Consider the following 57,523-nt stretch of genomic DNA (forward strand, 5'->3'; position numbering starts at 1 on the left):
CCAACAGGCCGTGCGCGAGTTGCTGCGCGAGGGCGAATCCACCAACACCAGAAACAGCTACCAGAGTGCGATGCGCTACTGGGCCGCCTGGCATGCGCTGCGTTTTGAGCGGCAGATGCAGCTGCCGCTGAATGTGCCCTGCGTGCTGCAATTCATCATCGACCACGCCCAGCGGCAGACCGGCGCGGGCCTGGCCAGTGAAATGCCGGCGCACATGGACCGCGCCCTGGTCGAGGCCGGATACAAGGCCCGCGAAGGCCCCCTGTCGCACAACACGCTGGTGCACCGCATGGCGGTGCTGTCCAAGGCCCATCAGGTGCACGGTTTGGCCAACCCTTGCCAGGACGGTGCGGTGTGCGAGCTGATGTCGCGCACGCGCAAGGCCTATGCGCGGCGCGGCGAGCAGCCCGCCAAAAAGGATGCGCTGACGCGCGACCTGCTGGAGCAATTGCTGCAGACCTGCGATGACAGCCTGCGCGGCCGCCGTGACCGCGCCCTGCTGCTGTTCGCCTGGTCCAGCGGCGGGCGCCGCCGCTCGGAGGTGGCCGGGGCCGACATGCGCCACCTGCGCGCCGTGGGGCCGCAGGAATTCATCTACACGCTGGCGCACTCCAAGACCAACCAGTCCGGGCGGGATGCGCCTGAGAACCACAAGCCCGTGACCGGGCGCGCGGCCCAGGCGCTGGCCGATTGGCTGCGTGCCGCCGCCATAGAGGAAGGGCCGATCTTCCGGCGCATCCGCAAGGGCGGCCATGTGGGCGAGCCCCTGTCGCCAGCGGCCGTGCGCGACATCGTGAAGCAGCGCTGCGCGCTGGCGGGCGTGGAGGGAGATTTCTCGGCGCATTCCCTGCGCTCGGGCTTTGTGACCGAGGCCGGGCGCCAGAACGTGCCCCTGCCCGACACCATGGCTCTGACGGGGCACAGCAGCGTCAATACGGTGCTGGGCTATTTTCGTGCGGATTCCGCGTTGAGCAACCGTGCGGCCCGCCTGCTCGATGCCGGCGACGACGATGCGGCCGCCGCCGCGCAAGGCAGCGGCCGGCCGCAGTCCTGAGCCGCTGGCTCAAAAGAGCTCAAAAGCTCAAAAAGCTCACTCCTGTACCGAGGTCCGCGTGCCGCTCAGGCCCAGCTTGCGCAGCAGCGTGGTGTCGGCTTCCACATCGGGGTTGCCGGTGACCAGCAGCTTGTCGCCATAGAAGATGGAGTTGGCGCCGGCCATGAAGCACAGGGCCTGCACGGCGTCGCCCAGCTGCTGCCGGCCCGCCGACAGGCGCACGCGCGCCGTGGGCATGGTGATGCGCGCCACCGCAATCACGCGCACGAAGTCCAGCGGATCGACAGGCTCGCTGTCCGCCAGCGGCGTGCCTGGCACGCGCACCAGGCTGTTGATGGGCACGGATTCGGGATGGGGGTTGAGATTGGCCAGTTGGGCGATCAGGCCCGCGCGGTGCACAGGAGCCTCGCCCATGCCGATGATGCCGCCGCAGCACACGCTGATGCCCGCGCCGCGCACGGCCTTGAGCGTGTCCAGGCGATCCTGGTACTGGCGCGTGCTGACCACGTCCTGGTAGTACTCGGGCGCGGTATCCAGGTTGTGGTTGTAGTAGTCCAGGCCCGCTTCGCGCAGCGACTGCGCCTGGTGCGGCTGGAGCATGCCCAGCGTGGCGCAGGTCTGCATGCCCAGACCCTTCACGGCGCCGATCAGCTCGTTCATCTTCTCGATGTCGCGGTCCTTGGGCGCGCGCCAGGCCGCGCCCATGCAAAAGCGCGTGGCACCCGCGTCCTTGGCGGCCTGGGCGGCCCGCGTGACTTCGTCCACGCTCATGAGCTTTTCCGCCTTGACGCCGGTATCGAACTCCGCCGCCTGCGGGCAGTAGCCGCAGTTCTCGGGGCAGCCTCCGGTCTTGACCGACAGCAGCGTGGCCAGCTCGATGTCGCCCGCAGGCCAGTGCTCGCGGTGCACGCTCTGGGCCTGGAACATCAGGTCCATGAAGGGCTTGTCCAGCAGTTCCTGGATGGCCTGCACGCTCCAGGCGCCTTCAAACGGCAGCGTGTCGCTTTTGGAGGGGCGTGCATGCCATTGCAGGGGGCTGCCGGCCGCAGGCTGTGCGGAGGTGGCGGAAGTCGTCGGGGTGGTGCTGCAGGCGGTCATCAAAAACTCCTCTGTGGGTCTGCTTTTTTCATTCTGATGAGCAAAAAAAGCCTTGGGAATGAAAAAGCCGGCTCCTTGGCAAAAATAGTTGCCCCATTTTCATGGCCTGCAAAAAGAGCGAACTTCGCTTATTTTTGAGCGATGTTCGCTGCGTTTTGGCAGAAGTTTTTCTGCCTGCATGCTTCATGCCGCAAGCGCGCAGCCATTGGCGGCCAACATCGCTCAATTGTCCGATGCAGGCCGAAAAAGATGTGCAAGCGGGCGCCGGCCTTGATTCCCAATACCTGCCAGATGCCTCTCCAAAACGACCACAATGGGTGCCCGCCGTCGTCGCCACGGCGGTTTTCATTGCCACGGCCCGTGCTTCCACCCGCTTTCCACCACTTTCCCCCGATTCGCTCCGATGTCCCTGCGCTCCCTGGAATTTCCCACCGATCACGGCCAACCGCTGCTGCTGTCGCGCGAGCAGCAGGCCATCCTGGCGCATGAGGGACGTTCGGCCATCGTGGCGGCGCTGGCAGGCGTGGGCAAGACGACCACGCTGGCCTGCAAGGTGGTTCAGGCCTGCCGCAGCGGCCAGGCCCAGCGCATCCTGGTGCTGGCCTATTCGCGCTCCGGCGTGGCGGCCTTTCACCACCGGCTCAAGCAACTGGTGCGCGAAGTGCCGCCCCAGGTACAGATCACCACGGTGGAGCGCTGGGCGGCCCAGCAGATCCGCCGCCGCGATCCTGCGGCCCGCTTTCTGGCCGACCGCGTGGCACTGCAGGCCCGTGTGCGCGAGGCACATGCCGCGCTGTGCGAGCGGCTGGCCTGGCAGCCCGACCCTTTGTTCGAGCAGCCCGGCGATCTGGATCTGGACGCCTTCTGGGATTTCAACCTCAGCGCCAAGAAGTCGTTGCTGCCCCAGCGCCTGGCCGAGGAAGGCATGGGACTGGCCAGTTTCTGCGAGGAGTATTTGCTCGACTATCGCATGGCCGGCCTGTTCTTCGAGTACGAGCGCCGCCGCATCGACCACTGCGGCGACCCGCTGTACTACGCCGAAGGCGACTGCAGCCATGCACTGGCCAGCGACGCCCTGCAGGGCCAGGCGCTGGACCTGCCGCGCTACGACCTGGTGGTGTTCGACGAGATGCATGACCTGGACCCGGCCTCGCTGCAACTGCTGCGCGCCCTGGTAGGAACCAGCGGCTGCGCCTTCCTGGGCGCAGGCGACTTCAACCAGCACATCGAGGCACAGGCCTGGTCCGTGTTCCGCGACAAACTCCACCAGCTCGATGACTTCCTGCCACAGGCCACGGCCACGCTGGCGCTGACCCAGTCGCGGCGCTTTGGCCCGCAGATCGCCAAGGCGGTCAATGCGCTGTTCAACGTTGGCCTGACTGCGGCGCCAACGCGCTTCAGCACCGTGCAGCAACTGCAGCACACCGATGACAGCCAGTGCATTGACCAGCTGCTGCAGATTCAGGCCGGTCTGGCGCGCGGCACGCCAACGGCGGCGCCGGGTGAGCCCCCGTCGCCCGGCGCGCGCAATCCCTCGCTGACCGTGATCCTGCGCCATGAGCAGGATGCCTGCGCGCTGGAATGGGCCATCCACCGCGCCGGCAAGTCCGCCAGCTTCTACGGCTTCAAGCGCTTTTACCTGCAGCGCGAGATTGCCCTGCTGCTGGGCCTTTGCTACGCACATGGCATGCAGGCGCTGTCATGGAAAGCCGAGGTCAGCGTGCTGGGCAGCGAGATCCTTGCGGCCTTTGTGGAAGGTGCGCTTTTCTACGGCAAGGGCAGCGTGGATGGTGCCGACATGGCCGATCCATCAAGCCGCCATACGCTGGCCCAGCGCATGGCGGGCGAGATGCAGCACAACCCGCAGATCATCTGGCGATTCCTGGGCAACCAGTCCAGCCTGCAGGGCGGGCAACGCAACTTCCAGGCCTTCGGCAGCTTTTTGCAGCTGCCCCTGGCGCTTCAGTCAGACGCGCGCAGCCTGCTGGAGCAGGCCGATGTCTGGGGCCTTTTTGCCGGCGTGGCCCTGTCGCAGGCCCAGACGGCGGCCTTGCGTCAGCGCGTGAAGGCTTTCATGGATTCCGTGGCTGGCATGGCCGTGCCCGACATGCTGGCCCAGGTGGCCGCCATGGCCACGCGCTTTGAACGAACCGTGCGGGCCGAGCGCGGCTTCGACTTTCATCTGAGCACCATCGAGGAAGCCAAGGGCAAGGAATACGAGCATGTCGCCCTGCCCTTCATGGAGCCTGGCCGCTTTCCGGCCTCGGCCCCGCACGCGCTGGCCTTTCTGGAGCGCAACCGCCTGTACGTGGCCATGACGCGCGCCCGAAAAAGGCTGTGGCTGCTGGAGCATGCCGAGCGGCGCGTCCAGCCTTTCGCCTGAAGGCATCTCAGCCCAGGGCGGCGATCACCTCGGCCGGCGCCTGCACCAGCTCGATCAGCACGCCCTCGCCAGCGATCGGAAACTCGTCATTGCTCTTGGGGTGCAGAAAGCAGATGTCGTAGCCGGCCGCGCCCTTGCGGATGCCGCCGGGCGCAAAGCGCACGCCCTGCTCCGTCAGCCACTGCACGGCCAGCGGCAGGTCGTCGATCCACAGGCCGATATGGTTCAGCGGCGTGGTGTGGACGGCGGGCTTCTTGTCGATGTCCAGCGGCTGCATGATGTCCACCTCGACCTTGTGCGCGCCCTGGCCCATGGCCAGGATGTCTTCGTCCACGTTCTCGCGCTCGCTCTGGAATGTGCCGGTCTGGGTCAGGCCCAGCATGTCCACCCACAGGCGCTTCATGCGCTGCTTGTCGGTGCCGCCGATGGCCACCTGCTGTATGCCCAGAACCCGGAAAGGACGCTGTTCGCTTGCCACTGTCTCACTCCTGTTGATTTATGAAGAATCACATTGTGGAGCCAATCCGCAAGGCCGCAGCCCATCGCACAGGCGGCTCAGAACTCCCCCAACATCCAGCCGCTGATCACCGCAAAGTACTCGCGCAGCCAGGCGTTGGCGCGGATGGTCACGGGCGTGGGCGCACCCACGGTGAAGGCCTGGCCGTAGCCGCTGCGCTCGGCTATCCAGCCGGCGCGCAGGGTGTGGAAGTCGCTGGTGACGATGGCGATTGCCGCCTGCGGCTCCACCCCGCGCGCCTGCAGCAGGGGCAGGCTCCAGGCCAGGTTCAGCGCCGTGCTGGTGCTGCGTTCCTCCATCAGCAGCCGCTCGGGCGGCAGGCCGTGGCGCTGCTGCAGATAGCGCGCCATGATGGCGCCCTCGCTCTCGCTTTCCCCAAAGTCCACTCCGCCGCTGGTGAGCACCAGCGCCTTGGGCTGGCGGGCGGCCAGCTCGGCAGCGCGGTCCAGCCGCTGGGCCAGCGTGAGCGACGGCTGGCCGTCACGCGTGGCACTGCCCAGCACCACGATGGCCTGCACCGGCTGTTCCGGTGGCAACTCGGACGAGGCGGACAGCAGGTGCGCCCAGAACACCAGCAGGCTGACCAGCCACATCGCCAACGCCGCCCAGCCCAGCCGCCAGGCGCGCCGCAGCCATGCACTGGCGCGCAGCCTGCGCGCAATGGCCGAGCGCCAGAAGCTGCAGGCCATGAACAGCAGTCCCAGCACCGCTGGCAGCGTCACACCCAGATTGAACATGCCGCGCGCCATCAGCACCACGGCATCGCCCAGCAGCACGGCGCCAGTGATCAGGCCCAGCCACTGCAAGGGCCCCAGCCGCCGGAAGCCCGCAACGGCGTTGCGTCCGGGCACTGGCCCGGGCGCGGGAGAGAGCTTGTGCAACAAGCGTCCTCAGTTCCAACGCTGGTTCGGGCCGCCGGCGCAGGACCACACGATCACGGGCTGGCCCGGCCGGGCATTGCCGCCTTCGATGTCCAGGCACTTGTTGGCAAAGCGACTACGGATCTGGCCACGGCTCCAGTCCCATTTCTGGTTGGGCTGGTTGCGACATTGCCACGCAATCACACGCGCACCATTGCGGGTGTTGCCATCGGCTACGTCCAGGCACAGGTCGCCCACGCGCATCTCGCCATCACGCGTCAACGTGAAACGCTGGTTCTCACCGCCGCTGCAGTGGTAGACGATGAGCCCATTGCCTGGTCGAAGACCTCCGGATATATCCAGGCACAGGCCGTTCTGGCCCCGCACCTCCCGTCCACCCCACGAGGGATAGCCGGGCTGCTGGCCCGGATAGCGGTCATCGTTCCACTGGTCGTCGCGGTCACGTTCGCGGTCCTTGTCGCGCTTGTTCGCCAAAATGGCGGCGCCGGCAATGGCTGCCACGGCGGCACCGGCGATCCATGCGCCCGTGTTGTCGCTCCCGCCTTCCTGGCCCTGCGCGCCCTGGGGCAGGCCACTCAGGATGCGGAAACGCCCGCCGCAGCCGCCCTTGACCCACATCTCCCGGCGGCCCAGGTCATAGCCCCAGTTCTGGTTGTAGCTGCAGTTGCCAGCCAAGGTCTCAACGAGTTGCACCTGCTGCGCATCGTCGGGCAGGCTGTAGGTCTGGTAGCGGCCATTGGACATGAGTTGCACCGTCTCTTCGCCTGCATGCGCAGGCAGAACCGGCAGGATGAAGCTGCTGGCCAGCAGGACGGAAATGCATTTCTTGATTTGCATGGGATTTCTCGGGCTGCGTTGATCTGAGGGGCGGCTACGCGCAGCAACCAGCCTTTTCTTTCAGGCCAAGAATGCAGCCACCGCCTCTTTCCAGGCTGTGGAGTTTAGCCAAGCAATTTGTAGGATTGCGCCAGATTCTGGCAAGGCTGGCTCAAATCATTGCCTGTTGAATCCCGCCACCCCCGCCCGAAACTCCCCACTCCCATACACCGCCGACACCAGATCCTCATCATCCAGCCGCTGCTCCACGACGACGCGCCTCAGGCTTTCCTTGACTGCTGACTGGGTGGTGGCAGACAAGGCCATGAGCTGCTCGGCCAGCGCCTGTGCCTGGGCTGGCAATTGATCTGCCGGCACCACCGCATGCACGAACCCGCAGGCCTCGGCCTGCTCGGCTGACAGGTAGTCCGCCAGCAGCAGCATGCGCTTGACGCGTGGCACGCCCAGGCTGGCCACCAGGCGGGCGATGTTGCGTGACGACAGCGTGTTGGACAGCGTCTTGGCAATCGGCGCACCGAAGCGCGAGCCGGTGCTGCAGACGCGAAAGTCGCATGCAGTGGCCAGGGCGAGGCCGCCGCCGACGGCCCAGCCGTCGATGACGGCGATGGTGGGCACGGCGATGCGCTCCACGGCGTCGATCACGCGCTCCACGAAGGCTTCATAGGCAATGCCTTGCTGGCCGTCATGGAAGTCCTTGAAGTAGGCGATGTCCGTGCCCGAGATGAAGGATTTGCCGCCCGCACCGCGCAGCATCACGCAGTGGATGGCCGGGTCGGCCTGGCAGCGCTCCAGGGACGTGAGCAGTGCCTCGTACATGGGCAGTGTCATGGCGTTGTGGCGTTCGGGGCGGTCGATGAGGATCTCGGCCGCGCCCCCGGCGTGAACGGTCAGCGCCACGGATTCATGCAGGGCCGTGCTCATGCGGCGGCCTTCAGTGCCTGGAGTTCGGCCATGATTTCTGCGTTGTGCTCGCCCAGCAGCGGCGGATGGCGGCGCACCTGCTGGGGCGTGCCGAGCATCTTGACGGGAAAGCCGATGTTCTTGACCTTGCCTTCGATGGGATGGTCGATCTCCATGCACATGCCGCGGTGCTGGCCGTGTTCACCCTCGAAGGCCTGCGGATAGGTGAGCAGCGGGCCTGCGGGAATGCCTGCCTCCAGCATGCGGTCCACCCAGTCGGCGCTGTCGTGGTGGACAAATTCCGCTTCCAGTGCCTCTATCAATGCCTCCCGGTGCTTGAGGCGCAGCGCCACGGTGGCGTAGTCCGGATGTTCCACCAGGTCCGCGCGTTCGATCAGCGCGCACAGCCTGGCCCAGAGCTTCTGGTTGGTGGCGCCCATGACGAAATAGCCGTCGCGCGCCTTCACGGCCTGGTAGGGGGCGCTCATCTTGTTGCTGGTGCCCAGCGGCGCGGGCGGCACGCCGGTGCCCCAGTATTCGGACATGTCCCAGATCGAGAAAGCCATGGCCGAGTCGAACAGCGAGGCGTCTATGTGCTGGCCCTGCCCTGTCTTCTGTGCGCCGATGTAGGCGGCCAGCAGTCCGTAGGTGGCGAACAGTGCGCAACCGATGTCGGCCACGGGCACGCCGGCCTTGACGGGTTTCTCTCCCTTGTAGCCGGTGACGCTCATCACGCCCGACATGGCCTGGGCCATGAGGTCGAACCCCGGCCGCTGGGCCCAGGGCCCGCTCTGGCCGAAGCCCGAGATGCTGACATAGACGATGCGCGGATTGATGCGGCGAATGCTTTCATAGTCGATCTTCAGGCGCTGGACCACGCCTGGCCGATAGTTCTCGACGATGACATCGGCTGTCGTGGCCAGCTGGTAGAAGGCCTCACGCCCCTCCTCGCTCTTGAGGTCCAGCGTCAGCGACCGCTTGTTGCGGTTCATGTTCAGAAAGCCCATGCTGTCCGGGCCCTTCATCTTGAAGCCCATGGCGCCGCGCGTCTGGTCGCCGGTGCCCGGAGGCTCGACCTTGATGACATCGGCGCCCAGGTCGGCCAGCAGCATGCAGGCAAATGGGCCGGCCATGACCTGGCTGACGTCGAGCACGCGGATGCCTTGCAGGGGCAGTTGCAGCGGGTTGGATTGGGGATTGCTCATGCCGGGTCCTCAGCTTTCTTCGGTGATTTTTGCAGCGCGCACCACGTCGCCCCACTTCCTGTATTCCGCAGCCATGAAGGCCGCGAACTTGTCCACGGAGCCGCCACCGTCCTCCACGCCGTATCCGTCGAAGCGGCTGACCACGTCGGGCATGGCCAGCACGCGGTTGATGTCGGCATTGATGCGCTGGGCCAGTTCCCTGGACATGTCGCGCGGGCCGACGACGCCGTACCAGCTCGATGCGTCAAAGCCCTTGAAGCCTTGCTCGTCCATGGTGGGCATGGCCGGGAATCCCTTGGCACGGTTCACGCGGGTCTGGGCGATGCCCAGCATTTTTCCTGCGCGGACCTGGGCAGTGGCGGCCGTCATGGTGTCGAAGCTGAAGTCGATCTGACCGCCGATCAGGTCGGTCTGCATGGGGCCGGACCCTTTGTAGGGAACGTGGATGCTCTTGACACCTGCCGCCATGTTGAACATCTCGGCCGCAAGGTGCTGCACCGAACCTGTGCCCGAAGAGCCGAAGCTGACCTTGCCGGGGCTTTTGCGGCACAGCTCCACCACTTCCTGCACCGAGGCATGGCCGTTCCTGCTGCTGGTCACCAGGATGTGGGGCGTTGCGCCGATCAGGGCGATGGGCGCGTAGTCCTTGAGCGGGTCATAGGTGATGGATTTGAAGATCTGCGGTGAGATGGCGTGCGTGTTCACATGGGCCATCAGCAGGTTGATGCCTTCTGTGAAGCGGGTCTTGGCAAAGTATTCGGCCGCCAGCGAGCCCGTGGCGCCGGGCTTGTTCTCCACGATCACGGGCCGGCCCCAGACCTCGGACAGCTTCTGGCCCACGATGCGCGCGAACACGTCGGTACCGCCGCCCGGCGCCCAGCCCACTAGGATCTTGACGGGCCCCTTGGGCAGGTCGGAGGGCGGGGGCGCGGCCCCTGCCCAGGGTGCGGCCAGCGCGGTGGCGCCGGCCGCGATGAAGTCGCGGCGTTTCATGTCTGTCTCCTGCACATCGTTGTTGTGCAGTCACTGTCGCCGGGCGCCGATATCGCGGCAAGCCTGTGTGCCGCATGCCTGGTTTCGCAATCTGCGAAATCAGAAGGGTCAGATCGCGCGTTCGCCCTGCAGCAGGGCGGCGACGACGTTGCGCAGCGCCTGTTCCTGGGCCTGGCCTTCGATGAAGGACAACACGTAGCTGCGCTCGTGCCAGTCGCCTTCCAGGGTGGCCCAACCCAGGTCGGGCTCAGGGTGGAAGCTGCGCAGCACGCCGGGTGGCATCAGCCCCACGCCCAATCCTTCGCGCACCAGGGCCAGCATGGTGTCGAAGCCGCTGACGGCGAAATCGTTGCGGAACACCCTGCCCCGGCTGCGGTGGGCTCGGCGCAAAGCGGCCAGGATGGCCGAGCCCCGGCCCAGGCTGACGATGGGGCAGTCCAGCAACTGATCCAGTACCACCGGCTCGACGGCAAAGCTGAAATGCCTGCGGCTGTAGACCAGCACCAGGCTGTCATTGCGGTAGTCGGAGCGTGGCAGATCCACGAAGCCGCTGGTCTTCTCGAATATGCCGATGTCGATGACCTTGTCGCGCAGCAGTTGCTGGACGATGCGGCTGTTCTCCTCCATCACCTGCAGCGTGATGTGGGGATAGCGGCGCTGGGTGACGGCGATATCGGCGGCCAGGAACTGCAGGATGGCGGATTTGGGGGCGCCGATGATGATGCGGCCGTCGCGCCCGCGGCCCAGGGCCTGGGCGTCGGCCTCCAGCCGCTCCACCAGGTTGCCTATCTGGCGGATATGGGCCAGCAGCTTGAGGCCAGGCTCGGTGGCGCGCACTCCATGGGGCTGCCGCTTGAACAGCCTGGCGCCCAGTTGCTGCTCCAGGTCACTGAGCCGCCGCGAGGCCGCTGCCACCGCCAGTTGCAGCCTGTCGGCCGCGCGCGAAATGCTGCCCTCTTCGGCAATCGCAAGCACAAGCTGCACGGTGGTGGAGTCGATCTTCATCATGGCGGCAAGGCCCTCTTGCGCAGGCGGCATCTGCTGAGGGCGCGATTGTGCCCCAGTGCTGGGACTGTGCTCAGGCGTGCGCGGGACACTCCAGCACGTCGCTGAGCCTGAAGCTCTCCAGGAACGGCAGGACATGCTCCTCGTTCATCGGGCGGGCGATCAGAAATCCCTGGACATACGTGCACCCGAGCTGCTGCAGGTGCAGAAACTGCTCCGTGGTTTCCACGCCTTCCGCGACGACTTCAAGGCCCAATCTGCGGCTCAGTGCCAGCGTGGCCTCGACAATCGCGGCAGCCCCGGCGTCCTTGTCCATGGCCTGTATGAAGCTGCGATCGATCTTGATCAGGTTGAAGGGAAAGCGGTGCAGGTAGGAAAGACTGGCATGGCCGGAGCCAAAGTCATCGATGGCGAGATTCACGCCCAGCGCCTTGACTTGCCGCATGACGGACAGCACCTGCTCATCATCTTGAAGCAGGGCCGATTCCGTCACCTCGATGTAGCAGCGCTCGGGGTTCAGGCCGGCGCGGTCCAGATGTTCCTTCAATTGCACCGCCATGCCTGGATCGAGAAATTCAAAGGCCGGGCAGTTGATGGACACCGAGATATCGGACGGCCATCCGTTGGCAACCAGCAGCGGGGAGCGCTCCACCATTTGGTCGATGGGGAGCAGCAGGCCGCGCCGCTCTGCCATGGGAATGAAGACGCCTGGCGGGACAGACCCTCTGGCCGGACTGTTCCAGCGCATCAGCGACTCGAACCCCGATATTGTTCCCGTGGCCACATGGCAGATCGGCTGGTACGCCATGAACAACTGGCTTGTTCCGATGGCGGACCGGAAATCCTGCTCCAGCAGCAGTTGCTCCTGCATGGGGCCATCGGCGGAAGGCTCGAATTTCACGAATCGCCCCCGTCCCTGGGATCGCGCCCGCTCCATTGCCGCGCGGCCGTCGCGCAGCAGCTGATTCCAGTCCTCGTTGTTCTTGCAGACCGCCGTCCCTACGCAGACAGACAGCAAAATGCTGCGCTCACACAGCATGTAGCGCTTTTCACCCAGTCGGATGGAGAGCGTTTTCGCCTTGGAATCGGGGTCCCCTTCATATTGGGCGACACAGAACTCCTCGATGGCAAGGCGGGCGGCTACGTCATTCTGTCCAATACAGGAGCGCAATTGTTTTGCCAGTTGCGAGATCAGTTGGTTGTCCATTCCAGGAACCAGCGTATCTGCCAGCACTTGCAAATGCTCGATACCGATGACATGGATGGCAACAGGACGCCGCTGTGCTTGCGTTCTGTTCAGCAGTTGCTCAAATCCGGTTGAATTGAGCAATTCGGAAGCAGGATCATGGAAAAGATGGTGCCTCAGCTGTGAATGCACCTGTACCAGATCCCTCGCCTCGAAATAGGATCTTCTGCGCTCACGCATCCACAATTGCGCCAGTAATAAAAATGAAGCCAGGCTGATGGCCGCCCATGCCATGATGGTTTTTCCAAACCTCCACCATGGAGCCGCGAGTTTTGCCTTGGCGGCCAGTGTGGCATAGGCGAGATCCATGCCGCCTTGGCTGGAGTGGTGCATGGCGACGATCCAGCCATGTCCCAAGCCATCGTCAGCGTCCAATATGCCCTCGCCTGCAGCCATCATTTTTGCAAGCCCCGAATCCATCCCGTCCAGAATGTGCGGATGCTCCTGGGGAATTCTGACCAGGTCTTTGCCGTTTGGCAGGCTGACCATGACCTGATGGCCATCCAGCAGCAGTGAACCGAATGCCTGGCGAATGGAATCCACGGCAATGAAGGCCACCACAATGCCAGTCAGCGCCTCTCTGGAGTCACGTACCGGACGCCCCAGCACCAGGGACGGTATATCGAAGACCGGCGATTTGCTTGAATCCAGCAAGAAGAAGCCGCCAGGCTTTGTCTGCAGCGCTGCATTCCAGATGGGGCGCTCGGGGTTGTCGGGAGACAGCGGCAGCTTGCTGAAACGTGAGGAAATGGACCATGTCCCATTTCGATCAAGCACGCTCATGCTGATGACGCCGGGCAGCGCCGCCACCTCCTGGATCAAGGCATTGCGGATATCGGTGCTGGCATCAGGGTCTGCCGTGATTTCGCCTTGGCGGCCTGGTGTCAGCAAAAGTTGCTCTGTTCTCTCTACCGCCAAAGAGGTGGCAAGAATGATCTTGTTGGTTTCAGCGGCAGAGGCAGAGAGCGCGTGCAGGAGATTCGACTTCTCTTCATGGAGCGATGTCTCATAGCTGGAGAGCAGAGAAACGCCCGCAACGCCAATGATCACCAGGCATACGATGAAAATACAGGCATACCAGCGCCTGGGCTGCCAGCTTGGAGGTCTTCTCTCTGCATGCATCATTCAACGCTCATCTGGTCAAAATACGAGCGAACAGGCACCGTTCTCCTGGCAGGCAAGCCTGCCAGGAGAAACGCTTCCCGTTGGCTGTGACGCACTGGTCTGAATTTCCGTCAGGACGCGGAAAGACTCAGCGGTCTCATGGATGAGGGGATTTTCCTCAAGACAGGGGCCTCCTTTTCCGCGGGGTCCAGCTTGAAAATGGAAACTGCCGAAACCAGGGCCTGCGCCTGCTGGCTGAGACTTCCGGCCGCCGCTGCCGACTCTTCCACCAGAGCGGCATTTTGCTGGGTGACCTGGTCCAGCTGGATGATCGCATCATTGATCTGATCGATGCCCTGGCTTTGCTCCCTGGTGGCCCCACTGATCTCTTCGATCATGCTGGATACCTTCTGGACCTGGGTGACGATATCTTCAATGCTGCTGCCCGCAGCCTGGGCAAGCTGGTGGCCATTGCCGACCTTGGAAACACTGTCCTCGATGAGAGACTTGATCTCTTTTGCGGCCTCTGCACTTTTCACTGCAAGGCTGCGAACTTCGGCGGCAACCACCGCAAAACCACGGCCCTGCTCTCCGGCGCGGGCTGCTTCGACAGCAGCATTCAAAGCAAGAATATTGGTTTGAAAAGCGATTGAATCAATGACGTTGATGATGTCCTCGATTTTCTTGGAGGACGTGTTTATTTCATTCATCACGTCCACCATCTGCCGGGCCATGCCCCCGCCGTGCGCTGCGGCATCGCGCGCCGACTGGGCGAGCATGGTGGCAGTGATCGCCGCATCGGAATTGCTTTTCACCGTGCTGGCCAGTTCCTCCATGGAGGCGGCAGTCTCTTCAAGATTGCTGGCTTGCTCTTCCGTTCGGCTCGACAGGTTGGCATTGCCTGCATCAATCTGCGTGGCGCCCGTGGCAATGCTGTCGCTGCTGCTGCGCACGGTGCCCACGACGCGTTGCAGCGATACCTGCATTTCCTGCATGGCCGTGATCACACTGCCAGGGCGTGCCCTGGACAAGTCGATCCGGGAGGTGAGGTCCCCTCTTGAGATATTTTCGGCAATGTGCGCCACATCTGCCGGCTCTCCGCCCAGCTGGCGTGTGATGGAAATTGTGATGATCACGCCAATGGCCACTCCCACAATCACGCCGGAGATGGTCAGGAGGGTGAGCATCAGCCGGATCTTTTCGTAGATTCTGTCGGTCTCGTCATTGAGCCAGCTGGCATTCTTCTTCTTGATATTGACAACCTCCGTCATCAGACTATCGATCTTGTCGGACTCCACCCGGAATCTGTTGATCAGATCAATCGATTCCCTGGATTCCGAAAGATGCTCGGACTTGATTCTTTCAATCGTCTGCAGCAGACCCTTTTCATAGATGACGAGGGTTTCATCAATGGACTTGAGCTTTTCCTTGCCATCGCCCTCGGCAAAAAGCCTCTTGCTGTTGTTCAGCGCCTCTTTCAGCAGTTGCAGCCTTTGCAGCACGGCGTCTGTGTGCCGGTTTCTGCTTTCATCATCGTTTGCAAGCACGGCATTTCTGATGGCCCGGCCCGCCGCGATCAGCTGGACATTGGCCTCGGATATTTGTGACAGGCCCAGCAGTTCCTTCTCGTACATCTGCGTTGCGAGATCATTGATTTCCCCTGCCTTCAGTATTCCATTGATACCGATGAATGCACCAATGCATGAGACCACAAGGAAGCCCATGGTCAGTTTGGTGATCACTTTTGATTTTTTGAAGCTCAACATCTTGATTGCCGAATGAATAATTTTCAACGATGAAATATTTACCCTGACACCAGGATTATTCGGCCGTAGAAAATCGGGAACTTGAAAAAGAATAATCCACCTCTTCTAAAAAAGACGTGGATTATTCTCGAAAATGATATATTGATGTTATAATTGCTCGATGCTCGATGCTCGATGCTCGATGCTCGATGCTCGATGCTCGATGCTCGATGCTCGATGCTCGATGCTCGATGCTCGATGCTCGATGCTCGATGCTCGATGCTCGATGCTCGATGCTCGATGCTCGATGCTCGATGCTCGATGCTCGATGCTCGACCAATAAAAATTGGCACTGGCGCCGCGAGGCGCCAGTGCCAATTTTTATTTTCAGGCCCTGCAACGGCAATTGCATTTTTCTTGGTCGGTAAAGAATGATTGCGGCGGAAACTTCAGGTGGCAATTATTCTTGTGCATATGCGAATGTTTCAAGACAGCCTATTGATATCGTCTTGTCAAAGGGCTGTTTGAAGGATAAGCAATGATTGTAACGTTGTGTTATGAAATCAATCCCTCATTTCCTCGCATCTTGACTTTGCATTTTGCGCAAACATTGCCGCAATACGCATAATTTTTCAATGGATTCAAGTCCCCATCCCCAATCGATGGCCCAGACAAACAAAAGCGGCCCCTTGGGGGCCGCTGGTTCCGGGGCAATGGCGACTCAGGCGCTTCGCAGGTTTTTGGCTGCGCCGGCCAGTGCGGTGATCCGCTGCCAGTCACCCTGCTCCAGCGCATCGGCAGGCACCAGCCAGGAGCCACCCACGCAGACCACGTTGGACAGCGCCAGGAATTGCGCCGCATTGTCCGCAGACACGCCGCCCGTGGGGCAGAACCGCACGTCGCCGAACGGGCCTTGCCAGGCCTTGAGCATGGCCGAGCCGCCCGCCTGTACGGCGGGGAAGAATTTCAGCTCGTTGAAGCCGTCGTCCTGGGCGGCCATGATTTCGCCGCTGGTGGCCACGCCGGGCAGCAGCGGCAGCTGCAGGGCCTGGCAGGCCTGGCCCAGTGCGCTGGTGTAGCCGGGGCTCACGGCGAAGCGCGCACCGGCGCTGGCGGCGGCGCGGGCATCGGCGGCGCTGCGCACGGTGCCGGCGCCCACGATGGCCTCGGGCACGGCACGCGCAATGGCTTCGATGCTGGCCAGGCCCTGGGGCGTGCGCAGCGTGACTTCCAGTACGCGGATGCCGCCCGCGACCAGGGCCTGGGCCATGGGCACGGCATGTGCGACGTTGTTCAGGACAATGACCGGGATGACCGGCGCGTCCTGCATGATGGCCAGTGCCGTCAGTCGTTGATCCATGTGCAAGCTCCCTCTTCTGCGCTGAGCGCGTGGCGCCGGAATCCGGCAAACAGTTCGCGGCCAAAACCCCGGCCGTTGGCCTGGCGCAGTGCCTGCGGCATGGTGGCCAGGGGCCGCTGCTGCCATTCGGTGTCGTCGACCAGCACGGCCAGGGTGCCGGCCACGGCGTCCAGGCGTACCAGGTCGCCGTCTTGCAGGCGCGCCAGCGGCCCGCCCACGCAGGCCTCGGGCGAGACATGGATGGCGGCGGGCACCTTGCCCGAGGCGCCGCTCATGCGGCCGTCTGTGACCAGGGCCACCTTGTAGCCCTTGCCCTGCAGCACGGCCAGCGGTGGGGTGAGCTTGTGCAGTTCGGGCATGCCGTTGGCGCGCGGACCCTGCCAGCGCACCACGCAGATGACATCGCGGTCCAGCTCGCCGGCCTTGAAGGCCTGCTGCAGCGCTTCCTGCGAGTCGAAGACGCGCGCAGGCGCCTCGACCACATGGCGGTCCTCGGGCACGGCGCTGACCTTGATCACGCTGCGCCCCAGGTTGCCGGACAGCAGCTTGAGCCCGCCCGTGGCGCTGAAAGGCGCATCGGCCGGGCGCAGCACGGACAGGTCGCCGGAGACTTCGGCCTCGTGCCAGACGAGATGGCCGTCTTCAACGGCGGGAATGCGCGCAAATTCCTGCAGGCCCTCGGGCCGCACGGTGAGCACATCGCCATGCATGAGGCCGGCCTTCAGCAGCTGGCCGATCACATAGCCCGGCCCGCCTGCCGCCTGGAACTGGTTCACGTCGGCGCTGCCGTTGGGATAGACGCGGGCCAGCAGCGGCACCACGCCCGAGAGTTCCGAAAAATCATTCCAGTCGATGACGATGCCTGCCGCACGCGCCACGGCCACCCAATGGATCAGGTGGTTGGTCGATCCGCCCGTGGCCAGCAGGGCGACCATGGCGTTGACGATGCAGCGCTCGTCCACCACATGGCCAATGGGTGCGAAGCGGCGGTTCTTGGTGATGGCCAGCACGCTGCGCATGGCCTCGCGCGTGAGCAGTTCGCGCTCGCCTTCGGCCGGGTTGATGAAGGCCGTGCCCGGCACATGCAATCCCATGGCCTCCAGCAGCATCTGGTTGCTGTTGGCCGTGCCGTAGAAGGTGCAGGTGCCTTCGCCGTGGTAGGCAGCCGTTTCGGCGGCCAGCAGTTCCTTGCGGCCCACCAGGCCCTGCGCGGCCTGCTCGCGCACCTTGGCCTTGTCGCCATTGGACAGGCCCGAGGTCATGGGGCCGGCCGGCACGAATACCGTGGGCAGATGGCCGAAATGCAGTGCCCCGATCAGCAGGCCCGGCACGATCTTGTCGCAAATGCCCAGCATCAGCGCGGCGTCGAACACGTCATGCGACAGCGCGATGGCCGTGCCCATGGCAATGGCGTCCCGGCTGAACAGGCTCAGTTCCATGCCGGGCGCGCCCTGGGTCACGCCGTCGCACATGGCCGGCACGCCGCCGGCGACCTGCGCCGTGGCGCCGAGCTTGCGCGCCTCGTCCTTGAGGATGTCGGGATAGCGTGCCAGCGGCGCATGGGCCGAGAGCACGTCGTTGTACGCGGTGACGATGGCGACGTTGGGCGCCTTCTCTTCCACGATGCGTATGCGGTCGCCGCCTGGAATGCCCGCAAAGGCATGGGCCACATTGGCGCAGCCCATGGACTGGGCGCCGGGCGGGCGCGCGGCCATGGCGTCCACCTGCTCCAGGTAGGCGGCGCGTGATTGGGCACTGCGCTCGCGGATGCGGCGCGTGACCTGCTCGACGATGGGGTGGATGGTGCTCATGCGGGGTTCCTGCGGATGCGCTGGTGCGCGTTTTCTCTCTGTCGCGTTGTCTTTATGGGAAATGTCGGCCGGGGCATCCCTCCCAGGTGCGTCCGGCCCTGCACCGAAGCTTACTTCACTGCGCGCGCCTGCTTGACGGCGGCCTGCACCTCGTCCCACGTGCCCTGACCCACGGTCTTGGCAATGCCGGCATTCACCGCCGCGAGCTTGTCGCGCATGCGGCTGGCTTCTGCGGCGGGCAGCTCGTTGACCTGCATGCCCTTGGCCTTGATGTCGGCCAGGGCCTTGGCGGCTTCCTCGCGCGTGTCCTTGCGTTCGAACTCACGGCTCTTGACGGCGGCATCCTGCAGCACCTTCTTCTCGGCCGGGCTCAGCGTGTCCCACCACTTCTTGCTGACGGTGACGATCCAGGGGCTGTAGACGTGGTTGGACACCGTGAGGTACTTCTGCACTTCATAGAACTTGCTGGACAGCACGGTGTTGAAAGGGTTTTCCTGGCCATCGACGGCACGGGTCTCCAGCGCCGTGAACAGCTCGGAGAACGGCAGCGGCACGGCATTGGCGCCCAGGGCCTTGAAACTGTCCAGGAAGACGTTGTTCTGCATCACGCGCAGCTTCACGTCGGCCAGGTCTTCCATCTTGGCGATGGGGCGCTTGTTGTTGGTGAGGTTGCGGAAGCCGTTTTCCCAATAGACCAGGCCCACCATGCCCTTGGGCTCCAGCGTGGCCTTGACCTTCTCGCCCACGGGGCCGTCCAGCACGGCGTCGGCTTCCTTGACATTGCTGAACAGGAAGGGCGTGTCCCAGACGGCCATTTCGGGCGACAGGCCCACCAGGGTGGCGGTGGAGCCGACCATCATCTCCTGTGCGCCGCCGATCAGCGCCTGCTGCATCTGCGTGTCCGAGCCCAGCGAGGCATTGCCGATGGCACGCACCTTCATCTTGCCGCCCGTGGCCTTCTCGACCTCCTTGGCAAAGAAGCGCGCCGCGCGGCCCTGGTTGGACTCATCGACCAGGCCATAGCCGAAGCGCACGATGCGCGGCTTGAAGTCCTGGGCCATGGCCTGGCCCGTGGCGGCCAGCGTGGTGACGGCTGCCATCAGGCCGGCGAGTGCAAAGGGAATACGCATGTTCATCTCCTTGGGTTGTAGTGAGGGATCAATGCATCCAGCGCAGAGGGGCCAGGATGATTTGCGGAAAAATCACGAAAAGCACGGCAAGCAGCACATAGACCATCAGGAACGGGTTCGTGCCCTTGATCACGGTCTCCATGCGCAGCCGGCCCACGCCGGCCACCACGTTCTGCACCGTTCCCACGGGCGGCGTGATCAGGCCGATGCAGCCCACATAGATGAACATGAAGCCGAAATAGATGGGATCGATGCCGGCCTTGACGGCCAGCGGCGCGCACACGGGGCCGAAGATCAGGATGGTCGGCGTCAGGTCCATGGCCGTGCCCACCACCAGCAGGAACAGCATCATCGTGGCCATGAACAGCACGGGACTGCCCAGCAGGCCCGAGAAGCTGTCGGCCAGCATGTTGGGCAGGTCCGCCAGGGTGATCATGTAGGCCGTCACCGTGGCGGCGCCGCACAGGAACATGACCACGGCCGTGGTCTTGGCGGCGGCCAGGAACACGGCGTAGAGCCGGGTCCATGTCATCTCGCGGTAGATCACCATGGACACGAACAGCGCGTAGACGGCTGCGACCACGGCCGCCTCGGTGGGCGTGAACACGCCGCCCTTGAGGCCGCCCAGGATGATGACCGGCATCATCATGGCCCAGAAGCTCTTGGCCAGCGCCTTCAGGCGCGGGCCCCAGGCCATGCGCTCGCCGCGCGACAGGTCGTACTTGCGGGCGATGGACCACCAGGCAAAGATCAGGAACACGCCCATGATCAGGCCCGGCACCACGCCCGACAGAAACAGCTTGCTGATCGAGGTGTTGGTCGTCACGCCGTAGATCACGAAGGGCATGGACGGCGGAATGATGGGCGCGATGATGCCGCCCGAGGCGAGCAGGCCCGCGCTGTAGCTGTCGGGATACTTCTGGTCGCGCATCATGGGCAGCAGGATGGTGGCCAGGGCGGCGGTATCGGCAATGGCCGAGCCGCTCATGGACGCCAGCAGCACCGCCGCGCCAATGGCCACATAGCCCAGGCCGCCACGGATATGGCCCACATAGGCCCGCGCCAGGTCGATGATGCGGCGCGACAGGCCGCCTGCATTCATCAGCTCGCCGGCCAGGATGAAGAAGGGCACGGCCAGCAGCGGGAAGTTGTCGAAGCCGGCCTGCAGGTTCTGCGCAAGCAGCTGCGAGTCGAAGAAGTCCAGGTGCCACATCAGCGCCACGCCGGTCAGCACCAGCGCCTGGGCGATGGGCATGCCGATCACCATGCCGCCAATCAGCACGGCCAGAAAGATCAGGGTCACAACCATGGTGCGTACTCCTTACTCGACCGTCGTTTCGGCATGGTTTTCTGCCGGCGCGCCACGGCGCAGGTCGCGCAGCGCCACCACCAGCAGGCCCACGGCCAGCACCAGGGTGGCCGCGGCGCCCAGGGCCAGCGGGTAGCCCAGCACCGTGCTGTAGCTGTTCAGTCCGGCCTCCACCTGGGCCCAGGAGCCCCACAGCAGCAGGCCCATGCAGACCAGGACCAGTGCCTGCGACACCCAGAACAGCGCCTTGCGCGCGCCAGGCCCCACGCGGGAAGTCACGAGGTCGAAGCCCAGGTGGCTGCCCTCGAAAGCGGCCACGATGGCGCCAATGGCCACCAGCCAGACGAAGAGCAGGCGCGAGATTTCCTCATAGGAAACGATGCTGGTGTGGAACACATAGCGCAGCACCACGTTGACGAACACGGCAATGACCATGCCGGCCAGGGCCAGCACCATCAGCACCTCGGCAAAGTGCTGCAGGCGCGGCTTGGGCCGGACTGCGGGGGAATCGGATTGCATGGGGCTTGTCTCCTGGCGTTATGGGTTTTGGGAGAAGGTGTCGGCCTGCGCCGCGGGCAGCACCTGCCAGCTTTGGGCGCGGTGCACGATGTCGGTCAGCGGCAGCGTGGCGTCCACGGACAGCACGGCGCATTCGCCATCAGGGCGTTCCAGCGTGGCGAACTGGTTGGCCACCAGCTCGGGCGAGAAGAAGTGGCCGGCGCGCTCCTGCACGCGCTGCAGCGCCGTGTCGTAGTTCAGGTCCAGGAACACGAAGCCCACGGCACCGGCCGGGCCGGCGGCACGCAGCCGGTCGCGGTACTTGCGCTTGAGGGCCGAGCAGGTCAGCACCACGCCCTGCCCCGGCATGGCCTGGGCCAGCAGTTGGGCCAGGCGGTCCAGCCAGCCGCTGCGGTCGTCATCGGTCAGGGGGATGCCGGCCTGCATCTTGCGGATGCTTTCCTCGGCATGGTGGGCATCGCCCTCGTGCAGGGTCCAGCCCAGGGCATCGGCCAGGGCCTGCCCCACGCTGGACTTGCCGCAGCCGGAAACGCCCATGACGACCAGCGCCCGTGGGCGGGTGTCTGCGGGGGCGGTCGCGGTGATTGTTGGGATAGCGCTATCCATGTTCTTGCAAAAATTGGCAGACCAGGGTCTGCCTTGGATTTCGTTGTGCTTCAGAGGCCTTCGTCCGGGTTTACACGCAGGAGCAAGGGCCTTCGAATGATTGGGATAGCGCTATCATAATCTTCAACACTCCCGCCCCCGACCTAGGACAATCCCTTGGCCCGTCAGATTCCGCCTGCCTCCCCAGAATCGCCCTCCGCCGATGTTTCCGGCCCGGCCCTGCCCGCCACGGGGCGCGCACGCTCCTCGCGGGCCAGCGGGCGCATCACGCTCAGCGATGTGGCACAGGCCGCTGGCGTCAGCCCCATGACGGTCTCGCGCGCCCTGCGCGGCGAGCGCCGCGTGGACCCGGCCCTGGTCGAGAAAATCCGCACGGCCGCCGCACAGATGGGCTACGTGCCCGACCCCGCCGCACGCGCCCTGGCCTCGCAGAAAAGCGCCCAGGTGCTGGTGCTGGTGCCCATGCTGTCCAACACCCTGTTCGTGGACCTGATCGAGGCGGTCCACAAGGTGCTGTTCTCCGCGGGCTACCACGCGCTGATCGGCGTGACCCACTACGACCGGGCCGAAGAAGAACAGCTGCTGCGCACCTACCTGCCCATGCGCCCGGCCGGTCTGCTGCTCACGGGTTTTGACCGCAGCCCCGCTGCGCGTGAACTGGTACAGGCCAGCAAGGTCCCCTGCGTGCACCTGATGGAACTGGGCGGCGAGCCTGGTGCGCCCAGCGTGGGCTTTTCGCAGGCCGAGGCCGGAGCCGCCATCACGCGGCACTTGATGGAGCGCGGACACAGGCGCATTGCCTTTTGCGCAGGCCAGCTCGATGCCCGCGTGATGCAGCGCGCCGCGGGCTACCGCCATGCCCTGCAGGCGGAGGGCCTGCATGACCCCGCCCTGGAACTGCTCTGGCCCCGCCCCACGTCGATGGCGCTGGGCGCCGAGCTGCTGGACGCGGCCCTGCGCCTGGACCCTGCCGTCGATGCCCTGTTCTTCTGCAACGACGACATCGCCCAGGGGGCACTGCTGGAGGCTCTGCGCCGGGGGATACGCGTGCCCGAGCAGATCGCCATCGCAGGCTTCAACGACCTGCCCGGCAGCGACCAGATGGTGCCGCCGCTGACCACCATCCGCACGCCGCGCGGCCATATCGGCACCGAAGGTGCGCGCATGCTGCTGCAGCTGATGCGTGGCGAGGCCGTGGAGCCGCCCAGCGTGGATCTGGGCTACGAACTGGTGGTGCGGCAGAGCAGTTGAAGCGAAGAGGGCTTTGGGCGCCCTCCTCCGTGGCCATCAGCCCGGTAGCAGGCGGCGCAGGGTCTCGGCCAGATCCTCTGCCGCGAACTTGGCCACGTAGCCGTCCGCGCCAACGCTGCGCACATGGTCTTCGTTGGCCGATCCGGACAGCGAGGAATGGATGAGCACGGGAATGGAATGGAAGCGCGCGTCCTGCTTGATGTGGCGGGTGAGCGTGAAGCCGTCCATCTCGGGCATCTCCAGGTCGGTCAGCACCAGGGCGACCTTGTCGGCCACCGTCAGGCCCTCCGCCTGGGCACTGTCGGCGATGGCGTTGAGGCGGTCCCAGGCCTCCTTGCCGGACTTGAGCATTTCATACGGTGCCTGCAGGACCTTGAGCTCCTTCTCGATCAGCGAGCGCGCCACGAAGGAATCATCGGCGGCCAGCACGATGGCGCCGGGCTTGAGCTTGAGCCTGGCGCCCACTTTTTCCGGCGTGATTTCCTGGGCGTCGGTGGGGGACACCAGTTGCAGGATGGCCTCCACATCCAGCACCTGGGCCAGGCGCGAGTTGTCGGTGTCGCCATCCAGGCGGGCGATGCTGGTGACCAGCTTGCCGCCGGTGCCGCTGGCCTCGGCCGACAGCACCTGCTTCCAGTCCAGACGCACGATGTCCTCGACGGACTCCACCGCGAATGCCTGGGTGGTGCGCGCATATTCGGTGACCAGCATGATGTTCAGGCCGGTCTGGGGCTTGCAGCCCATGATGGCGGGAAGATTCAGCACCGGGATCACCTGCCCGCGCAGGTTTGCCACACCCAGCGAATGGGCCGTGCCCCCCGCGATGGGCGTGATGTGCGGCATGGCCACGATTTCGCGGACCTTGAACACATTGATACCGAACAGCTCGGACTGGCCCAGGCCGGAGTCGCTGCCCAGCCGGAACAGCAGCAGCTCGAACTTGTTGTTGCTGGTGAGGTTGGTGCGCTCGTCGATCTCTCTTTGAGCTGCCTTGGAATTGAGGTTCATGCCGGTCCTGGAGAGTGACACATCTTTTTACAAATTCTAAAGCGAGCGCCTCGGATTTAGCAAAAATTAATTGCACCTGAGTCGGAACAGCAACGCCGGGCGGCCGGCGACATGCTTCATGCATGCCACCGCCCCGCCCCGCGGCGCAGGAATCACTCGAATTCCAGGATCACATCGTCCACGGCCAGCGAATCGCCCTTGGCTGCACTGATCTTGCCGACCACGCCGTCCTGCGAGGCGAACAGGATGTTCTCCATCTTCATGGCCTCGATCACCGCCAGCTTCTCGCCGGCCTGCACCTTCTGGCCCGGCTGCACGGCCACGTCCACCAGCAGACCCGGCATGGGCGACAGCAGGAACCTGGACAGGTCCGGCGGCGCCTTGTAGGGCATGAGGCGGTGCAGTTCGCCGCCGCGCGGCGAGAGCACCAGGGCGTCGATCTGCGTGCCGTTGTGGATGACGCGCAGGGCCAGCGGATTTCGGGCCGTGCCGCGCTCGACCTGGGCCGTGAAGGGCTTGCCGTTGCAGCTGCCCTGCACGCACATGGCACGCATGGGGGTTTCGCTGCGGAAGGTATAGGGCTTGCCATCCACCGTGACGGTGCTGGCGCGGCTTTCGGCATCGAAGTCCGAGACCTGCACGGCGCGGTACTGGTGCTGGCCTTCGGCGCCCAGCACGACCACGCAGTAGTCGGCCGAGACCTTGAGCTCGTGCCCCCGCATCTGGCCGCTGATGGTGGCGGCGCGCGCGCGGTAGCGGCGGTTCATGTGGCCGGCCAGGGCGACCAGGAAGTCGGGGTCGCCGTGCGGCACATCCTCGGCGTGGAAGCCGTGGGCGTAGTGCTCGGCGATGAAGCCGGTGTTGAACTCGCCGCTCTTGAACTTGGGATGGGCCAGCAGCGCGGCCTGGAACGGGATGTTGGAGCTGATGCCCCGGATCACGAAGGCATTGAGCGCCTCGCGCATCTTGGCGATGGCGTCGTTGCGGTCGCTGCCGTGCACGATGAGCTTGGCGATCATCGAGTCGTAGAACATCGGAATTTCGCCGCCCTCATAGACGCCCGTATCCACGCGCACGCCGTGCAGGTGGCCGGTGTCGGCCTGCCACATGGTCTGCTCGGGCGGCGCAAAGCGCACCAGGCGGCCCGTGGAGGGCAGGAAGTTGCGGAACGGGTCCTCGGCGTTGATGCGGCACTCGATGGCCCAGCCATTGCGCTTGACGTCTTCCTGCGCGATGGCCAGCTTCTCGCCAGCGGCCACGCGGATCATCTGCTCGACCAGGTCCAGGCCGGTGATGCACTCGGTCACCGGATGCTCCACCTGCAGGCGGGTGTTCATTTCCAGGAAGTAGAAATCCTGGTCCTTGCCGACCACGAATTCCACCGTGCCCGCGCTCTGGTAGCCCACGGCCTTGGCCAGGGCCACGGCCTGCTCTCCCATGGCGCGGCGCGTGGCGTCGCTGATGAAGGGGGACGGCGCCTCTTCGATCACCTTCTGGTGCCGGCGCTGGATGGAGCATTCGCGCTCGTTCAGGTAGATCACGTTGCCGTGGCCGTCGCCCAGCACCTGGATCTCGATGTGGCGCGGCTCCTGCACGAATTTCTCGATGAAGATGCGGTCGTCGCCGAAGCTGTTGCGTGCCTCGTTCTGGCAGCTGGCAAAGCCCTCGAAGGCTTCCTTGTCGTTGTAGGCCACGCGCAGACCCTTGCCGCCACCGCCGGCGCTGGCCTTGATCATCACGGGGTAGCCGATGCCCTTGGCGATTTCCACGGCGGCCTCGGGACCGGCAATGGGGTCGTTGTAGCCGGGGATGGTGCTCACGCCGGCCTTGTCGGCCAGCTTCTTGGAGGCGATCTTGTCGCCCATGGCCGCAATGGCCGCGTGCTTGGGGCCGATGAAGGTGATGCCCTCTTCCTCCACGCGCCGGGCGAAGGCCTCGTTCTCGGACAGGAAGCCGTAGCCCGGGTGCACGGCCTGGGCGCCGGTCTGCTTGCACGCGGCAATGATGCGGTCGGCCTGCAGGTAGGACTCGCGGCTGGGCGCGGCGCCGATGTGCACGGCCTCGTCGGCCAGCTTGACGTGGCGTGCCTCGCGGTCCGCATCGGAGTACACCGCCACGGTCTGTATGCCCATCTTGCGGGCGGTGGCGATGACGCGGCAGGCAATCTCGCCGCGGTTGGCAATCAGGATCTTCTTGAACATCTTCGCAGCCTGTTTTTTCTGGATTCGATCTTTGATATCAGGGCCTGGTCACAGAGGGATGTTTCCATGCTTGCGCCACGGATTTTCCAGCTGCTTGTTCTTGAGCATCTGCAGCGAGCGGCAGATGCGCTTGCGCGTCTCATGCGGCTGGATAACATCGTCGATGAAGCCGCGCGCGCCTGCCACGAAGGGGTTGGCGAAGCGGGCCTTGTACTCGGCCTCGCGCGCTGCCAGCTTGGCGGGGTCGTTCTTGTCCTCGCGGAAGATGATCTCCACGGCGCCCTTGGCGCCCATCACGGCGATCTCGGCATGGGGCCAGGCCAGGTTGACGTCGCCGCGCAGGTGCTTGGAGGCCATCACGTCATAGGCGCCGCCGTAGGCCTTGCGCGTGATGACGGTGATTTTCGGCACCGTGGCCTCGGCATAGGCGTACAGCAGCTTGGCGCCGTGCTTGATGATGCCGCCGTACTCCTGGCTGGTGCCGGGCATGAAGCCGGGCACGTCCACGAAGGTGACCACGGGGATGTTGAAGGCATCGCAGAAACGCACGAAGCGCGCGGCCTTGATGGAGCTCTTGATGTCCAGGCAGCCGGCCAGCACCAGGGGCTGGTTGGCGACGATGCCCACGGTCTGGCCGTCCATGCGCGCAAAGCCGGTGATGATGTTCCTGGCGTAGTCGGGCTGCAGCTCGAAGAAGTCGCCGTCGTCCACGGTCTTGAGGATCAGCTCCTTCATGTCGTAGGGCTTGTTGGCGTTGTCGGGCACCAGGGTGTCCAGCGACTTGTCGGCGCGGTCCACGGGGTCCGAGGTGTAGCGCACGGGCGCTTTCTCGCGGTTGTTCAGCGGCAGGTAGTTGTAGAGGCGGCGCAGCATCATCAGCGCCTCCACATCGTTGTCGAAGGCCATGTCGGCGACGCCGCTGCGCGTGGTGTGGGTGATGGCGCCGCCCAGCTCCTCGGCCGTGACCTCCTCGTGCGTCACCGTCTTCACGACTTCGGGGCCGGTGACGAACATGTAGCTGCTGTCCTTGACCATGAAGATGAAGTCCGTCATGGCCGGCGAATACACGGCGCCGCCCGCGCAGGGGCCCATGATCATGGAGATCTGCGGCACCACGCCGCTGGCCAGCACGTTCTTCTGGAACACGTCGGCATAGCCGCCCAGGGAGGCCACGCCTTCCTGGATGCGGGCGCCGCCCGAGTCGTTGAGTCCGATCACGGGCGCGCCGACCTTCATGGCCTGGTCCATGATCTTGCAGATCTTCTCGGCATGGGTCTCGGACAGCGCGCCGCCGAAGACGGTGAAGTCCTGGCTGAAGACGAAGACCAGGCGGCCGTTGATCATGCCGTAGCCGGTGACCACGCCGTCGCCGGGGATCTTGCTGTTTTCCATGCCGAAGTCGGTGCAGCGGTGCTCGACGAACATGTCCCATTCCTCGAAGGTGCCGTCGTCCAGCAGCAGCTCGATGCGCTCTCGCGCCGTGAGCTTGCCCTTCTTGTGCTGTGCGTCTATGCGCTTTTGGCCGCCACCCAGGCGGGCCTGTTCGCGCTTTGTCTCCAGTTGATCCAGGATGTCTTGCATGCTGCGATTCCTCTAACGTCTAACGGTACGGGTTGCTGGTGTTGTCTTGTCTGTGGTCACTGCGGCGCTGCGGCGGGTGCTGCCGCTGGCGCTGAAGCCGGCGCCATTGCGGGCCCGGCCTGCGCCTGCAGCAGGTTTCTGGCGGCCGTGCTGGCCGCGATCCGCCCTGCTGCCACGTCGGCCTGCAGTTGGGGCAGCAGCGCCCGCACCTGCGGATGCTGCCGGAAGGCCTGCTTGAGGCCGGAGTCGATGCGCTCCCACATCCAGGACAGGGCCTGGCGTTCGCGGCGCAGCGCCAGGCGGCCGTTGGCTTGCTGCAGGCGGCGGAATTCCTCCACCGCGCTCCAGAAGCCGTCAACGCCATCTTGCTTGAGCGCGCTGATGGTGATGACCCTGGGCTGCCACAGGCGCTCGTCGTGGTGGGCGTGCTCGGGGTTGCCGTGCATGCCCAGCAGGCGCAGGCTGGAGGTGATCTGGGCCTGCGCGCGCGTGGCGGCATGGGGATCGATGTCGGCCTTGTTGATGACGACCAGGTCGGCCAGCTCCATCACGCCCTTCTTGATGGCCTGCAGGTCATCGCCCGCATTGGGCAGTTGCAGCAGGCAGAACATGTCGCACATGCCCTGAACGGCGATCTCGCTCTGGCCCACGCCCACGGTCTCGACGATGACCACATCGTAGCCAGCCGCCTCGCAGACCAGCATGGCCTCGCGGGTTTTCTCGGCCACGCCGCCCAGGGTGCCGCTGCTGGGGCTGGGGCGGATGTAGGCGTCCAGGTTGACGGACAACTGCTCCATGCGCGTCTTGTCGCCAAGGATGGAGCCGCCCGACACGGTGGATGAGGGGTCGATGGCCAGCACCGCTACCCGGAGGCCGCGTGCGATGAGGAACAGGCCCAGCGTTTCGATGAAGGTGCTCTTGCCCACGCCCGGCACGCCGCTGATGCCCAGGCGGAAAGACCCGCCCGTATGCGGCAGCAGGGCCGTGAGCAGCACATCGGCCGCCGCACGGTGGTCGGCGCGCGTGGATTCCAGCAGGGTGATGGCCTTGGCCATGGCCCGGCGCTGAACGGCGGGGTTGCCGTTCAGGATGCCGTCTTGCATTTGCTCGGGAGTCACTGCGGCGGGCTCAGAGGCTGTTGGCCTGGCGGATCTGTTCGAGCACATCCTTGGCGCTGGCCGGTATGGGGGTGCCCGGGCCGTAGACGCCCTTGACGCCGGCGTTGTAGAGGAAGTCGTAGTCCTGCGCGGGAATCACGCCGCCCACGAAGACGATGATGTCGTCCGCGCCCTGGCGGCGCAGCTCCTCGATGATGGCCGGCACCAGGGTCTTGTGGCCGGCCGCCAGCGTGGACACGCCCACGGCGTGCACGTCGTTCTCGATGGCCTGGCGCGCGCATTCCTCGGGCGTCTGGAACAGCGGGCCCATGTCCACGTCGAAGCCCAGGTCGGCAAAGGCCGTGGCCACCACCTTGGCGCCGCGGTCATGGCCGTCCTGGCCCAACTTGGCGATCATCACGCGCGGGCGTCGGCCCAGCTGCTCGGACGATGCGTCGATCTCGCCCTTGAGCTTTTCCCAGCCCTCGGCCGAGTCGTAGGCTGCTGCATACACGCCGGTCACCTTTTGCGTATCGGCGCGGTGGCGCCCGAAAACCTTCTCCAGTGCGTCCGAGACCTCGCCCACCGTGGCGCGCAGGCGCACGGCCTGGATGGCCAGGTCCAGCAGGTTGCCCTCGCCGCTTTCGGCGGCCTGGGTCAGCGCCTGCAGGGCGGCCTCGACCTTGGCTGCATCGCGGCTGGCCTTGATCTGGTTCAGGCGTGCGATCTGGCTGTCGCGCACCTTGACGTTGTCCACCTCGAGGATGTCGATGGGATCTTCCTTGGCCAGCTTGTACTTGTTGACGCCGACGATGACATCCTTGCCCGAGTCGATGCGTGCCTGCTTCTCGGCGGCGGCGGCCTCGATCTTGAGCTTGGCCCAGCCAGAATCCACGGCGGCGGTCATGCCGCCCATGGCCTCGACCTCCTCGATGATCTTCCAGGCGGCGTCGGCCATGTCCTGGGTCAGCTTCTCCATCATGTAGCTGCCGGCCCAGGGGTCGATCACATTGGTGATGTGGGTCTCTTCCTGGATGATCAGCTGCGTGTTGCGCGCAATGCGGGCCGAGAACTCGGTGGGCAGCGCGATGGCTTCGTCAAAGCTGTTGGTGTGCAGGCTCTGCGTGCCGCCGAAGACGGCGGCCATGGCCTCGATGGTGGTGCGCACCACGTTGTTGTAGGGGTCCTGCTCGGTCAGCGACCAGCCGGAGGTCTGGCAGTGCGTGCGCAGCATCAGGCTCTTGGCCTTCTTGGCGCCGAAGCCCTTCATGATGCGGCACCACAGCAGGCGGGCCGCGCGCATCTTGGCGATTTCCAGATAGAAATTCATGCCGATGGCCCAGAAGAAGGACAGCCGGCCCGCGAAATCGTCCACATCCATGCCCTTGGCCGTGGCGGTCTTGACGTACTCCTTGCCGTCGGCCAGCGTGAAGGCCAGTTCCAGCGCCTGGTTGGCGCCCGCCTCCTGCATGTGGTAGCCCGAGATCGAGATCGAGTTGAACTTGGGCATGTTCCGGCTCGTGTACTCGATGATGTCGCCGATGATGCGCATCGACGGCTGGGGCGGGTAGATATAGGTGTTGCGGACCATGAACTCCTTGAGGATGTCGTTCTGTATGGTCCCCGACAGCTGGTCCTGGGCCACGCCCTGCTCCTCGGCCGCCACCACGTAGCCGGCCAGCACGGGCAGCACCGCGCCGTTCATGGTCATGGACACGCTGATTTTGTCCAGCGGGATCTGGTCGAACAGCACCTTCATGTCCTCGACCGAATCGATGGCCACGCCGGCCTTGCCCACGTCGCCCGTCACACGCGGATGGTCGCTGTCGTAGCCGCGGTGCGTGGCCAGGTCGAAGGCCACCGACACGCCCTGCCCGCCGGCGGCCAGCGCCTTGCGGTAGAAGGCGTTGGACTCCTCGGCCGTGGAAAAGCCCGCGTACTGGCGAATGGTCCAGGGCCTGCCCGCGTACATGGTGGCCTGCGGGCCGCGGATGTAGGGCTCGAAGCCTGGCAGGCTATCCGTATGGGGCAGGTTGGCCGTGTCTGCCGCCGTGTACAGCGGCTTGACGTCGATGCCGTCGGGCGTGGTCCAGTGCAGTGCCTGGATGTCGCCCCCGGGAGCGGCCTTGGCGGCCGCCTGGGCCCATTTCTGCAGGTCGGCAGTTGCGAATTCCTGGCCGTTCTGCGCTGTCGGATGGTCTTGTCTCATGTTCTCAGGCTCGTGAATGACAGGTGCCCTTGAGGGCATGCCCCAGAGCTGCCGCAGTTTACATCATTCATAATTATTCATTCAAAATATCTTTGCCGATACAATCCGGGCCACATGTCGACAAACACCCTCACTCCCCGCGCTCTCTACGAACAGGTTGCAGAGAAGCTGCGCCTGCGCATCTTCGAGCACGAGCTGGCGCCCGGTGACTGGATCGACGAACTGAAGATTGCCGAGGAATACGGCATCAGCCGCACCCCGCTGCGCGAGGCCCTGAAGGTGCTGGCCGCCGAGGGCCTGGTCACCATGAAGGTGCGCCGTGGCGCCTATGTGACCGAGGTGTCGTCCAAGGACATTGCCGATGTCTATCACCTGCTGAGCCTGCTGGAATCCGATGCCGTTCAGGTGGTGGCCGAATCGGGCAGCGACGAAGAGCTTGCGGCCCTGCAGCAGACCCACGAGGAACTCAAGGCGCAGACGCGCGATGCAGACCGCTTCTTCGAACTCAACGAGAGCTTTCACATGCAGCTGCTGCAGATTGCCGACAACCGCTGGCGCAACCAGCTGGTGGCCGACCTGCGCAAGGTGATGAAGCTCAACCGCCACAAGTCGCTGTTCAAGCAGGGCCGCATCGAGGATTCGCTGGCCGAGCACGAGACCGTCATGCAGGCCCTGCTGCGCCGCGATGGCGCTGCAGCGGCCCAGGCCATGCGTCAGCATTTTCAGAACGGCCTGGCTGCGGCGTCCTGAAGCCTGCCGTTCGGCGCTCTTGCACAGCCGGCACCATCTGGCGCGGCCATGACGCGCAGGCGGCCGCTCCGTCTGGAATCGGGCCCGATGTGCAACGGTGGCGACGTAGGCAGACATGCGGCTCCTGGTTGATTTCAGAGTGGACACACGAAAACGCTGCAGTGCAGCATAAACGCGTGCGCCGCACCCTCTCATGTCCGATGCTGACGCCAGGGCCTGCGGAAAGCCCCGGCTATCATCAGCGGCTACATCCACTTCGGCCCGCACCCTCCTCGCATGAGCATCCAAGACCCAGCCCGCGCCCCTTCCCTGGCCATGAGCCTGCCAGCCGATGCCAGCATGGCCACGGCCTCCACCCTGGTGGAAATGCTGGCCCTGCGCGTGCAGCAGACGCCCGCAGGCGAGGCCTACCGGGCCTATGACGAGGATGCGCGCAGCTGGAAGACGCTGAACTGGGCACAGGCCGGCGAGCGCGTGGCCCTCTGGGCGCAGGCGCTGGCCGCGCAGGAGCTGCCGGCAGGATCGCGCATCGCCATCCTGCTGCCCAACGGTCTGGACGCCATGTCCATCGACCTGGCCAGCCTGCGCTGCGGCCATGTGCCCGTGCCGCTGCACGCCATAGACAACGCGGGCAGCATTGCCTACATCCTGGCCAACGCCCAGGTGTCCATGCTGTTCGTGGCACAGCAATCCACTTGGGACAAGATCTGCGCCACGGGCCAGGCCCTGCCTGCGCTGCGCAAGGTGGTCGTGGCGTCGGCCAAGCCGGCTTCCCGGGCCGCAGAGCCTGAAACCGAAGGCGATGCCGCCGCACTGGAGGCCCTGCGCCAGATCCCCGTGCAGCCGCTGGCCCAATGGCTGGCTGAAGGCGGCGCAGTCCCCCTGCCCCCGCCTCCCTCTGCCGAGGACCTGGCTGCCGTGGTCTACACCTCGGGCACCACGGGCAAGCCCAAGGGCGTGATGCTCACGCACCGCAACGTGGTCTCCAACGTGCAGGCGGTGATGCAGCGGCTGCAGCCGCGCAGCGATGATGTTTTCCTCTCCTTCCTGCCGCTGTCGCACACCTTCGAGCGCACGGCTGGCTACTACCTGGCGCTGGCCGTGGGCGCCTGCGTGGCCTATGCACGCTCCGTGGCCCAGCTGGCCGAGGATCTCAAGACCCAGCGCCCCACGGTGTTGGTGTCCGTGCCGCGCATCTACGAGCGCGTGCACGCCAAGGTCATGGAGACGCTGGCCCGTGCACCGCTCAAGGCCCAGCTGTTCGAGCTGGCCCAGGCCAGGGGCTGGCAGCGATTTTGTGAAACACAAGGCATTGCCGATGCGCAAGCGCCCCAGCCCGAAGTGCCGGGCTGGATGCAATGGCTGCCCTGGCCGGTGCTCAACCACCTGGTGGCCAAGCCGCTGCTGGCCCAGTTCGGTGGCCGCGTGCGCGTGGCCGTCAGTGGCGGCGCGCCGCTGTCGCCGACGATTGCGCGCTGTTTTCTGGGCTTGGGCCTGCCGCTGATCCAGGGCTACGGAATGACCGAGACCTCGCCCGTGGTCTGCGCCAACACGCTGGAGGACAACCACCCCGCCACCGTGGGCCACGCCTTGCCCGGCGTGGAGGTGCGGATTGGCGAGAACCGGGAACTGCAGGTGCGTGGCCCCTGCGTGATGCGCGGCTATTGGGAGCGCCCCGAAGACACCGCCAAGACTTTCACAGACGACGGCTGGCTGCGCACGGGCGACCAGGCGGTGATCGAGGACGGGCGCGTGCGCATACAGGGACGCATCAAGGAAATCATCGTCACCTCCACCGGCGAGAAGATTCCACCGGCCGACCTGGAGCTGGCCATTACCGGCGACCCGTTCTTCACCCAGGTCTTTGTCGTGGGCGAAGACCGCCCCTTCATCGCCGCCGTGGCCGTGATCGAACGCGGCGAATGGCAGGCCATGGCCCAGCGCCTGGGCCTGGATCCCGAAGACCCCAAGAGCCTGAACCACTCCGCCGCCGAACGCGAGGCACTGGCACGCATCGAAAAGCAGGTGGCCAGCTTTGCCCGCTATGCCGTGCCACGCGCCGTGCATCTGGAGCTGGAGCCCTGGACCATAGAAAACGGGCTGATGACGCCTACTCTCAAGCTCAAGCGCAACAACCTCATGACGCGGTTCGAGTCGCAGATCGCCGCCATGTACAGCAAGCCTGCCGAGCGCTGGCAAGGCCGCAACAGCGCGGGTTGACCCCCTGTTCCTGACAAGCAGCCGCTGCTCAAAACGGCGGCTTTTTCTATTTTTGATATGGATTTGATTTATGTAAGTTACATTGAATTGATCAAAAAGAAAGGAAGAGCGCACTGCGCACGCTCTTCCCGGGTCTGCGTCAAGCAGCTGCCAGTGTCAGGCCGGGGCTCGCCATGCCGATCTCCTTCGCCGAGCTGATCTGGAACGTGGCCACCGCCTGTGCCAGCACCCGCGCCTGCCGTTCCAGGCTGGCTGCAGCGGCTGCCGACTCTTCCACCAAGGCGGCATTCTGTTGCGTGACCTGGTCCATCTGGGAGACGGCCTGGGTGATCTGCCCCAGGCCACCGCTTTGCTCCACGCTGGAGGCGGAGATGGCCTCGATCAGTGACGCCACCTCGCTCACCTGGGCTTCAATGGCGTCCATGGCCTTGCCTGCTTCCCGGACCTGGTTGCCGCCTGTCCGCACCTTGTCGGTGGATGCCGTGATCAGTGCCTTGATCTCCCGCGCCGCTGCGGCGCTGCGCTGGGCCAGGGAGCGCACTTCCCCGGCCACCACAGCAAAGCCCCTGCCCTGCTCGCCTGCCCGCGCGGCCTCCACCGCTGCATTGAGCGCCAGGATATTGGTCTGGAAGGCAATGGAGTCGATCACGCCCGTGATCTCGGCAATCTTTCCGCTGCTGGCCGAGATTTCGTCCATGGTGCCGATGACCCTGGCGACCGCGCCGCCGCCCACGCCGGCCACCTCCTTGGCACGCACGGCCAGGGCGCTGGCCTGCCGCGCGTTCTCGGAACTCTGGCCCACGTTGCCGGCCAGCTGCTCCATCGACGCCGCCGTCTCCTGCAGGCTGGAGGCCTGGTGCTCAGTGCGGCTGCTCAAATCCTGGTTGCCGGCAGCGATCTGGCTGGACGCCGTGGTCACCGACTCCACCCCGCGCCGCACATCGCCAACGATGTTTGCCAGCGACTCGCGCATGGCGCTCATGGAGCGCAGCAGGTCGCCGACCTCGTCACGCCCAGTGGCCTGGATCTCGGACGCCAGGTCGCCCTGCTCGATATGCCGGGCCACTTCCACGGCCGACTTCAAGGGCACCGTGATGGAGCGCGTGACCATGTAGCCCAGGGCCACGGCCAGGATGACGGCCGCCGCCACAAAGCCGTAGATCAGCATCTGCGACCGTGCAAAAACCTCCCTGGAGTCCCCATAGACATCCTCCGACGTCTTGAGCTGCAGCTCGACCAGCTCGCCGATCTTGGCGCTGATGGGATCGATGCTGGCATACAGCGCGCCGTCGAACTCATCCAGGCTGCCGGCCTTCTTGCCGTCCAGCTGCTTGAGGCGCTGCAGCAGTTTGTCGATGCTCTGGTTGGCCGGCGCGAACAGCGCCTGGGCCTGCTTGGCCAGCACGGCCTCCTGCGCTGTGAGCTGGGTGGACGAGTAGCTGCGCCAGGCGGCCTCAATCGCGGGCAGCGTGCCCGAGATGCTGGCCGATGCCTCCTGCGCCGTGATCAGGCCCGCATTGGCTTTATTGACCGTGTCTATGACGTTGACGGCATAGGCATCCGCAATCTGCTTGAGCTGCTTGAGTGGAACCACACGGTCCTGGTACAGGGTCTCCGTGCCCGAAAATACATGGCCCAGCGCCCTTGCGCCGACGCCCCCTACGGCCATCAGACAGACCAGCAGGACAAGAAAGACGGCTGTAAGCCGGGTACCGATACGCACATCGCTGAGTTTTTTCATCGCAGAACCTCTGGCCCAGTGCTGCCTTCGGTATAGGCCATCGCTATCGCATCCAGGCAGTCACATTAGCTGCCTTATCGGTAGCGGTGGCCGATTTCTTGAGAGACAAAACTCAATAAGTTCCGCGAGATGTGTAAAGACACCCCCCACAGTGCGAATGCCCCGCCCCTGCCCTCAACCCCGTTGCCAGGCCAACCCATCCAAGGCACGGCCAATCCATTCATGTAAGTTACATTGATATCATCAAAAAAATGGCCCGTGAAAGCACGAGCCATTTCCATCAGACGTAGACGTCAACCACGCCACCCAGTCCGGGCGCCTTGTTGCTCTTTGGCTGGGACGGCGACTTGGCTTCGGCCGCCTGCTGCTGCTCGCGCTGCTTGTCGATCTGGGCCTGCTGCCTGGCGCGCATGAGCGCCTCGATCTGGCTTTGCACCATCATGATCTGCGACTGCAGCAGCTTGGCCTTCGTCTGCTTGGCCTTGGCGTCGATGTTCTCGGAAGACACTTCCTTGAGCGCCTGCTGCAGCTCCTTGAGCTTGCGCTGCAACGCAACGATGTCATTGCCGCCGGAGGAGGAAGCGGCTCCCGAGGCGGAAGCCGATGTGGAGGATGAGACTTGCATGCCCCGTACATCGACCACCGGCGCACGAACTGAAGGCCAAAAACACCGCTGCCCCGCCAGTAGTCACCCCAGCCAATGCCGCAGCGCTCCCGCCGATGCAATGCCGATCAGCACCGTCGGCAGAATGGGCAGCCGGCTCGCGGCCACCATCGTCACCACCAGGGCCAGCAGATCGGCCGGCCGCTCGGACACAAACGCCGGGGCAATCACCGAGATAAGCACGCAGCCCGGCAGGCTTTCCATCACGTACTGCATTCGCGGGCTCAGCGTGCGCCCGCGCAGCAGCAGGTAGCCGATCACTCGCGTGAAATACGTGCTGCACGCCATGAGCACCAGCGTCAGCAAGGTTGTGGCTTCCATCGCTCAGCTCCTGGGCGCCAGCAAGGCCGCGCAGACCAGGCCCGAAACGGCGCCGGCCGCCACATACCAGGCGCCAGGCACCAGCTTGTAGACCAGGGCAGCCGTCAGCAGGCTCACCAGCCAGGGCCGGCAAGGTCTGACGCCCTTCCACATGCCGCGCAGCAGCACCAGAAACACGGCGGTGAACGCCATGTCGAAGCCGTACTGCTCCAGGTCACCAATACGCGGTCCCAGAAAGGCACCGGCCGCCGTGCACGACACCCAGGCCATGTACAGGCCTGCCGACACGCCCATGTAGTAAGGCAGGCTCACACGCCGGGCAGCACTGCGCTGGGCGTCTGCCAGGGCCAGCGCCCAGCTTTCGTCGCACATGAAGAACAGGGCCGGCAGCGCACGGCGCCTGGGCAGATGGCGCAGATACGGCGCCAGCGCCGCACCCATCAGGATGTGCCGGCAATTGACCAGGAAGGACATGGCGACGATCAGCAGCACATGCGGCGGCGAAGTCCACAGCCGTATGGCCGTGAACTCCGAGCCGCCGCCGAAGTTCATCCCGGTCATGAGAGGAACCTCCAGCGGTGCCAGCCCCTTTTGCACGGCCTGGGCGCCCAGCACCAGGGCAAAGGGCACGAAGCCCAGCATCACGGGAATCGCATCCCTGAAGCCGCGAAAGGCCTCGGAACTGCGGGAGACGGAATCTGCCGAAACGGCAGCGGGGGAAAGTGGAATGGATGAAGACATGGAGAGCGGCGATTGTCGGCCTGTGCCGCTGGAATTTGCTGCCGATTCATGCTTTCACCAGCCATTTCACAGATTTTTATGCCGATTTATTCGATTAACTTGAAATTATCTGCTGCACAAGCGCCGCTCAACCCATTTCCATGGCTGGCGGCGCTCCTCGGACGGCCGCGCCTGCCCTCCTGACATTTCACGAAACCCAACAGCCATTGGCTCCCGCCATGCTGCAGTGCGTCGCAAACGGCTGTGCCGGCCAGGGCGGCGGCGGGACCATGAAGCCCTCATCACTTCGCTTCACCTGAAAGGTTCCCCATGCGCACTTCCGACTTCACCCGCTTCATCGCCCTGGCCGCCCTCAGCCTGGGCCTGGTCGGCACCGCCCTCGCCCAGGACGCCGCGCCCTCCTCCACCGCTGCCCCCACCGACCTCAGCCGCGCCCAGGTGCTGGCCGACCTGGAAATGTGGCACCGCGCTGGACTCACCTATGTCTCGGACCGCGAGATCGATGTCCGCTCCACCGAATACCAGCGCGGCCTGGAGCGCTACCAGCAACTGCGCGCCAGCCCCGCCTACCGGGAGGCCGTGGCAAGGCTGGAGAAGGGACATGCCGTGGCCCAGGACAAGTGAGCTTGAAGGCGGCCGGTGGCGGATCTGGGGAGCTGAAAGCCACCGGCGGGTCTGGATAACCCTGATCCCGTCCCCGGCACCCTCGCGTCACACGGTCAACCGGTGCTTCTGCAATAATTGCCGCAACAATCATTGCGCAGTCAATTATTTCACCCGCAGACACCATGACCCAGCCTCCCCTGCCCAACGGCCTGCAGCCCTCGGACTTCTACAGCCCAGGCAGCTACACGCCCTTCGAGAGCGTGGGGTTCCTCATGCGCAAGGTGCTCAGCTCCATCCTCCAGCAGGCCGATGCGCAGTTGGCCGAGCATGAGCTGACCTATGTGCAGTGGCTGCCGCTGTACAAGCTGCTGCTGTGCAGCGACGCCACGAATGCCGGCATGGCGCGTGACCTGGGGCTGGATCCGGCCTCCATCACGCGGGCGCTGGACCGGCTCGAATCCAAGGGCATGCTGCGGCGCGAGCGCTCCACGGTGGACCGGCGCGTGGTCAAGCTGGTGCTGACCGATGAAGGCCGCGCCATGGCGGCCAAGGTGCCGCAGGTGCTGTCCAGCGTGATGAATGCCCATATGGCCGGCTTCAGCCATGACGAGTCCCGCCAGCTGCTGGACATGCTGCGCCGCCTGCTGGCCAACGGCGATGCGATGCGCGCGCCGGAGGCTGCGCCGCCGGCCCCTGCGCCTGCCACGCCCGCGGCCTGACAGCGCCAGCCCCTTTTTCCGCCCCGGTTTCCGATTTCCTGATTCTTGACCCCCAACAGGCAGACCACCATGCCCAAATCCTTTGTTTCCGTGTCCGCCGCGCCCCGCCGCGTGGCCGCCGCAGCGGCCGCCCTGTGCGCCGCGCTGGCCCTGGCCGGTTGTGCTTCCCAGGGCCCGGCCCATGAGCCGCTGGCCCGGCTGGGCGCCGCCGACCTGGGTCTGACGGCCCAGCCCGAGACAGGCGCCAATACCAGCCTGCCCGCCGCCGATTGGTGGAAGTCCCTGGGCGATGCCCAGCTGGATGCGCTGATCGCCCAGGCGCTGCAGGGCAGCCCCAGCCTGGCCATGAGCCGCGCCCGCTTCGATAAGGCTGCCGCCCTGGCCACGGCCACCAGCACGGCCACCGATGTGCGCGGCACGCTCGGCGTCGACGCCACGCGCCAGCACTACAGCGCCAACGGCCTGGTGCCCGCACCCATTGCCGGCCATACCTACAACACCGGCAACCTGCAGGCCGGCCTGAGCTGGACACCGGATTTCTTTGGCCGCCATGCCGCCGACCTGCAGGCCGCCCTGGGCCAGGCCCGTGCCGCCCAGGCCGACAGCGCCGCCGCCGCCAACCAGCTCGCCGCCCAGGTGGCGCGCAGCTATGTGGCGCTGGCCCGGCTGATTGCCCAAAAGGATGTGGCTGGCCGCACGCTGACCCAGCGCCAGTCGCTGCTGGACCTGAGCCAGCAGCGCACGCGCGCCGGGCTGGACAGCCAGGTGGAGCTGACCCAGGCCCAGGCCGGCCTGCCCGATGCCGGCACCCAGATCGAAATGCTGGACGAGCAGATCACGCTGGCGCGCCGCACCATCGCCGTGCTCTGCGGGCAGGCGCCCGAGGCGCAGCTGCAGCTGTCGCCCCGTCTGGCCGCGCTGCAGATCCAGGCTGTGCCCGGCCAGTTGGGTGCCGACCTGCTGGGCCGCCGCCCCGATGTGGTGGCCGCGCGCTGGCGCGTGGAGTCCGCAACGCAGGGCATAGAGAGCGCGCGGGCAGATTTCTATCCCGATATCAATCTCACGGCCTTCATCGGCCTCAATGCCATCGGCCTGGACAACCTGTTCAAGGGCAGCTCGCGCCAGATGGGCATCACGCCCGCGCTGCGCCTGCCCCTGTTCGACGGCAAGCGCCTGCGCGCCCAGTTGCGCGGCACGCAGGCCGACCTGGACACCGCCATTGCCCAGTACAACGGCGTGGTGCTCGATGCGGTCAAGGAAGCGGGCGACGCCATCACTTCCGTGCAATCGCTGGTGCGCCAACAGCAGCTGCAGGCCGAGTCGCTGGAGAAGGCCGAACGCGCCTACGACTTTGCCGTGCAGCGCTACAAGGCCGGCCTGGCCAGCCAAGTGACGGTGCTGAACACCGAAACCCAGGTGATCACCCAGCGCCGCCTGGACGTGGACCTGCGCGCCCGCGCGCTGGACACGCGCGTGTCGCTGATGAAGGCGCTGGGCGGCGGCTGGACCGATGGCACGGCTGCCGTGCAGGTCAGCCAGCACTGAGATCGCAACCCGCACAGGAATCCACCGCACTCTTGACCCTCCACCGGGCAGACCGCCAGCCAGCGTGACAGACCGCCAGCTCCCTGCCCCGGCCGCACAACCACATTCACAGATAACAAAGCGCCGTACACCATGACCGACACCAACAAGCAAGCACCCAGCCCTGCCGCCGCACCGGCCGCAGCCTCGCCCGTGGCCAATCCGCAGGGCCGCCGCAAGGGCCTGACCCTCATCGCCGCCGCCGTTGCGGTGGCCGCCGTCGCCTGGGGCGGCTGGCACTGGATGGTGGCCCGCAACTACCAGACCACGGACAACGCCTATGTGGCAGGCAACGTGGTCCAGATCACGCCGCAGATCGGCGGCACGGTGATCAGCATCGGCGCCGACGACACCGACTACGTCAAGCCCGGCCAGCTGCTGGTGCAACTGGACTCGGCCGATGCCCTGGTCGCCCTGTCCCAGGCCGAGTCGCAACTGGCCCAGACCGTGCGCCAGGTGCGCACCTTGTATGCCAACAACGCGCCCCTGGTGGCCCAGGTGGCACAGCGCGAGGCCGACCTGGCCCGTCTGCAGGCAGATGCCGCCCGCGCCCGCGAGGACGTGGACCGCCGCCGCCCGCTGCTGGCCACGGGCGCCGTGGGCAAGGAAGAGTTCGACCACGCCCAGTCCCTGGCCCGCACGGCAGGCAATGCCGCCTCTGCAGCAGAAGCCGCCGTGCGCGCCGCCAAGGCGCAGCTGACCGCTGCCGAAGCCCAGACCAAGGGCAGCAGCGCCGAAGAGCACCCCAGCGTGATCGCCGCTTCCGCCAAGGTGCGCGAGGCCTATCTGGCACTGCAGCGCACGCGCCTGGTCTCTCCCGTGGAAGGCTATGTGGCCAAGCGCGGCGTGCAACTGGGCCAGCGCGTGGCCTCGGGCGCGCCGCTGATGACGGTGGTGGGCCTGCACAACCTCTGGGTGGATGCCAATTTCAAGGAAAGCCAGCTGGCCCAGCTGCGCATAGGCCAGAAGACCGAGCTGACGGCCGATGTGTACGGCGACAAGATCAGCTACCACGGCACCGTGGTGGGCATGGGCGCAGGAACCGGCGCGGCCTTCTCGCTGCTGCCCGCGCAAAACGCCACCGGCAACTGGATCAAGGTGGTGCAGCGCGTGCCCGTGCGCATTGCGCTGTCGCCGGAAGACCTGGCCCAGCACCCGCTGCGCGTGGGCCTGTCGATGGAGGCCAAGGTGGACGTGCGCGACCAGCAGGGCGAAGTCCTGGCAACCGCCACGCGCAATGCCCCCGTGGCCCAGACCTCCATCTACGACATGGCATTGCCCCAGGCGGAGGAACGCATCGCCCACATCGTGGCAGGCCAGAACGTGGCGCCGCTCAAGCAATTGCCCGAGCTGCCGCCCGTCGCCATGGCCGATGCGCAAGACAGGGCACAGGGCAAGGCGCCAGCCGCAGTGGCCTCCGCGCCGGTTGACGCGCAGGCCACGCAGTCCAAGTAAGCAGGCATCGCTTCCCCGCCTTCCCAGAACCTACGCGGACTGCCTATGACTTCCTCTACCACCGCCGTGCCGGAGCCGGCGCAGCCGGGTGGGCCGACCGTGCCGCCTGCCGCGCCACCCTCGGCACCGCCTGCCATGCCCGCACGGCCCGCACCGCTCAAGGGCGCCCAGCTGGCCCTGGGCACGCTGGCCCTGTCGCTGGCCACCTTCATGAACGTGCTGGACTCGTCCATCGCCAACGTCGCCATTCCGGCGATCTCGGGCGACGTGGGCGTCAGCCCCAGCCAGGGCACATGGGTGATCACCAGCTTTGGCGTGGCCAACGCCATCTCGGTGCCGCTCACGGGCTGGCTCACGCAGCGCTTCGGCGCCGTGCGCTTGTTCACCATGAGCGTGCTGCTGTTCGTGCTGACGTCCTGGCTGTGCGGCTTTGCCTCGTCGCTGGAGATGCTGGTGCTGTTCCGCGTGCTCCAGGGGCTGGTCGCCGGGCCCATGATCCCGCTGTCGCAGACACTGCTGCTGTCCAGCTACCCGCCGGCCAAGGCCGGGGTGGCGCTGGCGCTGTGGGGGATGACCACCCTGGTGGCGCCCGTGGTCGGGCCGCTGCTGGGGGGCTGGATCACGGACAACATCTCCTGGCCCTGGATCTTCTACATCAACGTGCCCGTGGGCCTGCTGTCGGCCCTGATGACCTGGAGCATCTACCGCAGCCGCGAGACCCCCACGCGCAAGCTGCCCATCGACTCCGTGGGCCTGGCCCTGCTGGTGCTGTGGGTGGGCGCGCTGCAGCTGATGCTGGACAAAGGCAAGGAGCTGGACTGGTTCGCCTCGGGCGAGATCGTCACGCTGTGCGTGCTGGCCATCGTGAGCTTCGTGGTCTTCCTGGTCTGGGAGCTGACGGATGCGCACCCGGTGGTGGATCTGCGCCTGTTCATGCGCCGCAATTTCGCGGCGGGCTCGGTGGCGCTGTCGATTGCCTACGGCCTGTTCTTCGGTAACGTGGTGCTGCTGCCGCTGTGGCTGCAGCAGTGGATGGGCTATACCTCCACCACGGCCGGCATGGCGCTGGCGCCGGTGGGCATCTTCGCCATCATCCTGACGCCGCTGGTGGGCCGCAAGGTCACGCAGTGGGACCCGCGCAAGATGGCCACGGGCGCCTTCGTGGTGTTCGCCCTGGTGCTGTGGATGCGCTCGCGCTTCACGGTGGAGACGGACTTCATGCACATCTTGGTGCCCACGCTGATCCAGGGCGGGGCCATGGCGTTCTTCTTCATCCCGCTGACAACGATCACGCTGTCGGGCATCTCGCCGGACCGTATCCCGGCCGCCGCCGGCCTGAGCAACTTCGTGCGCATCACGGCGGGTGCCATGGGCACCTCCATCGCCACCACGCTCTGGGAAAACCGCGCCGCGCTGCACCATGCCCATCTGACCGAAGGGCTGATCCAGGGCCAGGGCGTGTTCGGCGTCACCCTGCAGGGGCTGCAGGCGGCAGGTCTGAGCCAGGCGCAGGCGCTGGCCCAGATCAACCGGCTCATCGACCAGCAGGCCTATACGCGGGCGGCGGACGACATCTTCCTGGCGTCGTCCGTGCTGTTCCTGGTGCTGATCGTGCTGATCTGGATGACCAGGCGCCCTGCGGGCCATGCCGGTGGTGCCGAGGCGGCCGGCGCCCATTGAGGCCCAGCTTGCGGCCATCACGACAAGGAGCTGCCTGCAGGGGCAGCTCCTTTTTTGTTTACATGACGACACGCAAGGCGCCTTGAATCGGGCCGCCAAGACCACCATCTCGACAGGGCTGCGCCACCGGTTCCATGATGGCGGCGGCCTGAACACCGACGGAGCACCGTGAAAACACCCCGCATCTTCCGCGCCCCGATTGCCGACTACGCCCAATCACCCCAGTCGGTGGGCGGGCGCTTTCGCAACGTCCATCCCCGCCCCGCCAACGCGCCCCAGCCCGACGCCAAGGTGATGTGGGACTTCTTCTTCAACAAGCCCAAGGACACCGAGCCTGCCGCGCCCCTGCCCGTGCAGCGGCTCACCCCGGCCGACCTGGCCGCCGCGCCCGAGCGCAGCCTGTACCGCCTGGGCCACTCCACGCTGCTGATGAAGCTGCGCGGCGGCTGGTGGATCACCGACCCGGTGTTTGCCGAGCGCGCCTCGCCCTTTTCCTTCATCGGCCCCAAGCGCTTTCATGCGCCGCCCATCGCCCTGCATGAACTGCCCGCGCTGCGCGGCGTGGTGCTCTCGCACGACCACTACGACCATCTGGACCGTGCCACCATCCGCGCCCTGGCGCGCCGGGTCGACTTCTTCCTGTGCACGCTGGGCGTGGGCGACCGGCTCATGGACTGGGGCGTGGCCCCCGAGAAGGTGCGCCAGTTCGACTGGTGGCAGGACGTGCAGGTGGACGGCCTGCGCTTCACGGCCACGCCGGCCCAGCATTTCTCGGGCCGGGGCCTGCGCGACGGCAACCGCACGCTGTGGGCGTCCTGGGTCATCGAGGACCTGGAAAGCGCCGACACGCTGCGCGTCTTCTTCAGCGGCGACGGCGGCTATTTCGACGGCTTTGCGGAAATCGGCCGGCGCTTCGGCCCCTTCGACCTCACGCTGATGGAAACCGGCGCCTACGACCCGCACTGGCCCTATGTCCACATGCACCCGGCCCAGACCGTGCAGGCCCACCGCGACCTGGGCGGACGCTGGCTGCTGCCCATTCACAACGGCACCTTCAGCCTGGCCATGCATGCCTGGTGGGACCCCTTCGAGCGCGTGCTGGCCCTGGGTGCCGAGCACGGCATTGCCGTGGCCACCCCCATGATGGGCGAGCGCGTGGACCTGGCCGCCCCCCACGCAGGTGAGCGCTGGTGGCGTGCCCTGGTATCCCCTGCCGTGCAGGACGCAGCCGCGTCAGCGCCACAGGCCCAGCCGCGATAAATCCGTTTTTGCTGCATTGCGTCATCGGCCTACGCGGGCCGGCATCCATCTGGATAAAGTGAACCCAGCTTCAGGAGTGCACATGGCAAATCGCAAAAATCCCCGGGCCGCCCTGGTCGCCCGCCAGGCCACCGACCTGGCCGTCGCCGCGCCCCAGGTCGTGGCCCATCGCCTCACCCGCATGGCCATGGCAGGCGCCAATCCCTCCGCGCGGGACCGGCGTGAATTCACACGCATGGTGTCCGAGAAACAGACAGCCTTCCAGCAATCCTGGGCGGCGATGGGCATGCAGTCCATGGTTGCCAGCCAGGCCTTGATGCAGGCCTGGATGCGCATGTGCTGGACCCCCTGGAGCACCGCCACCTGGAACGGCGGAGCCCTGGCATCGCAGGCCTCGCAATGGCAAAACGCCATGTGGGGCGTGGTGGGCAAGGGCCTGGCCCCCGTGCACCGCACGGCGGTGGCCAATGCCAAGCGCCTGGCGCGCGGCTGAGCGCGGCTGGGCGCGGCATGAGCACGGCCATGTGCGACTGATCGCTGCTCAACGCGGCTGATCCACCCATATCAAGCCCGCTCCATTCACCGGAGCGCGGCGGCGCGGCAGGGCCGATGCGGGGGCGAGGTTCGGGTATCCTCGCGGCCTTCGTTCCGTTTTGCTGCGCTGCCGCATTTCCAGGCATGGACTCCATGCAGAGACTGAAAACACGGCCGCGGCAGGCGGATTCCCCCTTTCTGCCATCGCTTTGCCAGTCTTCCCCGGAGTTCTCTGATGACACACAAGGCCCCGCCAACCGGCCAGGGCCTGCACGGTCAAGACGACCTGCAGCGCAATCTCACCAACCGCCATATCCAGCTCATCGCCATCGGCGGGGCCATAGGCACGGGCCTGTTCATGGGCTCGGGCAAGACCATCAGCCTGGCCGGCCCGTCCATCATCTTTGTCTACACCATCATCGGCGTGATGCTGTTCTTCGTGATGCGGGCCATGGGCGAGCTGCTGCTGTCCAACCTGCAGTACCGCTCCTTCATCGACTTCTCGTCCGACCTGCTCGGCCCCTGGGCCGGCTTCTTCACGGGCTGGACGTACTGGTTCTGCTGGATCGTCACGGGCATTGCCGATGTGATTGCCATATCGGCCTACTCGCAGTTCTGGTTCCCCGACCTGCCGCAGTGGGCACCGGCCATCGCCTGCGTGGGCCTGCTGCTGGGCCTGAACCTGCTGACGGTGAAGCTGTTCGGCGAGATCGAGTTCTGGTTCGCCATGATCAAGATCGTGGCCATCGTGGCCCTGGTGGGCACGGGGCTGTACATGGTGGGTGCCGCCTTCGTCTCGCCTGCGGGCCGCACGGCCAGCCTGTCAAATCTCTGGAATGACGGCGGCATGTTCCCCAACGGGATGATGGGCTTCTTCGCAGGCTTCCAGATCGCGGTGTTCGCCTTCGTGGGCATCGAGCTGGTGGGCACCACGGCGGCCGAGGCCAAGGACCCCGAGCGCACGCTGCCGCGCGCCATCAACTCCATTCCCGTACGCATCATCGTGTTCTACGTGCTGGCCCTGATCGCCATCATGGCCGTCACCCCCTGGCGCGACGTGGTGCCCGGCAAGAGCCCGTTCGTGGAGCTGTTCGTGCTCGCAGGCCTGCCGGCCGCCGCAGGCGTGATCAATTTCGTGGTGCTGACCTCGGCCGCCTCGTCGGCCAACAGCGGCGTGTTCTCCACCAGCCGCATGCTCTACGGCCTGGCGCTCAAGGGCGATGCGCCCCGGGCCTTCCACCGGCTGTCGCGCAGCAGCGTGCCCTCGCGCGGGCTGCTGTTTTCCTGCACCTGCCTGCTGGCCGGCGCGTTTCTGATGTGGGTGGTGCCCGATCTGGTGGAAGCCTTCACGCTGGTGACCACGGTATCGGCCATTCTGTTCATGTTCGTGTGGTCGCTGATCCTGCTGTCGTACATGGCCTACCGGCGCCAGCGCGCGGCCCTGCATGAGGCTTCGCGCTACAAGATGCCCGGCGGCGTAGCCATGTGCTGGGCCTGCCTGGTGTTCTTTGCCGCCATCCTGGGCCTGCTCACCCTGCAGGCCGACACGCGCCAGGCACTGGTGGTGACGCCGGCCTGGTTTGCCCTGCTGGCCATCGCCTACCAGTTCGTGCGCCGCCAGGCATCGCGCCAGTCGGCGGAGCGTTCCACCGCCCTTGCAGGCACGGCAGCCGAACCGCGCTGACCCTCTTCCGGCCGCCCCCCTGCGCATGGGGGCGGCCATTGCAGGGGGCCTTTGGCGCCCGCGCACCCTCTGCGGCCCCCCCTTCAGCGCCTCCCTCAGCGCCTCCGCTGCCCCTCTTGCTGCGCACCAAACTTGTGCACAGCATCTTTGGCCTGTCCAGCAGTTAGATAACGAGTGAACAAAAAAACAACTGTCTTTACGCCAACAAAAAGATGTGGATACAAATCGTTATCATTCGCACCTTGATTTTTAACCAAACCGGAACTTTACAAAGATGGTCAGAATCTCGGTGCTCCGCCCGCTTCCTCTTTGCGCCGCCCTGGCATGCACAGCCATGGCCCATGCCCAGTCAGCCGACAACAAGGCCGACACGTCCCTGTCCACGGTGGTGGTGACCGCCTCGGGCACGGCCGTGGACATCAAGGAAGCGCCGGCCAGCATCAGTGTGATCACCCGCGAGGACATCGAGCGCAAGCCCGTCACCAGCATCGGCGAGCTGCTGTCCACCATTCCCGGCGTGACCGGCGGCCTGTCCGGCACGGGCGCCCAGTCCAAGATCAAGCTGCGCGGCCTGCCCGAGAAGTACACGCTGATCCTGGTGGACGGCAAGCGCCAGGGCAACTCGGCCGGCATCAACTACCGCGACGACCTGGGCTCGCAGGATCTGGACTGGATCTCGCCCGAGATGATCGAGCGCATCGAGGTGGTGCGCGGCCCCATGTCCTCGCTGTACGGCTCGGACGCCATGGGCGGCGTGATCAACATCATCACGCGCAAGATCGGCAAGCGCTGGAGCGGCTCGACCACGCTGAACTACAGCAAGCCCTCCGACGGCGACCGCGGCGACACGCGCCAGCTGGGCTTCAACATCAGCGGCCCGCTGTCCGACAAGTTCGGCCTGCGCCTGGGCGGCAACTACACGGACCGCGCAGCCGACGAGAGCACGGGCGGCTTCCCGGGCACCTACCAATCGACGGCCGGCTCGCGCAAGCAAAACCTCAACGCCCTTCTCAACTGGCAGCTCACGCCCGACCAGGTGATCGGCATCGAGGCCGCGCAAGGCATCCAGCGCGCCACGGGCTCCGACGCGCGCACGGCGTCGGGCGACCAGGTGGTCTATCCCTGGGGCCTGAGCAAGCTGGAGCAGACCAAGTTCGGCCTCAGCCATGACGGCCGCTGGGGCGACCTGACCTCCAAGCTCAACCTCGTGCACAACAAGTACGAGGACAAGGGCGACACCATCGGCAACAACTCCAAGGAAACCACGCTGGACGGCCGCATCGACAAGCCGTTGAAGCTGTGGGGCCTGGACCAGGCCATGACGCTGGGCATGCAGTGGCGCCGCGAGTCGCTGGACAACCGCGACACCATCGGCCTGGCTCCCATCGACTACGCGGGGCGCCCGGTCTCGGGCTCGGGCCTGAGCGCCACCACCTGGGCGCTGTTCGGCGAGGACCAGATCTTCCTGCGCGAGAACCTGGCGCTGACGCTGGGCCTGCGCATGGACCACCACCAGAAATACGGCAACAACTGGAGCCCGCGCGCCTACCTGGTCTACCACCCGGCCTCGGAGTGGACGGTGCGCGGCGGCGTCTCGCGCGGCTTCCGTGCGCCCAACCTGAAGGAAAACTCGGCCAGCGCCGCCACGCAATCCGGGGGCAACGGCTGCCGCAGCCTGGCCGGCATGGGCTGGACCAGCACCAGCGTCAACGCCGACGGCACGCGCGGCTGCTACATGGCCGGCAACCCCGACCTGCAGCCCGAGACCAGCACCAACTTCGAGCTGGGCACCAGTTGGGACCGCAATGGCTGGGCCCTGGGCGCCACCTACTTCCACACCAACTTCAAGAACAAGATCGACTACCAGCCGCTGGGCTTCTACAACGGCTTCTGGTGGACCCGCATGGCCAACGCCCAGCGTGCCCGCACGCGCGGCCTGGAAGGCTTCGTGAACGTTCCCCTGGCAAAGGGCCTGACCTGGAACACCAACATCACCAAGATGTTCGAGTCCAAGAACCTGAGCACGGGCGCCTCGCTGCTGGCCGTGCCCGAGCTGTCCATCTACTCGTCGCTGCAGTGGCAGATCCGCCAGGGCTGGTCCGCCATGTTCAGCGCCCGCCACGTGGGCAAGGAAGTCGTGACCACGGGCACGGCCACCACCTTCGCCAAGGCCTATACGACCTTTGACGTGTCCATGAACTACAACGTGACCGACACCCTGACCCTGCGCGCCGGCATCATCAACCTGGCCGACAAGGAAACCCGCACCATCGGCGCCAACTATGACAACGGCGGCCGTACCTACTTCGTGGGGATGACGGCGCGGTTCTGATGGCGCGGTTCTGATAGCGCGTTATCGGCCCTTGCGCTGACCCAGACAAAGCGCCCGTTGTGACGGGCGCTTTTTTCATGGAGAGGAAGCTTTGGACATCCATCAATCAGATTTTCTGAACCACGGTCTGGCCCGGCAGCAAGGCCCGGCCATCACCGTCACGCGGCAGCATGAGCGCGACAGGCTGGCCGGTCTGGCGGTCCAGCAGCAGCGAATGCGCCTCGCCCGGCGCGAACAGATGGCCTTCGCCCCATTGCCGCAACGCCACGATCACCGGAAACAGCTCAAGGCCCTGGGCCGTGAGTACGTATTCCAGGTAGGCCGAACCTTCTGCGGCCGGGCGGGTTTCCAGGATGCCGGCCTCCACCAGACGCCGCAGCCGGTCGGCCAGGATATTGCGGGCCGCGCCCAGGCTGCGCTGGAAATCGCCAAAGCGGCTGATGCCGCCAAAGGCATCGCGCACGATGAGCAGCGACCAGCGGTCGCCGATCACATCCAGGGAGCGGGCCACCGGACAGGGCTGCGGTGTGTCAGGACGGATGTCTTCTTTCATGACGCTATTTTGGTTGCATTTCAAAACTGGTTCAACTAGCATCCAACCAGTTTTGTTTTGCAACTGGATTCAACCCATGAACGTCTTCCCTGCCCCGGACACGGTCCGCATGCCGCGCAGCCTGGTGCTGCTGTTCGCCGCTGCCAGCGGCCTGAGCGTGGCCAATGTCTATTACGCCCAGCCTCTGCTGGAGGCGCTGGCGGCCGACTTCGGCATCAGCCATGCGGCCGTGGGCGGCGTGGTCACCGCCACGCAGGCCGGCTGCGCGCTGGCGCTGGTGCTGCTGGTGCCGCTGGGCGACCGGCTGGAGCGGCGGCGGCTCATGCTTTTGCAGTTGCTGGGCCTGGTGCTGGCCCTGGCGGCAGTCAGCACCGCGCGTTCGGCCGTTCTGCTGCTGGCGGGCATGCTGGCCGTGGGCCTGCTGGGCACGGCCATGACGCAGGGGCTGATCGCCTATGCGGCCAGCGCCAGCCAGGCGCATGAGCGCGGGCGCGTGGTGGGCGCAGCCCAGGGCGGGGTTTTCATCGGCCTGCTTTTGGCGCGCGTGTTTGCCGGTGCCGTGGGTGACCTGGCTGGCTGGCGTGGCGTCTATGCCTGCTCGGCCCTGTTGATGCTGGTCCTGGCCTGGCTCCTGTGGCGGCAACTGCCCCGGCTGGCGGTGCCCTTGCATGCACCCAGCTACACGCAGCTGCTCGCCTCCATGCTCCAGCTGCTGCGCCAGGACCGCATGCTGCGCACACGCGGCATGCTGGCCCTGCTGATGTTTGCCACCTTCAACATTTTCTGGAGCGCCCTGGTCCTGCCGCTGAGCGCACCGCCCTACAGCCTGTCGCTCACGGCCATCGGCGCCTTTGGCCTCGCCGGCGTGGTGGGCGCACTGGCAGCAGCCCGTGCCGGGCACTGGGCCGACCAGGGTTTCGCGCAGCGCACCAGCCTGGGCGCGCTGGTGATCCTGCTGCTGGCCTGGGCGCCGATTGCGCTGCTGGAGCAGTCGCTGTGGGCGCTGGTAGTCGGCATCGTGCTGCTGGACCTGGGCGGCCAGGCCCTGCATGTGACCAACCAGAGCCTGATCTTTCGCAGCAACCCGCAGGCGCACAGCCGGCTGGTGGGCCTGTACATGCTGTTCTATGCCGTGGGCAGCGGGCTGGGGGCGCTGATTGCCACCAATGCCTACGCGCGGTTTGGCTGGCACGGCGTCTGCGTGGCGGGGGCGGCGTTCAGCCTGGCGGCCCTGGTGTTCTGGGCCATGACACGGGAAACGGCTGCCCAGGCCAGCGTTCCCGCCTAGACCCGGCTCACCAACTCCGAAGGCACCCGGCCCAGCGCCTTGCGGAACATGGTGGAAAACGCGCTGGGGCTGTCATAGCCCAGGTCCAGCGCCACCTGCGTGACCGAGGCGCCCGCAGACAGCCGCGACACCGCCGCCAGCAGGCAGGCCTGCTGGCGCCAAGCACCAAAGGCCATGCCTGTGTGCTGCTGGAAAAACCGGCTGAAGGTGCGCAGGCTCTTGTTCAGCGCCTGTGCCCAGTCCTGCGGCGTGGCGCGGATGCTGGGCTGGGCCAGGAACTGCTTGCACAGGGCGGCCAGCTTTTCGTCGCGGGGAATGGGCGCGAACAGCGGCAGGCTGCGGGCCGAGGCCAGCTCGTGCAGCACCAGCGTGACCAGGGCGCCGTCGCGGCCCGCTTCGTCGTACAGCGCCGGCAGGTCGGCGCAGGACAGCAGCAACTGGTGCAGCAGCGGGGTGACGACCAGGGCCTCGCAATGCACACCCGGGCGGGGCGCAGCAGCCGGTTCGATGTACAGGCTGCGCGTGCTCACGCCCTGCATGCGCACGCTGTGCGGCTTGCTGGCCGGAATCCACACGCCGCTGTAAGGCGGGATGGTCCAGGCGCCGTCGTCGGTTTCCACTTCCATCAGCCCGCTCATCCCGTAGAGAAACTGGGCACGCCGGTGGCTGTGCGTGGGCAGCAGCGTGCCAGGCGTGTAGTCGGTGCCGATGGCCAGCACATCGCGCGCCACGGCGTCCACGGAATGCAGCGGAATGTTGAGCATGGGAATGTCCGGAAAACAGCCAACAGGGTTTGGCAGGAATTCGAGGATTATTGACCTATCCGCGAAAGCAGGCCAAACCGTGGCATCCTAAGGTTCAGTCCTTGCTCGTTTTTTCCAAAGGACTGTCTGTGTTCCCTCTCCTGCTGCTGGCTTTCGGTGTGCTTGCCGGCGTGACCACCGTGCTCTTCGGCTTTGGCGGCGGCTTCGTGGCCGTTCCGCTGCTTTATGCGCTGCTGACCTCCATCCACGGCGCGGACTCCGCCGTTGGCCAGGCTGCCATGCACATTGCCGTGGCCACCTCCACCTGCGTGATGATTTTTGGCGCTTCCATGGCCACGCTGCGCCAGCACCGCGCGGGCGCCCTGCCCTGGGATCAGGTGCGGCCACTGGCTGGCTTCATCGCGGCCGGCGCCGTGGCGGGCGCGGCGGCCGCCACCTGGATCAGCGGGGAATGGGTGCGCTGGGCCTTCATCGCCTACCTGGCCCTGACCATCGCCGACGCGCTGCTGCGCCCAGGCTTCGTGCACGGCACCGCCGCCGGCATGCAGCCCATGGGCCGGCGGGCGGCGGCCACGGCGGGCCTGGCCATTGGTGCGATCGCAGCCTTTCTGGGCGTGGGCGGCAGCGTGATGACCGTGCCGCTGATGCGCCGGCGCGGCGCCAGCATGGCGGCCGCCACGGCCATGGCCAGCCCGCTGTCCCTGCCCATGGCCGTGGCGGGCACCGCTGCCTACATGCTGGCATCGCGGGGCGTGGGGCTGGGCCCCTGGCATGTGGGCTATGTGGACCTGCAGGCCTTTGCGCTTCTGACGGCCGGATCGTGGACCGGCATCAGGCTGGCGGCACCGCTGATCGGCCGCATTCCCGATGCCCTGCATGCCAAGGCCTACTTGGCCCTGCTGGGCCTGGTGCTGCTGGTCATGATCGTGGCCTGAGCCCTGCGCTCAACCCTCCTGGAAGATCGCCTCGATCCGGGTCTCGAACACCCGGGCAATGGCGAATGCCAGCGGCAGGCTGGGGTCGTAGCGGCCCGTCTCTATGGCATTGACGGTCTGGCGCGACACGCCCAGCAGGTCCGCCAGCGCAGCCTGGCTCCAGCCGCGCTCGGCGCGCAGTTCACGGATGGTGTTTTTCATGGGAGGGGCACTTTGGCGGAACAGCTCATCGGCTGCGCAGCCAGTGGGCCACCGAGGCAGCCACCCATAGCGCACCCATCAAGGGCCACACCATGAACATGCTGAGCTTGGGAAAACCTGCCATTTCCAGGAATCCGTAGGTGAAGGTGATGCCGGCCGTACCCGCCGCCGCAATCGCCAGCTGCTCCAGCATGGACTTGCGCAGGAACTCGTCGGTATCGCGCACCAGGCGCACGATGGCCCGCACGGCCAGCGCAAACGCCAGCATGGGGCTCAGCAGCAGCGCCGTGCGCAGGGCCCCGGCCTGCATGTCGGCGCTGAGCAAAAGCGCCCCCACAAGCAGCGCCATGTAGAGCAGCAGCGCAAATCCCAGCTCCTTCTGGTAGCGGCGGTTGGTGACGGTTGTTTGATTCATGGAAGTCTCTCGCAATGTGTAAAGGATGCTTGACATTGTGCGATGCCATCCGCGGACATGTCAAGCAAGCTTTACATCGGTACTGAACGCCCCGCCGTACAATCGCCGCCGTTGGTGCCAGCAGCCCCAGGGGCTGCGGTTAAACGGGAAACATGGGGCGGCCAGATAAAGCCGCCCGCATGTACTGCCCCCGCAACAGTGAGTGAAACGCCGCGTGCATTGCACCGGCCCCCGCCAAACCCGTGCCACTGGGCCCTGAGCCCGGGAAGGCCTTGGCGAGTGCGTCACCAGTCTGGATACCGGCCAACAGGCGGCCGGCCGCGCATGCAGCGCAGCCGGTCTTTTTGGTTTCCGTGCCGGCGGGGTCGCTGGCGCGCAACTGGCTCGCATCCATGCACACCCTCGCCCTCGCGCGCGCCCCTGGCGCCGCTCTTCGCTCGCCTTCGGCGTTCCCCGTACTGCGCACCTTGTCCGCCCTGGCTGCGGCCTCGCTGCTGGCCTGCCAGGCCCAAGCACAGGTACAACAGGCACAACAGGCGCAGCGCGCACAGGCCTCCCAGCTCGATACCGTGGTCGTCACCGCCTCGCGCAGCGAGCAGTCCCTGCGCACCGTCACGGCCGACATGACCGTGATCGACGCCGAGACCATTGCCCGCAGCGGCGCCACGGGCGTGGCCGACCTGCTGGTGCAGGTGCCGGGCGTGCAGATCAACCGCAATGGCGGGCCGGGCCAGGTCACCTCGGTCTACCTGCGCGGCACCAGCAACCAGCACACTGCCGTGTTCATCGACGGCGTGCGCTACAGCTCGCAGGAGCTGCAGGGCGGCGCGGTCTGGTCCACCCTGCCGCTGGCGCAGATTGACCGCATCGAGGTGCTGCGCGGCCCGGCCGCCGCCATCTATGGCTCAGACGCCATGGGCGGCGTGATCCAGATCTTCACCAAGCGGGCGGACGGCCAGACCCGCGCCTATGCCGAGGCGGGCATAGGCAACCAGGGCACCAGCAAGCTGGCCACGGGATTTCAGGGCGGAGCCAACGGCTTCACCTACGGTCTGAACCTGGCGGACGAGCGCAGTGACGGCTTTGACGTCTACCCCGGCAACACCTTCTCGCCCAATCCGGACAAGGATGGCTACAGCAACACCTCGCTGGGCCTGAACGCGGGCTACAAAACGGGCATCCACCAGATCGACGCCAGCCTGCTGCACAGCCGCCTGCGCACGCACTACGACCAGAGCCCGCCGCCGTTCGACGACTACGACGTGGTCAAGAACACCACCGGCAGCCTGCGCTGGCAGGCCGGCTGGAACGCCCTCTACAAGAGCGTGGTCCAGATCTCCCATACCGACAGCCAAAGCGACCGCCACACCCAGTCGCCCGAAAGCGCCAAGGGCCGCTCCACCAACTACCTGCTGCAGAACCTGTTCACGCTGGGCCAGCACCGTTTCAACATCGACCTGGAGCGCCGCGAGGACAAGCTGGACACGCAATACGCCTGGACGCAGAACACCGACAGCCGGCGCGTGCAGAACTCCCTGTCGACCGGCTGGCGCCTGACGGAGGGACGCCACCAGTTCGACGCCAACCTGCGCCACGACCAGGTGCGCGACCAGCAGAACAAGACCACGGGCGGCCTGGGCTACGGCCTGCAGATCGACGAGCGCTGGCGCTGGGTAGCATCGGCCGGCACGGCCTTCCGCACGCCCACGCTGTACGAACGCTTCACGGGCCAGGCGGCGGCCGACCTCAAGCCCGAAAGCAGCACCAACGTGGAAACCGGCCTGCACTATGCGGCCGGTGCCAACCGCCTCTCGGCCGTGGTCTACCGCAACAAGTTCAAGAACCTCATCACCTACGACTGGAACAGTGCCCTTCCCTGCAACTGCTACCGCAACTGGCAGAGCGTGGAGATCACCGGCCTGACGCTGGCGGGCAGCACGCGCCTGGGCAGCGCCAACCTGGGTGCCTCGCTGGACTTCATGAACCCCGAGAACCTGGAGACCGGCAAGCTGCTGCCCTACCGCTCCAAGCGAATGCTCAAGCTCAACGCCGACACCCAGGCGGCCGGCTGGACGCTGGGCGGCGAAGCGCAGCTGTACAGCGGCCGCTACGCAGACGAGGCGAACACCTTCAAGCTGGGGGGATACGGCGTGGTCAACCTCTACGCCCAGCGCCAGCTGACCAGGCAATGGACGCTGCTGGCCCGTGTCAACAACATCGCCGACCGCGACTACGCCCCCACGCGCGGCTATGCCAACGCAGGCCGCACCGTGTTCGTCAGCGTGCGCTGGACACCTCTGCCCTGACCCCATGCACCTGCTTCTGCGCCTGCTTTCGCGCGCGCCCCGCATCCTGCTGCTGACCGCCGCCCTGGCCTGCGCAGGCGGCGCGGGCAACGCCTTTGCGCAAAAGGCGGCGGATGCGGGAACGGGCGGGGCAACCACTGCCTACACCGTCACCGACATGCGCGGGCGCCAGGTGCGCCTGGAGCGGGTGCCACAGCGCATCGTCTCGCTGCTGCCCTCGCTGACCGAATCGCTGTGCGCGCTGGAGGCCTGCGAGCGCATCGTGGGCGTGGACGAATTCTCCAACCACCCGGCGCGCGTGGCCGCCCTGCCCAAGCTGGGCCACACTTTTGCCCCGCTGGTCGAGGCCACCGTGCGGCTCAGGCCCGACGTGGTGCTGATGGCGTATTCCGCACCCGTCATCGCACAGCTGGAGCGCTTCGGCATTCCTGTGCTGGCGCTGGACGCCAATGACATGGCGCAGCTGGAGCAGGTGCTGCACAAGCTCGACGAGTTACTGCAGGTGCAGCGCGCCAACGCCTTGCTGGCGCGCATGCAGGCCGAGGTGGACCAGCAGGCCAAGGCGCTGGCTGCGCATGCGCCCGCCGGGCAGAAGGTGTATTTCGAAGTGGACGCCACGCCTTATGTGGCGGGGCCGGACTCCTTCATAGGCCAGTTGCTGCAGCGCCTGGGCGCGCGCAATGTGCTGCCGCAGAACCTGGGTCCCTTCCCCCGCATCACGCCCGAATACGTGCTGCGCCAGCAGCCCGAACTCATCATCCACACGCCGCAGACGCCATCGGCCAGCTTTGCCACCCGCCCCGGCTGGAGCCGCATGCCCGCCGTGCGCTCGGGCCGCATCTGCGCATTGGACCTGGTCGAGACGGACGTGGTCTCCCGACCCGGCCCGCGCCTGGGCGAGGCGGCGCGGGCGCTGGCCCGCTGCCTGCAGATGCCGGGCACAGCGCCGCGTTGACTTCTCTGGCCTGATTGGCCCGCTTGACCCGCTTGGCCTGCTTGCCCGATGACTTGCCTACTCCAGCACCACGGCCGTGCCGCTGGCAGACACCATCAACATGCCGTTGCCCTGGCCCAGCACCTCGTAATCCAGGTCCACCCCCACCACGGCATTGGCGCCCAGTTCCTGGGCGCGTTCCTCCAGCTCCTTGAGCGCAATCTCGCGCGCCCGCTGCAACTCGCGCTCATAGGTGGCCGACCGCCCGCCCACGATGTCGCGCAGCCCGGCAAACAAATCCTTGAACACATTGGCGCCCAAAATCGCCTCGCCCGCGACCACGCCGCAGTAGCGGGTGATGCGGCGGCCTTCGATCTGGGGGGTGGTGGTGATAATCATTGAAGCTCCTGGGTGTTGGTGATGGGAGAACGGCAAAGCCCTTGTGGGGAATGTGAGCAGGTGCCGAGGGCAGGTAACGGCTGGCGCGGCACCAGAGCCCAACCTCTTGCTCGGCATGCACCTAGTAGGCCATGGGTTCGGAACGCCAGTCCTCAACGAATTCGATCCAATGGCGGGGCGCTGGCACAGGCCATCTCCTTCAGAGGTATTCAAGAGGCGGATTGTGTCGCAAAGTACGGCGCAATTTGCCTTGATGCCCGCCATCACGCCGGGCCGTAGATGGCCCAAGTACGTACATTCATGGTTCCGGCACACAGTCGCCAGTATTCATGGCAGGACCATCCCATGCGCACCAATGAGTCAAAAATCCTGGCGAAAGCCATATAC

The 57,523-nt window shown here is 65.8% G+C and carries 50 protein-coding genes and 1 riboswitch (2 of these 51 running past the window's edge); of the genes, 19 read left to right on the forward strand and 31 right to left on the reverse strand.

The window, feature by feature from the left end; genetic code table 11:
• Window positions 1–1,054, forward strand: partial view of a site-specific integrase gene (locus DELCS14_RS15100; RefSeq protein WP_043796768.1) — the 3' portion only. Its footprint begins 98 nt before the window's first position; only the last 1,054 of its 1,152 coding nucleotides appear in the window; its start codon lies off the left edge, out of view; the stop codon is at window positions 1,052–1,054.
• Window positions 1,055–1,090: 36 nt separating this feature from the next.
• On the opposite strand, the gene bioB is transcribed toward DELCS14_RS15100, so the two are convergent.
• Window positions 1,091–2,152, reverse strand: coding sequence for a biotin synthase BioB (gene bioB, locus DELCS14_RS15105; protein ID WP_012205605.1), 1,062 nt, complete (start codon window positions 2,150–2,152; stop codon window positions 1,091–1,093).
• Between the two features lie 28 nt (window positions 2,153–2,180).
• The gene (locus DELCS14_RS30600; RefSeq protein ID WP_143343436.1) at window positions 2,181–2,507 is read right to left on the reverse strand and encodes a hypothetical protein; all 327 of its coding nucleotides are present in this window, start codon (window positions 2,505–2,507) and stop codon (window positions 2,181–2,183) included.
• A 48-nt stretch (window positions 2,508–2,555) separates the two neighbouring features.
• Between DELCS14_RS30600 and DELCS14_RS15110 the strand changes: the two genes are divergently transcribed.
• Complete coding sequence (locus tag DELCS14_RS15110; RefSeq protein ID WP_013802422.1) at window positions 2,556–4,535, forward strand: UvrD-helicase domain-containing protein; 1,980 nt, start codon at window positions 2,556–2,558, stop codon at window positions 4,533–4,535.
• Between the two features lie 7 nt (window positions 4,536–4,542).
• Here DELCS14_RS15110 and DELCS14_RS15115 read toward each other — a convergent pair whose 3' ends face one another.
• The 15 genes from DELCS14_RS15115 to DELCS14_RS15185 form a co-directional block, all read right to left on the reverse strand.
• Window positions 4,543–5,013, reverse strand: a complete 471-nt coding sequence (locus DELCS14_RS15115; RefSeq protein ID WP_013802423.1) for a VOC family protein — start codon at window positions 5,011–5,013, stop codon at window positions 4,543–4,545.
• A gap of 77 nt (window positions 5,014–5,090) precedes the next feature.
• Window positions 5,091–5,933, reverse strand: a complete 843-nt coding sequence (locus DELCS14_RS15120) for a YdcF family protein (RefSeq protein WP_013802424.1) — start codon at window positions 5,931–5,933, stop codon at window positions 5,091–5,093.
• A gap of 9 nt (window positions 5,934–5,942) precedes the next feature.
• Window positions 5,943–6,770: a lectin gene (locus tag DELCS14_RS15125; RefSeq protein WP_013802425.1), complete on the reverse strand. Its 828-nt coding sequence runs from the start codon at window positions 6,768–6,770 to the stop codon at window positions 5,943–5,945.
• 156 nt (window positions 6,771–6,926) lie between these two features.
• Window positions 6,927–7,691, reverse strand: a complete 765-nt coding sequence (locus DELCS14_RS15130; RefSeq protein WP_013802426.1) for an enoyl-CoA hydratase — start codon at window positions 7,689–7,691, stop codon at window positions 6,927–6,929.
• Window positions 7,688–8,875, reverse strand: a complete 1,188-nt coding sequence (locus DELCS14_RS15135) for a CoA transferase (RefSeq protein ID WP_013802427.1) — start codon at window positions 8,873–8,875, stop codon at window positions 7,688–7,690. The genes DELCS14_RS15130 and DELCS14_RS15135 overlap by 4 nt, the downstream gene beginning before the upstream one ends.
• A gap of 9 nt (window positions 8,876–8,884) precedes the next feature.
• Window positions 8,885–9,868 (reverse strand): tripartite tricarboxylate transporter substrate binding protein, encoded by a 984-nt coding sequence (locus DELCS14_RS15140; RefSeq protein WP_013802428.1) that lies wholly within the window; start codon window positions 9,866–9,868, stop codon window positions 8,885–8,887.
• Between the two features lie 108 nt (window positions 9,869–9,976).
• Window positions 9,977–10,876, reverse strand: a complete 900-nt coding sequence (locus tag DELCS14_RS15145; RefSeq protein ID WP_013802429.1) for a LysR family transcriptional regulator — start codon at window positions 10,874–10,876, stop codon at window positions 9,977–9,979.
• A gap of 70 nt (window positions 10,877–10,946) precedes the next feature.
• On the reverse strand, window positions 10,947–13,244 hold the full coding sequence (locus tag DELCS14_RS15150; protein ID WP_013802430.1) for an EAL domain-containing protein: 2,298 nt from the start codon (window positions 13,242–13,244) through the stop codon (window positions 10,947–10,949).
• Window positions 13,245–13,354: 110 nt separating this feature from the next.
• Window positions 13,355–14,989 (reverse strand): methyl-accepting chemotaxis protein, encoded by a 1,635-nt coding sequence (locus DELCS14_RS15155; protein ID WP_013802431.1) that lies wholly within the window; start codon window positions 14,987–14,989, stop codon window positions 13,355–13,357.
• 700 nt (window positions 14,990–15,689) lie between these two features.
• Entirely contained in the window at window positions 15,690–16,328 is a 639-nt protein-coding gene (gene eda / locus DELCS14_RS15160) for a bifunctional 4-hydroxy-2-oxoglutarate aldolase/2-dehydro-3-deoxy-phosphogluconate aldolase (RefSeq protein WP_013802432.1), read from the reverse strand.
• Window positions 16,313–18,139: a phosphogluconate dehydratase gene (gene edd, locus DELCS14_RS15165; RefSeq protein ID WP_013802433.1), complete on the reverse strand. Its 1,827-nt coding sequence runs from the start codon at window positions 18,137–18,139 to the stop codon at window positions 16,313–16,315. The genes eda and edd overlap by 16 nt, the downstream gene beginning before the upstream one ends.
• 110 nt (window positions 18,140–18,249) lie before the next feature.
• Window positions 18,250–19,269, reverse strand: a complete 1,020-nt coding sequence (locus DELCS14_RS15170) for a TRAP transporter substrate-binding protein (RefSeq protein WP_012205590.1) — start codon at window positions 19,267–19,269, stop codon at window positions 18,250–18,252.
• 28 nt (window positions 19,270–19,297) lie between these two features.
• Window positions 19,298–20,578, reverse strand: coding sequence for a TRAP transporter large permease subunit (locus DELCS14_RS15175; RefSeq protein ID WP_013802434.1), 1,281 nt, complete (start codon window positions 20,576–20,578; stop codon window positions 19,298–19,300).
• Between the two features lie 12 nt (window positions 20,579–20,590).
• Complete coding sequence (locus DELCS14_RS15180) at window positions 20,591–21,097, reverse strand: TRAP transporter small permease (protein ID WP_013802435.1); 507 nt, start codon at window positions 21,095–21,097, stop codon at window positions 20,591–20,593.
• 18 nt (window positions 21,098–21,115) lie between these two features.
• Window positions 21,116–21,634: a gluconokinase gene (locus tag DELCS14_RS15185; RefSeq protein WP_043781962.1), complete on the reverse strand. Its 519-nt coding sequence runs from the start codon at window positions 21,632–21,634 to the stop codon at window positions 21,116–21,118.
• A 225-nt stretch (window positions 21,635–21,859) separates the two neighbouring features.
• Here DELCS14_RS15185 and DELCS14_RS15190 point away from each other — a divergent pair, with 225 nt between their 5' ends.
• Window positions 21,860–22,954: a LacI family DNA-binding transcriptional regulator gene (locus DELCS14_RS15190; protein WP_013802437.1), complete on the forward strand. Its 1,095-nt coding sequence runs from the start codon at window positions 21,860–21,862 to the stop codon at window positions 22,952–22,954.
• A 36-nt stretch (window positions 22,955–22,990) separates the two neighbouring features.
• Here DELCS14_RS15190 and DELCS14_RS15195 read toward each other — a convergent pair whose 3' ends face one another.
• The 5 genes from DELCS14_RS15195 to scpA form a co-directional block, all read right to left on the reverse strand.
• Entirely contained in the window at window positions 22,991–23,962 is a 972-nt protein-coding gene (locus DELCS14_RS15195) for a chemotaxis protein (protein ID WP_012205585.1), read from the reverse strand.
• 152 nt (window positions 23,963–24,114) lie between these two features.
• A complete protein-coding gene (locus DELCS14_RS15200; RefSeq protein ID WP_013802438.1) occupies window positions 24,115–26,163 on the reverse strand; it encodes an acetyl/propionyl/methylcrotonyl-CoA carboxylase subunit alpha in 2,049 nt (682 codons plus the stop codon).
• A 48-nt stretch (window positions 26,164–26,211) separates the two neighbouring features.
• A complete protein-coding gene (locus DELCS14_RS15205; RefSeq protein WP_012205581.1) occupies window positions 26,212–27,744 on the reverse strand; it encodes an acyl-CoA carboxylase subunit beta in 1,533 nt (510 codons plus the stop codon).
• A 56-nt stretch (window positions 27,745–27,800) separates the two neighbouring features.
• Complete coding sequence (gene meaB / locus DELCS14_RS15210) at window positions 27,801–28,862, reverse strand: methylmalonyl Co-A mutase-associated GTPase MeaB (protein ID WP_172642957.1); 1,062 nt, start codon at window positions 28,860–28,862, stop codon at window positions 27,801–27,803.
• A gap of 10 nt (window positions 28,863–28,872) precedes the next feature.
• Window positions 28,873–31,050 (reverse strand): methylmalonyl-CoA mutase, encoded by a 2,178-nt coding sequence (gene scpA / locus DELCS14_RS15215; protein WP_013802440.1) that lies wholly within the window; start codon window positions 31,048–31,050, stop codon window positions 28,873–28,875.
• A 114-nt stretch (window positions 31,051–31,164) separates the two neighbouring features.
• Between scpA and DELCS14_RS15220 the strand changes: the two genes are divergently transcribed.
• Together DELCS14_RS15220 and DELCS14_RS15225 are read left to right on the forward strand one after the other, a co-directional pair.
• On the forward strand, window positions 31,165–31,800 hold the full coding sequence (locus DELCS14_RS15220; protein WP_012205578.1) for a GntR family transcriptional regulator: 636 nt from the start codon (window positions 31,165–31,167) through the stop codon (window positions 31,798–31,800).
• Between the two features lie 276 nt (window positions 31,801–32,076).
• Complete coding sequence (locus DELCS14_RS15225; protein ID WP_013802441.1) at window positions 32,077–34,020, forward strand: long-chain fatty acid--CoA ligase; 1,944 nt, start codon at window positions 32,077–32,079, stop codon at window positions 34,018–34,020.
• A gap of 139 nt (window positions 34,021–34,159) precedes the next feature.
• On the opposite strand, the gene DELCS14_RS15230 is transcribed toward DELCS14_RS15225, so the two are convergent.
• The 4 genes from DELCS14_RS15230 to DELCS14_RS15245 form a co-directional block, all read right to left on the reverse strand.
• Complete coding sequence (locus tag DELCS14_RS15230) at window positions 34,160–35,761, reverse strand: methyl-accepting chemotaxis protein (protein WP_012205576.1); 1,602 nt, start codon at window positions 35,759–35,761, stop codon at window positions 34,160–34,162.
• 280 nt (window positions 35,762–36,041) lie between these two features.
• Entirely contained in the window at window positions 36,042–36,386 is a 345-nt protein-coding gene (locus DELCS14_RS15235; protein ID WP_012205575.1) for a FlxA-like family protein, read from the reverse strand.
• 63 nt (window positions 36,387–36,449) lie between these two features.
• Window positions 36,450–36,746, reverse strand: coding sequence for an AzlD family protein (locus DELCS14_RS15240; RefSeq protein WP_013802442.1), 297 nt, complete (start codon window positions 36,744–36,746; stop codon window positions 36,450–36,452).
• A gap of 3 nt (window positions 36,747–36,749) precedes the next feature.
• Window positions 36,750–37,487 (reverse strand): AzlC family ABC transporter permease, encoded by a 738-nt coding sequence (locus DELCS14_RS15245; RefSeq protein WP_013802443.1) that lies wholly within the window; start codon window positions 37,485–37,487, stop codon window positions 36,750–36,752.
• A gap of 309 nt (window positions 37,488–37,796) precedes the next feature.
• On the opposite strand from DELCS14_RS15245, the gene DELCS14_RS15250 reads away from it, so the two are divergent.
• The 9 genes from DELCS14_RS15250 to DELCS14_RS15295 all read left to right on the forward strand — a co-directional run bounded on the left by DELCS14_RS15250 (window position 37,797) and on the right by DELCS14_RS15295 (window position 49,341).
• Complete coding sequence (locus DELCS14_RS15250) at window positions 37,797–38,111, forward strand: DUF4148 domain-containing protein (RefSeq protein WP_013802444.1); 315 nt, start codon at window positions 37,797–37,799, stop codon at window positions 38,109–38,111.
• Between the two features lie 164 nt (window positions 38,112–38,275).
• Window positions 38,276–38,812, forward strand: coding sequence for a MarR family winged helix-turn-helix transcriptional regulator (locus DELCS14_RS15255; protein ID WP_013802445.1), 537 nt, complete (start codon window positions 38,276–38,278; stop codon window positions 38,810–38,812).
• A gap of 69 nt (window positions 38,813–38,881) precedes the next feature.
• Entirely contained in the window at window positions 38,882–40,357 is a 1,476-nt protein-coding gene (locus DELCS14_RS15260; RefSeq protein WP_013802446.1) for an efflux transporter outer membrane subunit, read from the forward strand.
• A 132-nt stretch (window positions 40,358–40,489) separates the two neighbouring features.
• Window positions 40,490–41,851, forward strand: coding sequence for an efflux RND transporter periplasmic adaptor subunit (locus tag DELCS14_RS15265; protein WP_013802447.1), 1,362 nt, complete (start codon window positions 40,490–40,492; stop codon window positions 41,849–41,851).
• Window positions 41,852–41,896: 45 nt separating this feature from the next.
• Window positions 41,897–43,531 carry a DHA2 family efflux MFS transporter permease subunit gene (locus DELCS14_RS15270; RefSeq protein ID WP_013802448.1) on the forward strand — a complete coding sequence of 545 codons (1,635 nt, stop codon included), beginning with the start codon at window positions 41,897–41,899 and terminating at the stop codon, window positions 43,529–43,531.
• Window positions 43,532–43,699: 168 nt separating this feature from the next.
• Window positions 43,700–44,791 (forward strand): MBL fold metallo-hydrolase, encoded by a 1,092-nt coding sequence (locus tag DELCS14_RS15280; protein WP_013802449.1) that lies wholly within the window; start codon window positions 43,700–43,702, stop codon window positions 44,789–44,791.
• A gap of 82 nt (window positions 44,792–44,873) precedes the next feature.
• On the forward strand, window positions 44,874–45,284 hold the full coding sequence (locus DELCS14_RS15285) for a polyhydroxyalkanoate granule-associated phasin (RefSeq protein ID WP_013802450.1): 411 nt from the start codon (window positions 44,874–44,876) through the stop codon (window positions 45,282–45,284).
• A gap of 276 nt (window positions 45,285–45,560) precedes the next feature.
• On the forward strand, window positions 45,561–47,009 hold the full coding sequence (cycA, locus tag DELCS14_RS15290; RefSeq protein WP_013802451.1) for a D-serine/D-alanine/glycine transporter: 1,449 nt from the start codon (window positions 45,561–45,563) through the stop codon (window positions 47,007–47,009).
• Window positions 47,010–47,343: 334 nt separating this feature from the next.
• Window positions 47,344–49,341 (forward strand): TonB-dependent receptor, encoded by a 1,998-nt coding sequence (locus DELCS14_RS15295; RefSeq protein WP_013802452.1) that lies wholly within the window; start codon window positions 47,344–47,346, stop codon window positions 49,339–49,341.
• Between the two features lie 106 nt (window positions 49,342–49,447).
• On the opposite strand, the gene DELCS14_RS15300 is transcribed toward DELCS14_RS15295, so the two are convergent.
• Window positions 49,448–49,894, reverse strand: coding sequence for a helix-turn-helix domain-containing protein (locus DELCS14_RS15300; RefSeq protein ID WP_013802453.1), 447 nt, complete (start codon window positions 49,892–49,894; stop codon window positions 49,448–49,450).
• Window positions 49,895–49,970: 76 nt separating this feature from the next.
• Here DELCS14_RS15300 and DELCS14_RS15305 point away from each other — a divergent pair, with 76 nt between their 5' ends.
• On the forward strand, window positions 49,971–51,182 hold the full coding sequence (locus DELCS14_RS15305; RefSeq protein WP_013802454.1) for an MFS transporter: 1,212 nt from the start codon (window positions 49,971–49,973) through the stop codon (window positions 51,180–51,182).
• Here DELCS14_RS15305 and DELCS14_RS15310 read toward each other — a convergent pair.
• On the reverse strand, window positions 51,179–51,946 hold the full coding sequence (locus DELCS14_RS15310) for a helix-turn-helix transcriptional regulator (RefSeq protein WP_013802455.1): 768 nt from the start codon (window positions 51,944–51,946) through the stop codon (window positions 51,179–51,181). The genes DELCS14_RS15305 and DELCS14_RS15310 overlap by 4 nt on opposite strands.
• A gap of 128 nt (window positions 51,947–52,074) precedes the next feature.
• Between DELCS14_RS15310 and DELCS14_RS15315 the strand changes: the two genes are divergently transcribed.
• A complete protein-coding gene (locus tag DELCS14_RS15315; protein ID WP_013802456.1) occupies window positions 52,075–52,881 on the forward strand; it encodes a sulfite exporter TauE/SafE family protein in 807 nt (268 codons plus the stop codon).
• Between the two features lie 9 nt (window positions 52,882–52,890).
• On the opposite strand, the gene DELCS14_RS15320 is transcribed toward DELCS14_RS15315, so the two are convergent.
• On the reverse strand, window positions 52,891–53,082 hold the full coding sequence (locus DELCS14_RS15320; RefSeq protein WP_013802457.1) for a helix-turn-helix transcriptional regulator: 192 nt from the start codon (window positions 53,080–53,082) through the stop codon (window positions 52,891–52,893).
• A 25-nt stretch (window positions 53,083–53,107) separates the two neighbouring features.
• On the reverse strand, window positions 53,108–53,497 hold the full coding sequence (locus DELCS14_RS15325) for a hypothetical protein (protein ID WP_012205557.1): 390 nt from the start codon (window positions 53,495–53,497) through the stop codon (window positions 53,108–53,110).
• Between the two features lie 95 nt (window positions 53,498–53,592).
• A riboswitch (cobalamin riboswitch) is annotated at window positions 53,593–53,820 on the forward strand.
• A gap of 69 nt (window positions 53,821–53,889) precedes the next feature.
• Between DELCS14_RS15325 and DELCS14_RS15330 the strand changes: the two genes are divergently transcribed.
• Together DELCS14_RS15330 and DELCS14_RS15335 are read left to right on the forward strand one after the other, a co-directional pair.
• Window positions 53,890–55,803, forward strand: a complete 1,914-nt coding sequence (locus tag DELCS14_RS15330; protein WP_013802458.1) for a TonB-dependent receptor — start codon at window positions 53,890–53,892, stop codon at window positions 55,801–55,803.
• A 4-nt stretch (window positions 55,804–55,807) separates the two neighbouring features.
• Window positions 55,808–56,758 (forward strand): helical backbone metal receptor, encoded by a 951-nt coding sequence (locus tag DELCS14_RS15335; RefSeq protein WP_013802459.1) that lies wholly within the window; start codon window positions 55,808–55,810, stop codon window positions 56,756–56,758.
• Between the two features lie 57 nt (window positions 56,759–56,815).
• On the opposite strand, the gene DELCS14_RS15340 is transcribed toward DELCS14_RS15335, so the two are convergent.
• On the reverse strand, window positions 56,816–57,136 hold the full coding sequence (locus tag DELCS14_RS15340; protein ID WP_012205554.1) for a heavy metal-binding domain-containing protein: 321 nt from the start codon (window positions 57,134–57,136) through the stop codon (window positions 56,816–56,818).
• Window positions 57,137–57,481: 345 nt separating this feature from the next.
• Between DELCS14_RS15340 and DELCS14_RS15345 the strand changes: the two genes are divergently transcribed.
• Window positions 57,482–57,523: the 5' portion of a hypothetical protein gene (locus DELCS14_RS15345; RefSeq protein WP_013802460.1), read on the forward strand. Its footprint extends 222 nt past the window's final position; only the first 42 of its 264 coding nucleotides appear in the window; it begins with the start codon at window positions 57,482–57,484; its stop codon lies off the right edge, out of view.

It is taken from the genome of Delftia sp. Cs1-4 (assembly GCF_000214395.1).
GTDB classification, from domain to species: Bacteria; Pseudomonadota; Gammaproteobacteria; order Burkholderiales; family Burkholderiaceae_C; genus Comamonas; species Comamonas acidovorans.

Coding starts and splice junctions, on each gene's coding strand:
- cycA (WP_013802451.1), top strand. CDS start 45,561: ATGACACACAAGGCCCCGCCAACCGGCCAGGGCCTGCACGGTCAAGAC.
- DELCS14_RS15330 (WP_013802458.1), top strand. CDS start 53,890: ATGCACACCCTCGCCCTCGCGCGCGCCCCTGGCGCCGCTCTTCGCTCG.
- DELCS14_RS15240 (WP_013802442.1), bottom strand. CDS start 36,746: ATGGAAGCCACAACCTTGCTGACGCTGGTGCTCATGGCGTGCAGCACG.
- DELCS14_RS15270 (WP_013802448.1), top strand. CDS start 41,897: ATGACTTCCTCTACCACCGCCGTGCCGGAGCCGGCGCAGCCGGGTGGG.
- DELCS14_RS15260 (WP_013802446.1), top strand. CDS start 38,882: ATGCCCAAATCCTTTGTTTCCGTGTCCGCCGCGCCCCGCCGCGTGGCC.
- DELCS14_RS15300 (WP_013802453.1), bottom strand. CDS start 49,894: ATGAAAGAAGACATCCGTCCTGACACACCGCAGCCCTGTCCGGTGGCC.
- DELCS14_RS15310 (WP_013802455.1), bottom strand. CDS start 51,946: ATGCTCAACATTCCGCTGCATTCCGTGGACGCCGTGGCGCGCGATGTG.
- DELCS14_RS15235 (WP_012205575.1), bottom strand. CDS start 36,386: ATGCAAGTCTCATCCTCCACATCGGCTTCCGCCTCGGGAGCCGCTTCC.
- DELCS14_RS15320 (WP_013802457.1), bottom strand. CDS start 53,082: ATGAAAAACACCATCCGTGAACTGCGCGCCGAGCGCGGCTGGAGCCAG.
- DELCS14_RS15140 (WP_013802428.1), bottom strand. CDS start 9,868: ATGAAACGCCGCGACTTCATCGCGGCCGGCGCCACCGCGCTGGCCGCA.
- DELCS14_RS15335 (WP_013802459.1), top strand. CDS start 55,808: ATGCACCTGCTTCTGCGCCTGCTTTCGCGCGCGCCCCGCATCCTGCTG.
- DELCS14_RS15170 (WP_012205590.1), bottom strand. CDS start 19,269: ATGCGTATTCCCTTTGCACTCGCCGGCCTGATGGCAGCCGTCACCACG.
- DELCS14_RS15245 (WP_013802443.1), bottom strand. CDS start 37,487: ATGTCTTCATCCATTCCACTTTCCCCCGCTGCCGTTTCGGCAGATTCC.
- DELCS14_RS15305 (WP_013802454.1), top strand. CDS start 49,971: ATGAACGTCTTCCCTGCCCCGGACACGGTCCGCATGCCGCGCAGCCTG.
- DELCS14_RS15255 (WP_013802445.1), top strand. CDS start 38,276: ATGACCCAGCCTCCCCTGCCCAACGGCCTGCAGCCCTCGGACTTCTAC.
- DELCS14_RS15125 (WP_013802425.1), bottom strand. CDS start 6,770: ATGCAAATCAAGAAATGCATTTCCGTCCTGCTGGCCAGCAGCTTCATC.
- DELCS14_RS15185 (WP_043781962.1), bottom strand. CDS start 21,634: ATGGGCGTTTCCGGCTGCGGCAAGTCCAGCGTGGGGCAGGCCCTGGCC.
- DELCS14_RS15250 (WP_013802444.1), top strand. CDS start 37,797: ATGCGCACTTCCGACTTCACCCGCTTCATCGCCCTGGCCGCCCTCAGC.
- DELCS14_RS15225 (WP_013802441.1), top strand. CDS start 32,077: ATGAGCATCCAAGACCCAGCCCGCGCCCCTTCCCTGGCCATGAGCCTG.
- DELCS14_RS15205 (WP_012205581.1), bottom strand. CDS start 27,744: ATGCAAGACATCCTGGATCAACTGGAGACAAAGCGCGAACAGGCCCGC.
- DELCS14_RS15325 (WP_012205557.1), bottom strand. CDS start 53,497: ATGAATCAAACAACCGTCACCAACCGCCGCTACCAGAAGGAGCTGGGA.
- DELCS14_RS15195 (WP_012205585.1), bottom strand. CDS start 23,962: ATGAACCTCAATTCCAAGGCAGCTCAAAGAGAGATCGACGAGCGCACC.
- DELCS14_RS15285 (WP_013802450.1), top strand. CDS start 44,874: ATGGCAAATCGCAAAAATCCCCGGGCCGCCCTGGTCGCCCGCCAGGCC.
- DELCS14_RS15110 (WP_013802422.1), top strand. CDS start 2,556: ATGTCCCTGCGCTCCCTGGAATTTCCCACCGATCACGGCCAACCGCTG.
- edd (WP_013802433.1), bottom strand. CDS start 18,139: ATGAGCACCATCCACCCCATCGTCGAGCAGGTCACGCGCCGCATCCGC.
- DELCS14_RS15180 (WP_013802435.1), bottom strand. CDS start 21,097: ATGCAATCCGATTCCCCCGCAGTCCGGCCCAAGCCGCGCCTGCAGCAC.
- DELCS14_RS15340 (WP_012205554.1), bottom strand. CDS start 57,136: ATGATTATCACCACCACCCCCCAGATCGAAGGCCGCCGCATCACCCGC.
- DELCS14_RS15135 (WP_013802427.1), bottom strand. CDS start 8,875: ATGAGCAATCCCCAATCCAACCCGCTGCAACTGCCCCTGCAAGGCATC.
- DELCS14_RS15145 (WP_013802429.1), bottom strand. CDS start 10,876: ATGATGAAGATCGACTCCACCACCGTGCAGCTTGTGCTTGCGATTGCC.
- bioB (WP_012205605.1), bottom strand. CDS start 2,152: ATGACCGCCTGCAGCACCACCCCGACGACTTCCGCCACCTCCGCACAG.
- DELCS14_RS15295 (WP_013802452.1), top strand. CDS start 47,344: ATGGCCCATGCCCAGTCAGCCGACAACAAGGCCGACACGTCCCTGTCC.
- DELCS14_RS15265 (WP_013802447.1), top strand. CDS start 40,490: ATGACCGACACCAACAAGCAAGCACCCAGCCCTGCCGCCGCACCGGCC.
- scpA (WP_013802440.1), bottom strand. CDS start 31,050: ATGAGACAAGACCATCCGACAGCGCAGAACGGCCAGGAATTCGCAACT.
- eda (WP_013802432.1), bottom strand. CDS start 16,328: ATGGATCAACGACTGACGGCACTGGCCATCATGCAGGACGCGCCGGTC.
- DELCS14_RS15230 (WP_012205576.1), bottom strand. CDS start 35,761: ATGAAAAAACTCAGCGATGTGCGTATCGGTACCCGGCTTACAGCCGTC.
- DELCS14_RS15200 (WP_013802438.1), bottom strand. CDS start 26,163: ATGTTCAAGAAGATCCTGATTGCCAACCGCGGCGAGATTGCCTGCCGC.
- DELCS14_RS15150 (WP_013802430.1), bottom strand. CDS start 13,244: ATGATGCATGCAGAGAGAAGACCTCCAAGCTGGCAGCCCAGGCGCTGG.
- DELCS14_RS15130 (WP_013802426.1), bottom strand. CDS start 7,691: ATGAGCACGGCCCTGCATGAATCCGTGGCGCTGACCGTTCACGCCGGG.
- DELCS14_RS15220 (WP_012205578.1), top strand. CDS start 31,165: ATGTCGACAAACACCCTCACTCCCCGCGCTCTCTACGAACAGGTTGCA.
- DELCS14_RS15155 (WP_013802431.1), bottom strand. CDS start 14,989: ATGTTGAGCTTCAAAAAATCAAAAGTGATCACCAAACTGACCATGGGC.
- DELCS14_RS15175 (WP_013802434.1), bottom strand. CDS start 20,578: ATGGTTGTGACCCTGATCTTTCTGGCCGTGCTGATTGGCGGCATGGTG.